Raw genomic sequence first — 53833 nt, 5'->3', positions numbered from 1 at the left:
AAAAGGGCCCACCGGGGGTGCCGGTGAGCCCTTGGTCTTGGGAATATGCGGGCCGGTGCGACTGCGCTTCGAAAGCGGCCGGCCCGGGCTGTCCTTAAGGCGCGAGGATCGCGACGGCGAGGTACAGCAGAAGAGGCAGGCCGAAGCCCAGAAGCGTCAGGGCGACAAAGCCGACGCGCGTCCACAAGACGTCGATACCGAACTGGTCCGACATTCCGGCGCACACGCCGAAGATCATCCCGTCGCGACGATTCTTGCGAAAACCCTGTTTCATTTCTTTCCTTTCCATCCCGGCGATCAGGCCGGCGTTATTGGCGGGTTACAGGGGCTGGTCAGGCGACCAGCCCACCGAAGTGTGCAGCGTTCGGGCCGACAGCGGCGAGGAACATCATCGAGCAGTAAAGCGATGCAACGGCGGCAACGGCGTAGCTCTTGAACGATTCGACATTGAAATGGGCCATGATTTTATCCTTCCTTGAACCTTCCATCCGGACTGTCCGGTGGATGCCGACACTATTGCAGGGACCGTGCCAATTGCATTCATTGGCGGTTAACCGGCGTTTTTCGATCGACGACAGATTATTTCTCCGCGAAAAATACGCTAAGATGGTGAAAAATGCCGATAGTCGGAAAATACTCAATGCAACCGAATTCGGCGTTGGGCTGGAATCACGCGAAGGGCTGGGGTAGGCGGACAGGCAGATGACGCTCACCCGCCTTTCGCTGACCGATTTTCGCAATCATGCCGGCGCGGACGTCGCAGCGGCGCCGGGGCTCGTCGCGCTGCACGGCGACAATGGGGCGGGCAAGACCAATATATTGGAGGCGATTTCGCTGCTCGCTCCCGGGCGCGGGCTGCGCCGTGCGGCGCTGTCCGACATGGTGCGCGACGGGGCGAGCGGGGGCTTTGCGGTTTTCGCCGAAGTCCAGGCGGGGGGCGACCTTGCGCCGGTGGCGCTGGGAACGGGGATCGAGGCCGCGCAGCCCGGTCGGCGGATCGTGCGCATCAACGGCGCGACGACCGCAGCGACCGCGCTTGGCGACTGGCTGGCGGTCCTCTGGCTGACGCCCGCGATGGACCGCCTGTATGTCGAAACCGCGGGTAACCGGCGGCGCTTCCTCGACCGCCTCGTGCTCGCGCTTGATCCGCGGCATGCGCAGCACAGCAATCGTTACGATGCGGCGCTGCGCGCGCGCGGCAAGCTGCTTGCCGATCTTGGCACCGCCGACCAGCAATGGCTCACCAGTCTGGAGGCGCAGCTTGCCGAGCATGGCGCAGCGATGGATGCGGCGCGGCAGTATATGCTGGCCTCGCTGGCGGCCGAGCTGGCGGAACAGCCCGACGCGCCGTTCGCCCGGCCGCTGTTGACGCTCGTCGACAGCGACGGGGCGGTGCGCGAGGCACCGCACGACGTCGAGGCGCTGAAGGCGCTGTTCGCATCGCGGCGGCGGATCGATGCCGCGGCGGGACGCGCGACGGCGGGGCCGCACCGCGACGATCTGTCGGCGATTCACGCCGCAACGGGCCGCGTGGCGGCGCGCTGCTCGACCGGCGAGCAAAAGGCGATGCTGCTCTCGCTTGTCCTCGCGCACAGCGACTGCGTCGCGCGGCTGCGCGGACAGCGTCCGGTGCTGCTGCTCGACGAAGTGGCAGCGCACCTCGATCCGCTGCGGCGTGGGGCGCTCTATGCGCGGCTGGCGGGACAGGGGGGGCAGGCGTGGCTGACCGGAACCGAGGCGGCCTTGTTCGACGACATGCCGGGGCCCGTGACGCGTTTCCGGATCGCGGGCGGGCGGATCGTCGCCGGCTGATCGCCGTTATGTTCAGGCATCGGTGGCCGCGGGTTGCCGCGATGCCGCAAGCGAGCTGCCGACCGCCGACACGATGATACAGCTGATGGCGAGCCACTGGACCGGCGTCAGCAGCTCGTCGAGGATGACATAGCCGACGAGCGCGGCAACCGCCGGGGACGCGCCAAGCAGCATGCCGAACACATGCGCGGGCAGCCGGCGCATCGATTCCATCTCCAGCGAATAGGGTATGGCGCTCGACAACAGGGCGATACCCGCGCCGATCAGCAGGAAGGTTGGCGAGAATAACGCCGCACCTGTCGTTGCGAGCCCGATCGGAAGGCTCAGCGTGGCCGCGACGAGCATGCCCCACGGCGCGGCGTTGCTGCCGAATGTGCCCGATACGCGCTTTCCAAAGACGATATAGAAGGCCCAGCAGGCCGCAGCGCCAAAGGCGAACGCGATCCCGACGGGGTCCAGCCCGTCATTGTGCTGAAGCGGCAGGAGCAGGATCAGCCCCAGAACGGCGAGCGCAAGCCACAGGAAATCCTGCGGACGGCGCGAGGCGAGAAGCACGACCGCGAGCGGCCCCATCACTTCGATTCCCGTGGCGATCCCGATCGGGATCCGCGCCAGCGCCTGATAATAGGACAGGTTCATCAGCCCCAGCATCGAACCATAGACGATCAGCGCGGGAATGGCGGCGCGCGCGATGGGCCGGCGCCAGGGGCGATACAGGAGGAGGAGCATCGTCGCGGCGAGGGTGATGCGAAGCGACGTCACGCCATAGGCGCCGATCAGCGGGAACAATTGCTTGGCGAAACCGGCCCCGACATTCATCGAGATCTGGGACAGGAGCGCCGCCGAAACGCCGATCGCGGCGGCTTGCTGGGTCGAGGGTGATCGCATATCCATCATGACGACGGGGAATAATCTCGTTTATCCGGGTTGAGCGCGCAATCTGGGGCGCAAAGATGCAACAATGGCTCGGAGGAATGGCAGTGTCCGGATCATCCACTCGCGCGGGCCGGGGACTCGATGATTTCGATCGCGCGATTCTTCGCATCGTCCAGCACGACAACAAGACACCGCAGCGCCGGATTGCCGAGGCCGTCAATCTGTCGGCCGCGGCGGTTCAGCGCCGGATCGCGGCGATGGAGGCCGCCGGGGTGATCGAGCGCAATGTTGCGGTGATTTCGCCCGAAGCGCTGTCGCTCGCGATCACCGCCATCGTCGAAGTGCATCTGTGCGACGAGCGCGCCGCGACGGTCGACAAGGCCAAGGCGCTATTCGCCGGGGAGCCCGCGGTGCAGCAGGTCTATTATGCCACCGGCGGCGTGAGCTTCGTTCTCGTCATCATCTGCCGCGACATGCGCGAATATGAAGCGCTGACGCGCCGGATATTTTCCGAAAGCGACCTCGTCGGCAACTTCCGCACATTGGTCGCGCTCGACCGCGTCAAGGCGGGCAGCACGCTCGCTATACCTCCGGGCTGAGGTCAGAGAATTTCGTGTACCCGGTCCTGCGGGCGGCACAGCCTTATGCCCTTATCGGTCTCGACGATCGGACGTTCGACATAGGCGGGGTTCGCCGCCATCGCGGCGATGATTTCATCGTCGCTCGCCTCTTTGAGGCCGCGCTCTTCGGCATCGGTACCGCGCAGGCGGAGCGCGTCGCGCGCGGTGATACCCGCGTCCTTGAACAGCTGGCGCAGCTTGTCGGCGCTGTACGGGTTTTTGAGATATTCGATGACGGTCAGTTCGACGCCCGGGGTTTCCTGAAGGATCGCCAGCGTCTTGCGCGAGGTGCCGCAAGCGGGATTATGCCAGATGGTCGCGTTCATGGCTCCGCCCTAACGGGAGCTTACAGCAGCGTAAACCCGCTATTCATGGCATATATGGCACATCTTCCCGCATGAAGGGGAACTACCAGCTTGCCTTTCGCGGCCCGAATACGACATGCAGGATCGTAGGGACCGCCAATAGGCGGCCGATGCGGGGTTGTTGTTCAAGTGAATGAATTGATCGATCGAAGGGCGTTGCTGGCCGGGATCGCTGGAGCGGGGGCCTTGGCCGCCACCTCGGCGCGCGCGCAACTCCCGAACTGGATTCAGCAGCCGGTGGCGCCTTTGCCGCCGCCGGTCGATTATATCGCCATCGCGAAAAAACAGCTTGCGATGCAGGGGCGGAATATCCCGCAATCGGATCGCGTCGGGGTCGTCGATTTCGGCCTGCCGTCGTCGCGGCCGCGCTTTGCGCTGGTCGATATGGTCGCGGGCAAGGTCGAGATGTTCCCCGTCACGCACGGGCGCGGGTCGGATCCGCAGCACGACGGCTGGCTCAAGAATTTCTCCAACCGTATGGGCAGCCTTGCGACCTCGCGCGGCGCCTATCGCACCAGCGATTATTATTGGGGCGCCAACGGGTCGTCGATGCGGCTCGCGGGGCTGGAGCCCGATAATTATACCGCCGACCAGCGCGCGATCGTCGTGCATGGCGCCTGGTATGCCGATCCGGCGCTGATCGCGACGCAGGGCAAGCTCGGGCGCAGCGAAGGCTGTTTCGTCTTCGGCGAAGAGCTGCTGCCGATGATCCTGTACAAGCTCGGGCCGGGCAGGCTGCTGTTCGCCGACCGGCTCAGCGAACCGCCGCCGATGCCGAAGCCATTCGAACTGCCGCCGGCCGATCCGCTTCCGGGCATGGAGAATTTACGCCGCGCGACGTCGATCAACGGGCCGTTGCCGAAAACGGCGGATTAAGGCGCGGCTTATATTGGGTGGGAAGCGGCCGTCTGCTTCCCGCCTCCATCATCTCGCAAACCAGATCGTGTGCCGCGGGCCCTTGCCATTGCTTCGCGCGCGTACCGTGACCTCGTCGACGCGGAATCCCGCTGTTATCAGCCGCCGCGTGAAGCGTGGATCGGGCGCCGCAGACCATATGGCGAGGACGCCGCCAGGGCGCAGCGCCGCCTTGGCCGAGGCGAGCCCTGCGGCCGAATAGATGCCATCGTTCGCCTGACGGACCAGTCCGTCGGGGCCGTTGTCGACGTCCAGCAGGATCGCGTCGTAGCGGCCACGTCCGGCGCGGATCGCCGCTGCCACATCGTCGATGACCAGTTCGACACGCGGATCGTCGAGGCATCCGGCGGCCAGCTCCGCCATCGGTCTGCGTGCCCAGTCGATGATCGCGGGAACCAGCTCGGCCACCGTGACCCGTGCCTTCGGGCCGAGTGCCAGCAGCGCCGCGCGCAGGGTGAAGCCCATGCCATAGCCGCCGATCAGCAGATGCGCCTCGTCCGGATTTCGCAGGCGATCGCAGCTCATCACCGCGAGCGCCTCCTCCGATCCGCTCATCCGGCTGTTCATCAGCTCGTTGCCGCCGATCACGATGATGAAATCGCTGCCGCGCCGGTACAGGCGCAGCTCGTCGCCTCCCGGAATCCGCGCCGTGTCGATCAGTTCGCGAACCTGCAAGCGGCTTCAGCCCAACTCGCCGAGGTCGAGCGCCTGCAGTAGCGCCGCGCGCGCCGCGCGCACCTCGTTCGCCAGCGCGGTCGAGGCAAGGTCGCCGGGTGCGATCCCCTCCGGCCAGTGCTTCGCCACCACCTCCGCAATCCGGTCGAGCTTCGCTTCGTCGGCCATGAAGCGCGGATCGACGGTTGCCGGATCGGCCACGACGCGCAGCCGCAGGCACGCCGGCCCGCCGCCGTTCGCCATCGACTGGCGCACGTTGACCGGCAACAGCCGGCGGATCGGGCCGTTGCCCGCTACATGCGCCTCCAGCCAGTTCCACACCGTCGACGTATCCTGCGCCTCGGTCGGCAGCACCAGTCCCATGCCGCCGCCATCGGGCAGGCTGACGAGCTGCGCGTTGAACAGATAGGATTTGATCGCGTCGGGCAGGCTCACCGCGCTGGCGGGAACCTCGACGATCTCGACGGCAGGGAAGGCGGCCCGGATTTCGGCGTGCGCCGCGTCGCGATCCTCGAACGCGGTTTCGTGGGTGAACAGCACATGCTCGTTCGCGACCGCGACGACATCATTGTGGAACGCGCCGCCCTGGATCGCGGTGTCCGACTGCCGGATGAAGAGCGTGCGCGCAGGATCGAGCCCGTGGTTGCGGGCGATCGCCTTCGACGCGTCGAGATGCTGGCGCGCCGGAAAACGTCCGCCACTTAACCCATAGACGAAGATTTCGACGCCTTGCCCATCATGCCCGCTGCACAGCCGCATATGGTTCGCCGCGCCCTCGTCGCCGAACGGCGCCGGGACGGGGGCGTGAACCGCAAAGGCAGGGTGCGCGAAGGCAAGGCGAAGCTGCGCGAGCGTGCCCGGCCATTCGTGGCTGCGGTGCGGCATGGTGACGAGGTTCGCGACCGTCAGATGGCATTTGCCGTCGGCGCTGTCGGGGGCTGGGGAAACCGTCGCGGCGTTGGCGGCCCACATCGACGATGCCGACCAGGCCTGCGCGCGTAAATGTCCCTCGGCATCCTCGGGCGTCGTACCGAGCGTTTTCAGCCATGGCGCATCGGGGCGATCGAGCGGCATGAAGAAGCCCTGGGGCAAGCCAAGCGCCAGATTGTGGCGCATCTTCTCGATGCCCTGCAACGCCGCGGCGCGCGGCTGCGAGACATCGCCCGCATTGTTCGCCGACGCGATATTGCCGCGGCTCAGCCCCGCATAATTGTGGCTCGGGCCGATGATCCCGTCGAAATTGATTTCGGTGAGCATGTCAGCGGCCGATCCAGCTGACCTCGGCGCCCTTGCCGACGCCCAGCAATTTCGCGGCCTCGCTGTCGATCGTCGAACCCGCGCCGACCTTGCCGAAACAGCAGCGGAAATCGGCAAGCTGCCCCGTCGCGACCAGCGCATCGTCGCCCGTCTCGGCGATCGCCGAAATTTCGATATGCTTGGCGTTGCGAACGCTCGCGACCTGATCGGTGCGTGCGGTCATCGTCGGGCCGCCGTCGAAGATGTCGACATAATTTTCGAATGCGAAGCCCTCATTCTCCAGCATGCGCATCGCGGCGCGGCCGGTCGGGTGGGGCACACCGATGACGCTGCGCGCATGATCGCCCAGCATCGCGATATAGACGGGGTGCTTGGGCATCAGGTCGGCGATGAACTGGTTGCCGTGGACCGCGTTGAACTGGTCGGCTTCCTGGAAATTCATGCCAAAGAATTTGCCCGCGACGCCGTCCCAGAAAGGCGACCCGCCCGCCTCGTCGATCACCCCGCGCAGTTCGGCGAGGATGCGGTCGCCGAAGCGTGCGCGGTGCCGCGCGATGAACAGGTAGCGCGATCGCGCGAGCAACAGCCCCAGCCCGCCGGCGCGCGCCGCGGGGTGCAGGAACAGGCCCCCGACTTCGGACGCGCCGTTGAGGTCGTTGCTCAGCATCAGCACCTGTGCGTGGAACGTGCGGTCGAGCTGCTCGCTATGCTTGCTGTCGGTGCCGATGCGATAGGAATAAAAGGGCCAGCGCTGGCCGACCTGACCGAAAATCTGGCAGGTGCCGCGCACTTCGCCGCTATCCATATCTTCGAGTACCAGCAGGTACAGCTCGTCCGACGGATAATCCTTGTCGCTCGCGAACGACGCCTCGGTGCGTTCGAGCTTCGCCGACAGCGCCTTCTTGTCGGGGGGCAGATTGGTAAAGCCGCCACCGGTCAGCTTCGCCATCTCGTAAATGCTTTGCAGGTCGCCCGGCTTGGCCGCCCGGATCACATAATTCACACAGTCCCCCGTTCCGCTATTCTTGTCATGGTTAGGGCCGACAGCTTGGCCCGTTCGGCGAGGCTGTCGACGATCAGAAATTCGTCCGACGAATGGATTGCGCCGCCGCGCGGGCCCATGGTGTCGACCACGGGAACGCCGCACGCCGCGATATTGTTGCCGTCGCACACGCCGCCGGTCGCGCTCCAGCTGATCGGCGGCAGGCCGAGCGCCGCGCCGCAGTCGCGCACCAGCTCGAACAGGCGCGTCGCGGCGGCATCGACCGGCTTGGGCGGACGGTTGAAGCCGCCATGGACGTGGCAATGCACATCATGCTCGCGTGAGATCGCGGCGATCGTATCGCGCAATGCCGCTTCGGCCGCCGCCATCGCATCGGGGGTCATGGGGCGCATGTTGACGCGCAGGATCGCCTGATCGGGGACGATATTATTCGGTCCGCCGCCGTCGATCTTCGCGGGGTTGACCTTCAGCGTATCGGATTTGAGCGCGCCGAGGCGCAGCGCAAGATCGGCGGCGGCGAGCAGCGCGTTGCGCCCGTCCTGCGGATTGCGCCCGGCATGTGCGGCGCGGCCATGAACAACGACCGAGAAATTGCCGCTGCCCGGCCGCGCCCCGGCGAGCGTGCCATCGGGCAGCGCGGGTTCATAGGTCAGCGCGGCGGTCTTGCCCTTCGCCAGCTCGGCGATCAGCCGCGCCGATGCCTGGCTTCCCGTTTCCTCGTCGCTGTTGATCATCACGTCATAACCGACGCGGCTGGCGAGCGGCGAGGTTTCGAGCGCGGTGAGCGCCGCTAGGATCACCGAAATACCCGCCTTCATATCGGCGGTGCCGGGGCCGTTGAGGACGCCGTCCTCCAGCCATCTCAGCGTCTGGAACGGATGATCGGCGGCGAACACCGTGTCCATATGTCCGGTCAGCAGCAACTGGACCGGCGCCTCGGGCCGCACGCGCACATGCAGATGGTCGCCGCGCTGGATTATGTTGACGGTGCCCGCGCTGTCGACGCTTTCGACCGGATCGGCGGCGACGAGCCGGACATCGCCCGGTAGCACCGCAAAAGCATCGGCCAATTTGCCCGCGACGGTCTTCAATCCCGCCAGATTGCCGGTGCCGCTGTTGATCGCTGCCCATGTCTCGACCTGCGCCAGCATCGGCGCGTCGGCAGCGCGTTCGAGTGCGGCATTTTCGGTTGCGGTAAGATTGGCCATGCTTGGGCTATAGCGAGCGGCGAGCGGCTTTTGCACCCCCGGCCGGCTATTTTGTCTTCGCTGTGCAGCAAGTCACTGCCGTGCGCCGCGTCTTTGGGTAAGGAGCGGGTGATTTGCACCGAATCGCAATGCATTAACCGAAAGTTCGGAACAGCGTCGCTACGCTGCCCGGACTGATGATGAGTGGGTCGATGACTGCTGCCTTTGTTCTTGGCATCAATATCTCTGTGGCCGGCATTTTTGCCGTGGCCTTTGCCGTGGTCGCCGTAACCAACCGGCTGGCGCGCGGCGCCGGGTGGCTTGCGCTCGGATGCGGCATGGGGATCGTCAACGTCAGCCTGGAATTCCTGCTTCGGCAACAGACGGACCCTGTGCCTGCGAGCGTCGGCATCTTCCTCGTCTTTCTCTCGGCACTCAGTTTCGCGCTCATCGGGGTCGCGCGCCATTATCGCGTCGAGCCGCCTTGGACCGCGATGACGGCGATCTGGATCGCAACTGTTCTTTTGGTGCCCGTCATCTTCAGCATGGCCTATGGCTCGATATTGCGTCTGACGCTCTATCAATTGCCCTATTTCGCCATGCAGGCGCTGTTCGGCGTCATGATCTGGCGCTCGGGACGTAGGCAGCCGCTCGACCTGCTGCTGGTCGTGCTTCAGGCGGTCTCGGCGCTGATCTATCTTCTGAAGCCGCTGTTCGCGATGATGGTGGGGACGGGGCGCTCGCCGCAGGATTATATGTCGACGACTTATGCGGCAATCTCGCAAAGCGGCAGCGTTGTCGTGCTGATGGCGACCGGCCTTGTGATGCTGCTGGTGACGATGCGCGACACGACGGCCGAGATGATCGCCCGATCGGAGACCGATCCGCTATCGGGCGTCCTGAACCGTCGCGGGTTCGAACGCCATGCCGAGGAGGCGCTTCAGCGCGGCGACGAAGATATGGTGATGATCGCGGCGGACCTCGACCATTTCAAGCAGATCAACGACAGCTTCGGTCACGCAGCGGGCGACGGGGTTATCGCGCATTTTGCGGCAATGCTGTCCAAAGCCGCGCCGTCCGACGCCATCGTCGGCCGCGTCGGCGGCGAAGAATTTGCGGTCCTGTTGCCGGCGGCGCTGCTGTCCGACGGGCGCCTATATGCCGAGGCGGTTCGCACGGACTTCGCGGCGGCGCAATTGCCGGTACTCGGCGTCGATCGCCGCTTCACCGCCTCTTTTGGCGTGGCCCAGGCGATGCGGCACGAAAATCTGCCCGACCTGCTGCATCGCGCCGACACCGCGCTTTACCGTGCCAAGACCAGCGGGCGGAATCAGGTGCGCGTCGCAATCGCCGAACTGGCGCCGGCGCCAGCACTCGGGGTTGCCTGATTTCAGACCGCCCTGATTTCAGACCGCGAGGAGGGGGGTGTCTTCTTCGCGCGGCGGCGCGGGTTCAAAGCCGGGAAGGGGATCGAACTCGTCTTCGCTAAGTTCGATCGATGCGAGGCCGCCGAGCTTGAAATGGCCGAGGCGTGGATCTTCGTCCGACCGCCAGCTCTTGTTGAGGTTGAGCGCGCTGACGAACAGGTCGCCGCGGCGTTCGAACAGCAGGTGGGGAGCCAGCGTCAGCACCTGGCCATTATATTGCGCCGTCACCAGCCGTTTGCGGGCGATGGCTTCCATCAGTTTCAGTCGTGTGTCGTCCATGATTTCCAGGATCGTTCTTGGGGAGAGTTTATTATGTTGTGCGTTGCAGCATAATATATACGAACGGGTTTGGAAAGCTCCATTGCCAATTGAAACCAATCGCGGCATAGCCCGGCGGCCCTTTCCTCCCCGGATTCACTGGCGCAGCCGCGCCGACCAGAGGGTGCTTACATGACTGAATATCTCGATCGTTCCGGATTGTCCGTCGATTCGCGTCTTGCCGATTTCATCGAGCAGCGTGCGCTGCCGGGAACGGGGCTCGATGTCGGTAAATTCTGGAGCGATTTCGCGGGCCTGCTCGGCAAATTTGCGCCGGAGAATGCCGCCTTGCTGGCAAAGCGCGAGGATCTGCAGGCGCAGATCGACGCCTGGCATGAAGCGCGCGCCGGACAGGCGCATGATCCTGCTGCCTATCGGGCTTTCCTCGCCGACATCGGCTATCTCGTCCCCGAACCCGCACCGTTTCAGGTCGGCACGCAGAATGTCGATCCCGAGATTGCGACGATGGCCGGTCCGCAGCTCGTCGTCCCCGCGTTGAACGCGCGTTTCGCGCTCAACGCCGCCAATGCGCGCTGGGGCAGCCTTTACGATGCGCTCTACGGAACCGACGCACTCGACGCGCCGCCGGCACGGCCCGGCGGCTATGATGCGACGCGCGGCGCTGCGGTGATCGCGCGCGCCAAGGCGTTCCTCGACGAAGCGGCCCCGCTCGCCTCGGGAAGCTGGGCCGACTGGCAGGGCGGCGATCTCATCCTCGCCGATCCCGCGCAACGCGTCGGCACGAAGCCCGGCGGCATCCTGCTCCGGCACAATGGCCTCCACATCGAACTGGTGATCGATTCGGCGAGTGCGATCGGTCAGACCGACCCTGCCGGCATCGCCGACGTCATCCTCGAAGCCGCACTGACGACGATCATCGACCTCGAAGACAGCGTCGCCGCGGTCGATGGCGAGGACAAGGCGCTCGGCTACACCAACTGGCTCGGCCTGATGCGCGGCGACCTCGTCGAAAGCTTCGCCAAGGGCGGTCAAACCGTGACGCGCGCGATGGAGGCCGACCGCGAATGGACTTCGCCGTCGGGCGAGCCCTTCCTGCTCCACGGTCGCAGCGTGATGTTCGTCCGCAACGTCGGCCACCTGATGACGACGCCGATGATCCGGCTCGCCGACGGCTCCGAAGCGCCCGAGGGGCTCTGCGATGCGGTCATCACCAGCCTCTGTTCGCTCCACGATTTGAAGGGCCTCGGCACGCTGACCAACAGCCGCGCGGGCAGCATCTATATCGTGAAGCCCAAGCAGCACGGGCCGGAGGAGTGCGGCTTCACCAATCGCCTGTTCGACGCGGTCGAGGATATGCTCGGCCTCGCGCGCCACACAATGAAGGTCGGCGTGATGGACGAGGAGCGCCGCACGAGCGCCAATCTCGCCGCCTGCATCGAAGCGGTGAAGGACCGCATCGTCTTCATCAACACCGGCTTCCTCGACCGCACCGGCGACGAGATCCACACCTCGATGCGCGCGGGCCCGATGATCCCGAAGGGTGAGATGAAGGCGAGCGACTGGATCGCATCCTACGAGGACCGCAACGTCCGCATCGGCCTTGCCTGCGGGCTTTCGGGCAAGGCGCAGATCGGCAAGGGCATGTGGGCGATGCCCGACCTGATGCGTGCGATGCTCGACGCCAAGATCGGCCACCCGAAATCGGGCGCGAACACCGCATGGGTGCCGTCGCCGACCGCGGCGACGCTCCACGCGCTGCACTATCATCAGGTCGATGTGTTCGCCCGCCAGCGCGAGATCGCCGGCGAGGCAGTGCCCTCGCTCGACCGCCTGCTCAACATCCCCGTCGCGACCGGCCGCAACTGGAGCGACGCCGAAATCACCCGCGAGCTCGACAATAATTGCCAGGGCATCCTCGGCTATGTCGTGCGCTGGATCGATCAGGGCGTCGGCTGTTCGAAGGTGCCCGACATCGACGATGTCGGCCTGATGGAAGACCGTGCAACGCTGCGCATCGCCAGTCAGGCGCTCGCCAACTGGTTGCTCCACGGTGTCTGCACCGCCGAGCAGGTCGATGCCGCCTTGGCGCGCATGGCGGCGAAGGTCGATGCGCAGAACGCTGGCGACGCGCTTTACGAAAAGCTGACGCCCGACGGCATCGCATATCAAGCGGCGCGCGCCCTGATTTTCGAAGGCGTAACGCAGCCATCGGGCTACACAGAACCGCTGCTCCACAAATATCGGCAGGCAAAAAAGGCGGCCTGAGCCAAAAGACGATTGCCGGGAGGATCGGCGACGATTAGAACATAAGCGGAACAGAGATGAGGTCCGCCATGTCCGTCACCGTCGATCCTGCCTATCGTCACTATCCCAAGCACGCTGTCTTTCGCGGCGTCGCCGAAATGGGCGGCGCGGCGCTGAAACTCTATCATCTGACCGCGGTCGATGCCCCGGTTCCGGATGACGTGGCAAAATATTGCGCGGACTGGTTCGACCGGCACGCTTCGACGACATTGGCGGCCGGCGATTGCGGTTTCGTCATCCTCCACCGCTGCGGCGCCGATTTTTATTTCCTGCTTTTGTCGGTGTGGCGTGGATCGAACGAATTGTGGGAGGCAGTGTGGTATCGCCAAGGCGACATGCAGGCCTTCGCGCCCTTTGATCCCGCCTGTCCCCCTGCTGCGGGCGTCGTTCGTCCGACCTTCTGCGTCTGGGAACTCGGCATCGTCGCGCACGAAAGCGGCGCATGGGGCCGCTATCTCGCGTCGCCCCGCGACGATGCGGCGCGCGTGCGCTGGCTTGAGGATATCTTCGAAGGCGCGATATAAGCCGGCTTTTGTACAAGGAGTTTTGACGTGCAGATTGCGGTGCTGACCTTCGACGGCTTCAACGAACTCGACTCGTTCGTCGCCGCCGCCATCCTGAACCGCCTGCGCGGGCAGGGTTGGGAAGCGCATATCACCGCGCCGACGCCGCGCGTGACCTCGATGAACGGGGTAACGATCGAGCGCCAGCAGCCGCTCGACTTCGCAGCCAAGGCCGACGCGGTGATTATCGGCAGCGGCATCAGGACCCGCGAGATCGCGGCCGACCCGCTGATGCTCGGCCGCATCCGGCTCGATCCGGCGCGTCAGTTGATCGGGGCGCAATGCTCGGGAACATTGCTGCTCGCGAAGCTCGGACTGATCGGCGATCTCCCCGCCTGCACCGACCTCACGACCAAGCCGTGGGTGATCGAGGCGGGAGTCGAGGTGCTCGACGCGCCCTTCGTCGCGCACGGCAATGTCGCAACCGCGGGCGGATGCCTTGCGTCGCAATATCTTGCGGCATGGATCATCGCTCGGCTCGCCGGGACGGCGGCCGCGGAAGAGGCGCTCCACTATGTCGCGCCCGTCGGTGAGAAAGCGGATTATGTGACGCGCGCAATGGCCGCCGTGGAGCCGTTCTTGCCCGCCGAAACGCTCGCCCGCACCGCATAACTGGCGATCCCGTACAATACAGCTTGCCCGCGCCCGGTATAACGCGGCATTTGCAGTGTGCGGTAATCTGGGGGCAGGGCGATGACGGCACCGTTTAATTTCGGGCAGCTCAAATTTTTGAAGGCATTGACCGAGGCGCTGTTCGACGGCGCCGAGATGGCGATCACGCCCGATCAGGTCGTCGCCAATGTGACAGAGCTGTTCGGCAAGATCGGCGGCACCAAGCTCAAGGAAATCCAGCTCTCGCTGACCGCGACCGAAATCGTTCTCGGGCCGATGTTTGCCGAGGTCGATGTCGCGACGCGCGTCGAGCGGATCGAGGATCGGATGCGCGACAGCAGCATCGACCTGTTTCAAGATATGGGCCGGCTGCGCGGGATCATCTACGCCTGCTATTATGGCCACTGGCAGCCTGGGCTCGAACCCGGCGATCAGGACGCGAATGCGGCCAACCCCGTCCACCGCCAGATCGGCTTCACGCTGCCCAAATTCCGTCAGCGCGGCAGCTACGACATGCCGCTCGCCCCCGTCCGCGGGCGAGAAATCGACCCCGCACATATCCTCGATGCCAACAGCCTCGAGGACGAATATGACGTGATCGTCATCGGTTCGGGCGCGGGTGGGGCGGTCGCGGCCTATAATATTGCGGGTTGGGACTATAAGGTGCTGATCGTCGAGGCGGGGCCCTTCTACCCCAGCCATGCGATCACCCATCACGAACTCGACATGATCGCGAGGCTCTACAAACATGGCGCGGTCCAGACGACGACGAACCGCGATTTCGTCGTGTTCCAAGGGCGCTGCGTCGGCGGATCGTCGACGATCAACAACGGGATATGTTTGCGCGTCAACGAACCCGGCCGGACACACCCCGATGCGAAGGATGTGCTCGCCAAATGGGCCATCATCGGTGCGCCGGTCGACGCGGCGGCCTTTCACGACAGCTATGATGCGGTGAAGGACATGCTCGGCATCGCGCGGATCGAGCCGCGCAGCGGACGCCACAACGGTCCGCACCTGATCAACGGCTGGCACGCCTATGCCGACACCTCGGACAACCCGATGGACAAGCGCGCGATCACCGACTGGTTCGACAAGAATTTCGGCCCGCCGAATACGCCGACCGCCTGCGCCTATTGCGGCTATTGCAATTCGGGCTGCGCCTATGGCCGCCGCATGGGGGTCGCGCAGACCTATCTGCCGCAGGCGTGCCGCGATCGCGGCGCACGCATCCTGCCCGATACCAAGGCGCAGCAGATATTGTGGCAGACCGCCGCCGACGGCCGGCGCGAGGCGGAGGCGGTGAAGCTGATCCTGCCCGACGGATCGAGCCGCCTCGTCCGCGCGCGCGTTGGCGTCGTCGTCGCGGCGGGCACGATCGCCTCGTCGAAGCTACTCGACCGCAGCGACATCGACGGCACCGGCTATCAGGTTTCGCTCAACGTCGCTTCGCCGGTCGTCGCGCTGATGCCGGAGGGTGCGGGCGGCGATGCGTGGGACGAGGATCAGATGTCGAGCTATGTCGACTGCGGCGATTTCCTGCTCGAAAGCCATTTTCAGCCGCCGATGTCGATGGCGTCGCTGATGCCCGGCTGGTTCGCCGACCATTCGCAGCGGATGAAGAATTTCGGCCGCGTCCATTCGGCGGGCATCCTCTTTCCCGCCGACCGGCGCGGGCAGATCGTCGACGGAAAGCTCAAATTCCGTCTCGACGTCGACGACGACCTGCCGATGCTGCGCCGCGCGATGGCGACGCTGACCAAGGTGCATTTCGCGGCCGGCGCGCTCGAATGCTATCCGGCGCTCGCAAAGGGGCAAAAGGTCACGCCCGACATGGATATCGATGCCTTCTTCAAGGCGGCGATCCGCGAACAGGACGATGTGACGTTATCGAGCAGCCACCCGCACGGCGGCAATGCGATCAACGAAAATCCGCAATATGGCGTCGTCGACCCCGAATGCCGCGTCCATGGCACGACGAATGTGTTCGTCACCGACGCCAGCGTTTTCCCCAGCTGCATCCGCGTCAACGCGCAATGGACGACTATGGCGATGGCGCAATATGCGACCGGGCGGCACGATCCCTTTCGCTAGAGCCCAATCGCGCCTACATGGCGCGCGCATGTTCCAGGTTGCCGCCCTCTATCGCTTCGCGTCCTTCGACGATCCCGCCGCCCTGCGCCAGCCGCTTTTCGAGCTGTGCGCGGCCGAAGGAGTAAAGGGCACGCTGCTTCTGGCGCGCGAGGGGATCAACGGCACGATCGCCGGAACCGAGGCGGGGATCGCGGCGGTTCTGGGTCATATCCGTGCGCTGCCCGATTGCGCCGCGCTCGATGTCAAATATTCGACCGCCGCCGACATGCCGTTCGGGCGGATGAAGGTGCGGCTCAAGAAAGAGATCGTCACGATGAAGGTGCCGGGGCTGGACCCGGCGCGCGAAGCCGCGCCCTATGTCGATCCCGCCGACTGGAACGCGCTCGTCGACGATCCCGACACGGTGCTCATCGACACGCGCAACGGTTTCGAGGTCGGTTACGGCAGCTTCGCGGGTGCGATCGATCCCGAGACGAAAAGCTTCGGAGACTTCCCCGACTGGTGGCGCGCCAATGCCGACCGCTTTGCGGGCAAGCGCGTCGCGATGTTCTGCACCGGCGGCATCCGCTGCGAAAAATCGACCGCCTTTCTCCGCCATGAGGGCGTCGAGGATGTCGTCCACCTGAAAGGCGGCATTCTCGCCTATCTGGAACAGGTGCCCGAGGCCGAAAGCCGCTGGCACGGCAGCTGCTTCGTCTTCGACGAGCGCGTGAGCGTGGGCCACGGGCTGGTCGAAACCGGCGAGAAGGATTAAATCCGCAGAAGGGCGCCCCGGGCAAGCCGGGGTGCTGTTCAATAAATTCCGCTGGTTCCCGGCGTCGTCGCGCGCGCCGTCGTCACCGTCGGCACGACTTCGGGCGGCTTCGGCGCGATGATCGTCGCGGTCGGACGGCCTGGCTTGGCGAAGCTCGCGACTACGGGCGCATCGCGGCCATAGATGTCAGAGAGCTTCTTCACGTTGCCCTTGCCGTCGGGGATGACGGTCCAATAGGCGACATAGACCGGGAAGGGGCTGTCGAAGCCGAAGCGCGTCGTCTTGCCGCTTGCGATCGCTTCGCCGAATTCCTCGGGGCTTTTTCCGGCGAACATCACCGCCATCAGGCCCGAAAAGTGCAGCGCCCGCTCGGTGCGGATGCAGCCGTGGCTGAACGCGCGCGCGGCGGCGGCGAAGGCGCCCTTCGAGGGCGTGTCGTGGAGGTAGATGGCGTGCGGGTTGAGCATCTCCATCTTCATCACGCCCAGCGCATTGTTCGCGCCGGGCTGCTGGACGACCGAGAGCGTTTTGCCGCTACCTGTCCAGGTATAGCCCTGCGCGCGCGCCGAGGCGGGATTGCGTGCGATCGTCGCGCCGATGCCCTCGTTGATGATGCTGCGCGGCAGCGTCCACGTCGGGTTGACGATGATGCCCGTCGCCATCGGGTTGAGCTGCGGCGTCGGGGTCGAATTCTTGCCGACCACGGCCTTGTGGGTCGCGATGATCGTACCGCCATGGACGACGCGCGTCACATATTCGGGAACATTGCTGACGACATAGCGTTCGCCGAGCGCGCGCGGCATCCAGCGCCAGCGTTCCATGTTGACGCGGATGGCATTGGCGTCGGCAGGGGTCTTCGCCTTTTTGAGCGACGCCTTGAGCACCGCGAAATCGGGATGCACCGGGTCGAGCGTGGCGAGCGTTTCCTTCACCGTGCCGGCACCGAGCGCCGCGGTGAGAAGCGAGATAAGGGGCTCGCTGTCGCCGTCGCTGTCGACCATGAACCATTGTTTGCGCGCCGCATTGGGCGTGCGCCCGTCGCGCAAATGCGTCGCGAGCAGCAGAAAGCTGTCGGTCGCGGTCTTGTCGAGTTTCGCCTGGTCGCCGCCAAGGATCGCGGCGGCAAGGCCGTCGGGGTTGTAATCCTTCGCAAACAGGCCTTCGTCGCCGACCTTTTCGATGAAGCTCAACAGTGCGGTCGCATTGTCTTCCGACCAGCTCGGCATGTCGATCTGCGCCGCAACCACGGGGGCGTCATCCTTGACCTTGTCGGGTTGCAGGATGACCGAATCCTCCTTGACCTGCTGCCCGAGGGCAGGGGCCGCGAGCAGGCTCAGCGGGAGGAGAAGCGCCGCAGTGTGACGCGCGGAAATGGGAGTGTTTTTGGCCATGGTTAAAGGCCATAGCCAAAAAACATCCACAGTTAAAGTGAGCTGCGGCACAGTCCGTCGCAGTTCCAAAGCTCCAATGCCGGGATGGCCGGTGCGACTAGTCTTTCGCCGCTTCGTCCTGTCTGGCCAGCCATTCCTCGAGCCACTTGATCGTATAGTCGCCGTGGATGACGTCGGGATCGGCTAGCAGCGCCTGATGAAGCGGGATGTTCGTCTTGACGCCGCCGATCACCATTTCCTCGAGCGCGCGGCGCATCCGCATCATGCAGCTTTCGCGCGTGCGGCCATAGACGATCAGCTTGCCGATCATGCTGTCGTAATAGGGCGGGATCGAATAGCCGGCATAGAGCCCGCTATCGACGCGGACGTGCATGCCGCCCGCGGCGTGATAGTTGGTCACCTTGCCCGGCGAGGGCAGGAAACTGCGCGGATCCTCGGCATTAATGCGGCATTCCATCGAATGGCCGCGGAATTCCAGGTCTTCCTGTTTGACCGAAAGCCCGGCGCCGCCCGCGATGCGGATCTGCTCGCGGACGAGGTCGAAACCGGTGATCATTTCGGTCACCGGATGTTCGACCTGGATGCGCGTGTTCATCTCGATGAAGAAGAACTCGCCATTTTCCCACAGGAACTCGATCGTGCCTGCGCCGCGATAGCCCATTTTCGCCATCGCATCGGCGCAGATGCCGCCCATGCGCGCGCGTTCCTCGGCCGAGATGATCGGCGAGGGGGCTTCTTCGAGCACCTTCTGGTGGCGGCGCTGGAGCGAACAGTCGCGTTCGCCGAGGTGGATCGCGGTGCCCTTGCCGTCGCCGAAGACCTGAAATTCGATATGACGCGGATTGCCGAGATATTTTTCCATATAGACGGTCGGGTCGCCAAAGGCGGCCGCCGCTTCGGATGAAGCCTGACCCATCAGGCTTTCGAGGCTGTCCTCGTCGGGAACGACCTTCATGCCGCGCCCACCGCCGCCCGAGGCGGCCTTGATCAGGACGGGGTAGCCGATTTCCTTCGCGAGCGTCTTCGTTTCCTCGTTGAAGGTGACGGCGCCCGGCGAACCCGGAACGACCGGCAGGCCGAGCGCGACCGCGGTGCGCTTCGCCTCGACCTTGTCGCCCATCGTGCGGATATGCTCGGGCTTGGGCCCGACGAAGATCATATTATGCGCTTCGATGATCTCGGCGAAACGCTCGTTTTCGGACAGGAAGCCATAGCCCGGGTGAATCGCGTCGGCGCCGGTAATCTCAGCGGCGGCGATGATCGCGGGGATGTTGAGGTAGCTGTCCTTCGCGGCCGGCGGGCCGATGCAAACGGCCTGATCGGCCAGCCGGACATGCATCGCGTCGGTATCGGCGGTCGAATGCACCGCGACGGTCTTGATGCCCATTTCGTGGCACGCGCGATGGATGCGCAGCGCGATCTCGCCGCGGTTGGCGATCAGAAGCTTTTCAATGCCCATATGTGGGGCCTCAGCCGATGGTGAACAGCGGCTGGTCGAACTCGACCGGCTGGCTGTTCTCGACATGCACGGCCTTCAGCGTACCCGAAGCGGGCGCGGTGATCGGGTTCATCACCTTCATCGCCTCGATGATCAGGATCGTGTCGCCGGCCTTTACCGCCGAACCGACGGCGGCAAAGTTCGGGGCGCTGGGTTCGGGCGCGAGATAGACGGTGCCGACCATCGGCGATTTCACCGCGTCGGCGAAATTATCGGTGGCAGGCGCGGCGGCCGCGGCAGGTGCCGCAGCAGCGGGCGCGGCGGCGGCGGGCGCTGCGATCGGCGCAGGCGCATAAGCGACAGGTGCGGCGGCGGCGGTCAGCGTGCGGGCGACGCGAACCTTGCGCTCGCCGTCCTCGACCTCGATTTCCGAAAGCTGCGTATCGTCGAGCAATTCGGCCAGTGCGCGGACGAATGCCGGATCGATGTTGATGCCATTGTCTTTATGGTCACCCATGAGAATTTTCCTGTTGTTGCGGCGTCCATTATCAGGACGCTCAGACCCCGTTTTTGATGCGCCCTATTGTCAGAGACGGGCGGCGGCGTCCAGCGCCAGCGTATAGCTGTTCGCGCCATGACCTGCAAAATGCGCGGCCGCGGCCATGCCGACATAGCTTAAATGCCGGAATTCTTCGCGTTTCATCGGGTCCGACAAATGGACCTCGATCACCGGCACCTTGATCGATTTGATCGCATCGTGAATCGCGATCGAGGTGTGCGTATAGCCGCCGGCGTTGAGCAGCACCGCCTTGGCGCCGGCGACATAGGCCTCGTGCAGCCAGTCGATCAGCACCCCTTCATGGTTCGTCTGGCGGCATTCGACCCGCAGTCCCAGCCCGGCGGCCTGCGCCTCCAGCCGCGCATGGATGTCGTTCAGCGTGTCATGGCCATAGATTTCGGGCTCGCGCGTACCGAGCAGGTTGAGGTTCGGGCCGCTGAGGACATAAACGGTTTGCGGATCGGGCAAGGCGCGGGCTTTCGGTTGCGGCGGAGGATGCTCCCCCTATATGGGCTGCTCGGCAAAAGGCAAAGCGAGGCGGATTTCAGGTGATCGCGGTCATTCTCAATGGCGAACCCCGGCAGGTGCGCGAAGGCAGCATCGCCGATCTCGTCGCGTCGCTCGGCCTCGACGTCAAGAAGGTCGCGGTCGAACGCAATCGCGAGATCGTGCCGCGCTCGACGCTCGCCGACGTCATGCTCGCCGAGGGTGACGCATTGGAAATCGTTCATTTCGTAGGAGGCGGTTGAGTTGTCAGCGGATCAGTGGAGTGTCGCCGGCCGGACGTTCACGTCGCGGCTGATCGTCGGCACCGGCAAATATAAGGATTTCGAACAGAACGCCGCGGCGGTCGAGGCGTCGGGGGCGGAAATTGTCACCGTCGCGGTGCGCCGCGTCAATGTGTCGGATCCGGCCGCGCCGATGCTGACCGACTATATCGATCCGAAAAAGATTACCTATCTGCCGAACACCGCGGGCTGCTTCAACGCCGACGACGCGATCCGCACGCTGCGCCTCGCGCGCGAAGCGGGAGGCTGGGATCTGGTGAAGCTCGAAGTGCTGGGCGAGGCGAAGACGCTTTATCCCAATATGCGCGAGACGCTGGAGGCAACCGAGGTGCTCGCGAAAGAGGGCTTCCTGCCGATGGTTTACTGCGTCGACGATCCGATCGCCGCAAAGCAGCTCGAGGATGCGGGCGCGGTCGCGATCATGCCGCTCGGCGCGCCGATCGGCTCGGGCCTCGGCATCCAGAATCGCGTGACGATCCGCCTGATCGTCGAGGGCGCGTCGGTGCCGGTGCTCGTCGATGCCGGCGTCGGCACGGCGAGCGACGCGGCGGTGGCGATGGAGCTTGGCTGCGACGGCGTGCTGATGAACACCGCGATTGCCGAGGCAAAAGATCCCATCCTGATGGCGCGCGCGATGAAGCGCGCTGTCGAGGCCGGGCGCGACGCCTATCTCGCGGGCCGGATGGGCCTGCGCAAATATGCCGACCCGTCGAGCCCGCTGGCGGGGCTGATTTAAGGCGGCGGGTTCGGGCCTGGGGATGGCAGCTCCCCACCCAAGCCGCCCCTTACATCCTTCCTTTGCAACGCCTTATCCCACGCGGTGCAACGTCGGACGGCGCCGCCCGTTTCTCCTGCAAGAGGCGAGCCCCTCCCGCCTCTAAAAAGCCAAGGAGAAACCCCGTGGGTGAACTGACCGAAAAGGCAAAAGGCCTCGCCAATGAAGCTGCCGGCAATGTGAAGCAGGCGGCCGGCAAGGCGACCGACAACGAGCGCCTGCGTGCCGAAGGCGAGGCGCAGGAGCGCAAGGGCGAAGCCCAGAATCTGAAGGGCAAGATCCAGGGCGCGCTCGGCGACAAGATCTGACCGCTTGCTCGTCACGCAAGCATGATAAAGGCCCCGGGGTATCCCTCTCCCCGGGGCCTTTTCATTGCGTCATGTAAGTCGGCTTATTTGCCGCCGGACGCGACCAGATCGACGTCGGTCATGCCGCCGTCGCGGCGCATCATCAGCACATAGGCAAGGTCGCCCTTGGTGCCGCCGAGCATATGCTCGTTGCCGTTGACGCGGTGGTCGCTGGAATAACCCGCACGGATCGCCATCGTGTGATAATAATCGAGCACCGCCTGCATCGATGCCGCGGTCTGGAAATTGACGACGCGGATGTTGCATTTGCCGCCGGCGATGCCCGCCGCTTCGCGCAGCGTCGCGCGCGGATAGACTTTGAACGCGGCGGGCAGTCGGTCGGCCCATGCGTTGCCATAGGTCAGCTTGGCGTCGCACGCGCCTTTGTTCTGGTCGCGGGCCAATGCGCCGATCGTAACGGGGCGCTGCTTCGCTTCGCAGCCGTCACAGCCGGCCTCGAACGGCAGGGCTTTCGGCGCGGTCAGCAATTTCCCGGCCGACAGCGCTGCCGCGGCTTCGGCGGCGGTCGCGGCCTTGCCGCCCGCGACGCCGGGAACGCCGCCATCGACGGGTCGGTTACCCGGCCCCACGGCATTCTTGTTCGCCTGACCCGCGAGCTTGGGGTCGACCATGATCTTGTCTTCGAGCGCGCCCTTGATCGCGGGATCGGAGCTGGTCAGTCCGTCGTCCAGCGGCGCGAGCTCGGCCTTGGCATCGGGATTGTCCCGGCACCCGGCGAGCGGAGCCGCCGCCATCAACAGGCCGGCAACCAGCCATTTTCCGCGCAACATCATCGCTAACACTCCCTTATCCTTGAGGGGGAATGCCCGATTTCGCTCTAAAAGGCCCAAATAAAATGAGTTAATGGGCCGGGCTTTGTTATCCGAAAACTGTCTCGGAGCGAGACGCTTTTGGCGCGCAGCGGATCAGTCGCGACGTTTCGACGGCGGCCTGACGGTGAATCACGGCCTCACGATAGACCGGGTCGGTGACCATTTCCATGAAGGCGCCGCTGTTTGGATATCGGGCGATAAAGGCCGCATCCCAAAGCTCGTCCTCCGGTCCGATCACCATCGCTTCCATCGTGCCGCTCCAAACCACGCTGCCGCCGACGCGCTGGAACACCGGGCCGCTGTCCTTGCCATAGTTGGCATAGGCTTCGGCGCCCGTCAGTCCCTTTCCCTCGAGCGGGTGCCCGTCGGGGTAGGTCGCCGCAGCCTTGAAGCGAACGAGGTTAAGCATCTGGATAACGGTGTCGCGCGGCAGCGCCTTGAAGGCGTCGAACTGCGCGCGTTCAGGGTCGATATACCGATCGCTCAAGGCAGGAATTCCTTGCGCTTGACCCGCCACGCGTCGGCGCTCTGCGTCCATGCGTCGACCGGCGCGTCCTCGAACGGTGCGGGGAGGCGGGTCGGGCCGCTGTTCGTTGCGCCGAGCCGTTTCGCGAGCGCTTGCGATCGCGTGTTGGCGGGGTCGATGCTGTGCATCAGCTCGGGCCATTTCAGGAATTCGACCGCGAAATCGCAGGCCGCGACGCTGCCCTCGAACGCATAGCCCTTGCCGGCAAATTTGGCGCGCACGCCATAGCCGACTTCGGGGGCGGGCCAGCCGTCGGGTTCCCACGGGCCAAGTCGTCCGACCCATTCGCCGGTCGCGCGCTCGATCACCGAGAACATCGAAAAACCCCGAATATGCCAGGCACCCGCCAGCGTGCACCATTGGCGCCAGGCGGCCGACCGTGGGCTGGTGCCGCCGATAAAGCGCATCGTGTCTTCCTCGGTGCACATTTCGGCAAAGCCGTCGAAATCCTCGGCCGACGGTGGGCGCAGGATCAGCCGCTCGGTGACGAGCAGGGGGCCATTCAACATTATATAATCTCCCGCAGATGGCCGACGCTTCTGCGACAAGAGGGCGTATTCGGCAAGCGGATACGCTTGAGGGCACCGGCGTTAACCGGTGCCCTCGCCATCAGCGTGTACGGGCTGGAGGGGTCTCGAACCCGTACTCGAGACGGTTGCGGTAAACCCTTAGCGGCAGCGATATTTGTCGCGGTCGACCTCGCGGCCGATCAGTGCGCCGGCACCGGCACCGATGATCGTACCCAGCAGCTTGTCACCGCCGCCGGCGATTTCGTGGCCGGCCAGGCCGCCCACCGCGCCGCCGATCAGAAGGCCGGTCGTGCCATTATCCTTCTTGCAGCGATAACGGCCGTCCTCGCCACGCCACACGCGGGTGTTGCGGCCGATCCGCTCGTCACGGGCGTAATAGCGACGATCCTTCTTGCGATAGAAGTTCGACGACTGGTCGAGCTGATGGAAACCATCGGCCTTGGCCGGGGCCGCGATACCCGCATAGGCAGGGGCGGTCAGGGCGACGCTGGCGGCGGCAAACGCGCCCATCAGACCCTTCGAGAAATTACGCATGTCAAATCCTTTCCTGGTTTCGACGCCTCATCCCGCTTGACGGGACCGGGCGCTTCGAGGGGAAAACGAGCCGGGTGCCGAACCCGTTGCATTAACCCTAGGCAACAAGACGAATTGAGTGTTCCTGTCGATGAACCGAAAGGCTCTTGCCGCATCGGCAGCGGCATGCGACAACTCCGCCATGCTCAATATCGGATCGCTCGTCATTGGCGCTATCGCCTTGGTTCTGGCCGTTTTTGCGTTCATCCCGCTGCTTGGCTGGGCGAATTGGGTGATCGTTCCTTTCGCCGTCGTCGGCCTCGCGCTCGGTGCGATGTCGGACAAGACGAGCGGGCGGAACCTCAATATCGTCGTCATCGTCATCGGCGTCATCCGCCTGATGCTCGGCGGCGGCATCATCTGATCATTTAGACAGTTCAGAGAGCCATGGCACAGACACCGGCCCCCTCGGGGAGCAATCAGGGCGGCTTGCCCTATGCGCTCGCGGCCTATGGCATCTGGGGTTTCGTCCCGCTCTTCTTCAAATTGCTCAGCAGCGTCCCGCCGGTCGAGGTGCTTGCCCAGCGGATCATCTGGTCGCTGCCGCTCTGTTTCGTGATCATGCTGTTCCGCAAACAGATCGGCGACTATCTGACCGCGCTGAAAGATTGGCGCACGCTGCGGCTGCTGATAGCCAGCGCGCTGCTGATCGCGGTCAACTGGCTCGTCTATATCTTCTCCATCTTCACCGATCATGTGCTCGCGGCGAGCCTCGGCTATTATCTCAACCCGCTCGTCAATGTGATGCTCGGCATGATCTTCCTCGGCGAGCGGCTGTCGCGGTTGCAACTCGTGGCGGTCGTGATCGCGGGGGTCGGCGTCGCGATCCTGCTCGCCGGCGCGCTCGATACGCTGTGGATCAGCCTGACGCTGGCCTTTTCCTTCGGCATCTATGGCCTCATTCGCAAGGTCGTCCCGGTGGGCTCGCTGCCGGGGCTTGCGGTCGAAACGACGGTGCTGCTCATCCCGTCGCTGGCGGTCTCGGCCTTTTACCTCTGGGCGGGCGACGGGCGCGGTTTCGGATCGGACGGGTCGATCAGTCTCTTGTTGATGGCGGGCGGGATCGTGACCGCCGTGCCGCTTTTGCTCTTTGCCACCGCGGCGCGGCGGATGAGCTATGCGGCGCTCGGCTTCGTCCAGTATCTCGCGCCGACGGTGCAGTTCCTGCTCGGGCTGTTCGTCTTCGGCGAGCCGCTCAAACCCGTGCAGCTCGCCTGTTTCCTGCTGATATGGGTCAGCATCGCGGTGTTCAGTTTCGACATGCTGCGCAAGATACGCGCCGATCGGGTGGTCGCCGCTTAGGAAACCAGCCGCCAGCCGAGCGTTTCGCCGGCGTGGAAGGGGACGACTTCGCCGATCTTGTCGGGAACGACGGTTTCGCCACGTTCCAGCGTGATCGTCGCGTCATTTAGCGGCAGGTCATAAAAATTCGGGCCATGCTCGCTGGCAAAACCCTCGAACCTGTCCAGCGCGCCTTCCTCGTCGAACACCTGGATATAGGATTCGAGCGCATAGGGCGCGTTGAAGATGCCGGCGCAGCCGCAGGCGGCTTCTTTCGTGTGGACCGCGTGCGGTGCGCTGTCGGTGCCAAGGAAGAATTTGGGCGACCCCGACACCGCGGCGGCGCGGACGGCAAGCCGGTGCTGCTCGCGCTTTGCTACCGGCAGGCAATAGGCGTGCGGCCGGATGCCGCCGACCAGCATCGCGTTGCGGTTGATGTGGAGGTGCTGCGGCGTGATCGTCGCAGCGATATTGGCGGGGGCGGCCATCACGAAATCGACCGCTTCGGACGTCGTAATATGTTCGAAGACGATCTTCAGGTCCGGCAGGTCGCGGACAAGCCCCTTCAGCGTGCGTTCTATAAACACCGCCTCGCGGTCGAAGATATCGACCTCATGGTCGGTGACCTCGCCGTGGATCAGCAGCGGCATACCGATTTCGGCCATGCGCTTGAGCACGGGCATGATCTTTGCGATGTCGGTGACGCCGTGCGCGCTGCCGGTGGTCGCGTGCGCGGGATAGAGCTTAGCGGCGGTGAACACGCCTTCCGCGTGGCCGCGTGCCATCTCGTCCGGGTCGCTTTGATCGGTGAGGTACGCGACGATCAGCGGGGTGAAATCGATCCCCGCGGGCACCGCCGCGTTGATGCGGTCGCGATACGCCGCGCCCTCTTCGGCGGTCGTGACCGGCGGCGACAGGTTCGGCATGATGATCGCGCGCGCGAATTGGCGCGCGGTATATTGCGCGACATGATCGAGCATCGCGCCGTCGCGCAAATGGACATGCCAGTCGTCGGGGCGGCGGATCGTCAGGCGGTCGGTCATCGAAAAGACTCGTCGTAAGTGGGCTTGGCTTTGGCTGCCGCGTCCCTAGATTATCGCCATGTCCAATACCACCCTCTCGACAACGCTGACCAACCGCGCCCTCATCCGTCTGTCGGGGGAGGACGTCCGCGGCTTTCTGCAGGGGCTCGTCACCAACGACACGTCGGGTAATCTGCCGGTGTGGGCGGCGCTGCTCACCGCGCAGGGCAAGGCGCTGTTCGACTTCCTGATCTGGGGCGACGGCGACGATATTCTCATCGACTGCGAGCGCGACGCGGCGGGCGATCTCGCCAAAAGGCTGACGCTCTATCGCCTGCGCCGCGCGATCACGATCACGCGCGAAGAGACGCTTTGCGTTCATTGGGCGCCGGAAGGCGACCTCGGCGTTGTCGATCCGCGACTTTCCGGACTCGGGCAACGCTGGCTGGCCCCGGCGGATGAGGGGGAGGGGGCCGACGCGCGGTGGCAGGCGCACCGGCTCGCGCTCGGCGTGACCGAGGGGCGCGCCGAACTCGGCGACGGAACGACGCTTTGGCTCGAATGCAACGCGGCGGAACTGAACGGCGTCAGCTTCACCAAGGGCTGTTACGTCGGGCAGGAAAATACCGCCCGGATGAACTGGCGGCAAAAGGTCAACCGGCGGCTCGTCGTCGTGCCGATCGCCGAGGCCGACGAAAAGCGACAGGTGATCGCCTGGCCCGAACTTGGCTGGTCGGTCGAGCACCGGCGGGCCGAGAATATCGACGCTGCTGCCGCACCCGGTTGGCTGCGCGAGGGGCTCGCCGCCGGTTCATGACAGATGCAGCCTTTGCTGCTAGACTTCCCGACATGCGCGCTTTGCTGATTTCGTCGGCGCTTGTCGCCGTCTTCGCCTTGCCGGTCCCCCTATATGCGGCGCCGGCATCGTTGCTGCCCACCGAGCCCGAGGTGGCGCAGCCCGCTTCGAAACTCGCACCACTCGACGCCGGTTCGGCTTGGACGCCGCGCTTCGCGGCTGCGGCGGACGAGTTGGCGAGGGCGCTCGCCTCGCGTGACGAGGCGCAATGGGCGCCTTTGCTTGGCGGGCAGTGGCTGTCCGCAGCCGACCGTGCGGGCGTCCGGGGTTTGCTGGTCGATCGCGACAGTCCTTTTCTGCCCGCGCTTTTCTCAAAGGGTTTTGCTCATCGCGCGATCCTCGGCTGGAGTGCGCCGGCGTCGCTCGGCGCCGCCGAACGCGCCGCAATCGAAAATGGGCAGGAGGCAGAGGCGCTCGTCTGTTGGGCGGCGGGCGGTGACGGCACCGGACCATGGCCGACGACCGCCGCCGAGGCTGACAATAGGCCGGGCCGGCACTATGCCTGCGCGCGGATCGCTTACAGCATTCGCGGCGAGACGCCGACCTGGCGCGCATTCATCGAACGGGGCGAGCCCGCTTAACCAATCTCCAACTCTCTTTTGCGAAAAAGCGCCTCATGTTGGGGCGCTTTCTCGGGTTGACTGCGGTAATCGCGGTGGTTTCGGTCGGTATGGCGAGCGTCGCCAGCCGGTCTTCGTCCGATGATGCCGTCGAAACGTCGAATGGCGTTTCGGGCAATCACGACAATTGGACGACGCACAAGGTTCGCAAAGACCTGTCGATGGCCGCGGCTGAAGCCCGGGGGGAAACGGGTCGGCCGCGCGAGGTGTTGCTTGCGCGATCGGGCGATTCGCATTTCTATGCCGATGCGGACATCGACGGCACGAATATTCGGGTCATGGTCGACAGCGGCGCATCGATCGTCGCTCTGACGCGGAGCGACGCCCGGTCGCTTGGCATCGACGTCGACCGCCTTCCCATCACGGGCACCGCGCGTACGGCGGGCGGTGACGTCCCGATGCGTACCGTCATGCTCGACAGCGTCGAAATCGAGGGGATCGAAGTCCGGCAGGTCGAAGCCGCGGTGATCGACGCCGATATGGGCGTATCGTTGCTCGGCCAGAGCTTTCTGGCAAAGCTCGCCGCGGTCAACGTCGAAGGTGACACGATGACGCTGCGCTGACGGCCTCGGCTGTTTCGGGGTGGAGAGCCGACGTTTCCTCAGCCTCTTTCGTCATGCCGGACTTGATCCGGCATCCATAGCTGCGCCGTCGTCGTGGACCCCGGATCAAGTCCGGGGTGACGAGAGCGCCGTATCCTCCCTGCGGCGGAGCCGTGGGGAGGGGGACCGTCGCCGCAGGCGATGGTGGAGGGGCTGCGACGTCGCGTCAAACGCCCCTCCGTCAGCCCTTCGGGCTGCCACCTCCCCATGGCTGCGCCACAGGGAGGAGATTAGCGGCAACTAACGGTCGTTTGCGGCTATACGCCCCGCATCGGCATCGAATGTCGGCCATGGAACGGGGAGCGGTCGTTATTGCCAGCCGCCACCCCAGCGTTCGGCGATGGCGCGAGCTGCAAATGCAACCGCGAGAGCAATGCCGAATATTGTATATCCAATTGCCGCTTTTCTGCGATATCCTTTATGTTTCTCCAGCTTGCGGAATCCGGCTCGCCACATTGGAAACCAGTACAAAGATCCATAAATGTGCGCCAACACACCTGTGCCTACAGCGAGGATGAACACGACTTCCATTGTTTTGGCCAAAAGCGTCATTGCCAACATCTACAAATAGAGATGAATGCCCGCAATTGGTCGAAGCCAGCCATCAGCAGTACCTAATGAGCCGCGCTCTTGCCTTCAGCGGCACATTTCCCCACATCGGGCGCCATGAACGCACCAAATCCTCCGATGCGCGCGGCGATCGTGCCCGTGACCGCCTTCCAGCAGAATTGCACCTTGCTGTGGTGCACCGAAACCAACAAGGCGGCTTTCGTCGATCCCGGCGGCGACCTGCCCAAGCTCAAGGAAGCGGTGAAGCAGACCGGCGTCGAGGTCGAGAAGATCCTCGTGACCCATGGCCATATGGACCATTGCGGGCAGGCGGGAATGCTCGCGAAGGAACTCGGCGTGCCGATCGAGGGGCCGCACGAGGACGACCGTTTCTGGATCGAGGCCTTTGCCGAGGATGGCGCGCGGTTCGGCATGGTGGGCGAAGCGTTCGAGCCCGATCGCTGGCTCGTCGACGGCGACACGGTGACCGTCGGCAACCTCACCATCGACGTCATCCACTGCCCGGGGCACACGCCGGGGCATGTCGTCTTCCATCATGCACCGTCGAAACTGGCGATCGTCGGCGACGTGATCTTTCAGGGATCGATCGGGCGCACCGACTTTCCGCGCGGCAATCACCAGCAATTGCTCGATTCCATCACACAGAAATTGTGGCCGCTCGGCGGTGATACGACCTTTCTGCCGGGGCACGGTGCGCACAGCAATTTCGCTCACGAACGGCGTACCAATCCGTTCGTGAGCGATATGGCCCTCGGCAATTAGGCTGGTTATTTCGGCGCTGCGGCTTCGGTTTCGACGATGTCGGTGGTGATGCTCGTCGGCGTCAGATAGACGATCGCAAGCGCGCCGATCGCGAGGCCGAGCTGCGTTAGCATGGTGATGATCGTGCCGACCATCCGGCCCCACATCATCCCGTCCATTCCCATCGCGTGCAGGATGCGCCCGATCAGATAGAGTGCGCCGACGCCCCACAGCCACATCGACGAGCCGAGGCCGAGTTCGGCCAAGGCGAGCAGGATCAGCACGAACGCGGTATTTTCGACGAAGTTGCTGTGCGCGCGCATGCGCCGCGTCAGCAGGTCGTTGCCACCGTCGCCGATAAAGACCTTTTCCTTTGTGCGGACGCGGCCGACCCGGATCGAGAGCCACAGGTTCAGCAGCGCCGCCCCCGCGGCGATCGTCAGGCTGATCGGCAATATTATCATGTTGCTTCCCCCACATTGTCAGCTGCCACATTGTCGTGATCGAGCAACACAGCTGTGACATCCCCGAACCAAGGCGGCAAGCCTTCGAGATGATGGACGCAATGGGCTTGCCTTTGCGGGCAAAAACGCTATAGCCGCGCCCGATCCGGCACCCGACACCATCTGGCGTTGAGGCACCCTCCGGCGGAAGATTTTCCTGACCTTTTTGGCCGGGAACAGCCTTCGGCTTGGCGGGCGGGCCAGTTATTTCCGGCAACGGAAGTGACAAATCCGGGTAGCCGATTCGTGACACTTTATTTAGAATGCAGGAAATATCATGGCCGTTCCCAAGCGAAAAACCTCGCCCTCGAAGCGCGGCATGCGTCGCAGCCACGACAGCCTGAAGGTTGAAGCCTTTCAGGAATGCCCGAACTGCGGCGAGCTGAAGCGCCCGCACAATCTCTGCAACGCCTGCGGCCATTATAATGGCCGTGAAGTGGTGTCGGTCGGCGCATAATAATCAAGCCGGAGGGCATTAAATGGTACTGACACCGCGAATCGCAATCGATGCGATGGGCGGTGACGTCGGCGTGCGCATGATGCTCGCCGGCGCCGCAATGGCGCGCCATAAGCATGATGGCCTCCGCTTCATCCTCGTCGGCGACGAGGTGCAGATCAAGGCTGCGCTCGAAAATCACCCGAACCTGCGCGCGGCGTCGGATATCCTCCACACCGACGGCGTTGTCTCGGGCGAGGACAAGCCGAGCCAGGCGCTGCGCAAGGCGAAAAGCACCTCGATGGGGCTGGCGATCGATGCGGTAAAACGCGGCGATGCCGGCGGCGCCGTGTCCGCAGGCAACACCGGCGCACTGATGGCGATGGCCAAGCTCGCGCTGCGCACGATGCCGGGCATCGATCGCCCGGCGCTTGCGGCACTGTTGCCGTCGCTCGGCGACAATGACGTCGTGATGCTCGACCTTGGCGCCAATACCGATTGCGACGCCAACAATCTCGTCCAGTTCGCGGTGATGGGCGCGGCTTATGCGCGCACCGCGATGGGGCTGGAAAAACCCCGAGTCGCGCTGCTCAACATTGGTACCGAGGAACTGAAGGGCACCGACGAGATCCGCGACGCTGCGGCGCTGCTCCGCGGCGCGCAGGGGCTGCCGATGGAATTCACCGGTTTCATCGAGGGCGACAAACTGTCGCGCGGCGATGTCGACGTGATCGTCCACGACGGTTTTTCGGGCAATATCGCGCTGAAGACGATCGAGGGGACGGCGCGTTTCGTCACCGATCTCTTGCGCCGCGCCTTTACGTCGTCGGTCCGCTCGAAGATCGGCTTCCTGATTTCGCGCCCCGCGACCGAATTGCTCAAACATCACCTCGACCCCAACAACCACAATGGCGCAGTGTTCCTGGGCCTCAACGGCGTGGTGCTCAAAAGCCATGGTAGCGCCGATGCGAAGGGGGTCGCAAACTGCGTCCATCTTTGCGCCGAGCTGATCGAGAAGGATATCACGCGTCAGGTGACCGAAGATCTCGCGAACTTCCGTAGCGGCGCCGCGGCATGACGTTGCGCGCCATATTGGCCGGTACCGGCTCGGCCCTGCCGCGCACGCGCGTTTCGAACGCCGAACTGGCGGAACGTGTCGATACCAGCGATGAGTGGATCGTCGAACGCACCGGCATCCGTTTTCGCCATATCGCCGAGGCCGACGAGACGACCGCGACGCTGGGCGCCGATGCCGCGAAGCAGGCGCTCGCGGCCGCGGGGCTCGAACCGTCTGACATCGGTCTGATCATCGTCGCCACCGCAACCCCCGACAATACATTCCCGGCCAGCGCCACCAAGGTGCAGGCATTGCTCGGCACGCCCGATTGCATCGCCTTCGACGTCGCCGCGGTCTGTTCGGGCTTTCTCTACGCCGTATCGGTCGCCGACTCGATGCTCCGCACCGGCGCTGCCAAGCATGCGCTGGTGATCGGTTCGGAAACCTTCAGCCGCATCCTCGACTGGGAGGACCGCACGACCTGTGTTCTGTTCGGCGATGGCGCCGGCGCGATCGTCCTGTCGGCCGAAGAGGTCGCCGACGACCGCGGCATCCTCGCGACGCGCCTCCATGCCGAGGGAAAATACACAGATATGCTCTATGTCGACGGCGGACCGTCGACGACGGGCACCGTCGGCCACGTTCGCATGCAGGGCCGCGAAGTCTTCCGCCACGCCGTCACCAACCTCGCGTCGGTACTGGGCGAAGTGATGGCCGAGGTCGGCTTGTCGGCAGATCAGATCGACTGGGTCGTGCCGCATCAGGCGAACAAGCGGATCATCGACGCGACCGCCAAAAAGCTGGGCTTACCGGCTGAACGCGTCGTGCTGACGGTCGATCGGCACGCCAACACGTCGGCGGCTTCGGTGCCGCTCGCACTCGACCTTGCGGTGCGCGATGGGCGGATCAAGCGCGGCGACCTTGTCGTGCTCGAGGCGATGGGCGGCGGCTTTACCTGGGGCGCTGCTGTCCTCCGCGTCTGACGTTTCGTTCCGGCGCATCAACTTCTCGCTCCATCCGTTTCAGTTTGGCGGATTAATTCGCATTTGTTACATATGCGGACGGGACTCGTGACGGTGGGGGCTGTCGCGGACTCAATCGCTATATTCGCTTCAGTGAGGGGGAAGGGATCATCATGGCAGCAGGGACGCTCACCCGGGCAGACATTGCGACACGGATCAATCAGCAGATCGGCCTGTCGCGCAATGAATCCGCCGCGATCGTCGAATCGATTCTCGATCATATGTCCGACGCGCTGGCGGTCGGGCAGAATGTGAAAATCTCGGGCTTCGGCACCTTTGTGCTGCGCGACAAGGCGCAGCGGATCGGCCGCAATCCCAAAACCGGCATCGAAGTGCCGATCCTGCCGCGGCGCGTGATGACCTTTCGCGCCAGCCAGACGATGCGAGCCCGCGTTGCCGGCAAATAAACCGGGCCGGATCTGACCCATGCCGGGTTCTGACATGACCGACGATGGCGGCAAGGCGTCCGGCGCCATGCTCGCCATCGGCGAACTCGCGGTGCGCATCGGCGTTCCGACGCATGTCCTGCGTTATTGGGAAACCCGTTTCCCGCAGCTGAAGCCGCTCCAGCGTTCAGGGCGCCGCCGCTATTACCGCGCGGAGGATGTGGCGCTCGCCGAGCGTATCCATCATTTGCTGCATGTGCAGGGCTTCACCGTCGAGGGCGCGCGCAAGGCGTTGTCAGAGCCGGGCGCGGCCGTGGCGACGACGCGAGCACCGCTAGCGCGCGAGGTGCTCGACAGCGGTACTCCGGTGCGAAAGACCGGCATTCCGGTCGAGCGGCTTGTTGCGCTTCGAGAGCGGCTCGCCGCCGCGCTCGGTTAAAACAGAGCTAAGGTCTCAATCATTATCCATCGCCGGCGCGAGCGCCGGATCGAGGTCGCGCGGGCGGATGAAGCCCGTGAAGCGCGCGCTGTTCGTATCGAGATCGTGCCAGTCGGCAATGTCGAGCTCGAGCCGTGCGAGCGCCGACGTTGGCAGTTTTTCCTCGACTTTCGCGCGCAATTCATCGTCCGCCACATCGGGAACGAGCATCAGGATCAAATCCTCGAGCCCCGGATTATGCCCCGAAATCAGCAGATGTTCGGCATCCTTCCCGGTGTCGCGGATCACGTCGATCAGCGTCGCCGCAGAGGCGAGGTAGATGCGCCGGTCCCAGTGTGGCTCGATCGTGTCGAGGTCGGCGGCGGGCTGGAAGATGTCGAGCGTCTCGGTCACGCGCACCGCAGGCGAGGCGATGATGCGGTCGACGGGCAGCTTCTGCCGCTTCAGCCACTGGCCGATCAGTTCGGCGCCCCGCGCGCCGCGCTTGTTGATCGGGCGGTCGAAGTCGCGTTCGACCTGGACGTCCCAACCCGATTTGGCGTGGCGCAGGATGGTCAAAGTCTTCAAAAATCGCTCCCCGCGCCGCTGCGCTATCCCTCAACTCGCAGGCCTTGTGCCGGAAACTTATGACGGTGAAAAGGCTGGAAAGGCGGTTTTTCTACGTTCGACATTCGCCGCGGCGACATGATTGACCGCCTCGTCGAGCGGCAGGCGGCGGATCGGGGTGCCTTCGGGGAAGGCGCTGAGCAGGCGCGAAGGAAAACTCGGCGAGAGCATCACGAACTGGCCGAAATCGTCGGCGCGGCGGATCAGGCGGCCAAATGCCTGCGCGATGCGGCCGCGGATGACCATGTCGTCATAGGCGCTGCCGCCCTGCGCGGCGCGCCGCGCGGCGTGCAGGATCGTCGGGCGCGGCCAGGGCACACCCTCCATCACCACCAGTCGCAGCGAATCGCCGGGAACGTCGACCCCGTCGCGCAGCGCATCGGTGCCGAGCAGCGACGCGTGCGGATCGGCGCGGAAAATGTCGACGAGCGTCCCGGTATCGAGCGGATCGACATGCTGGGCGAACAGCGGCAGCCCCGCGCGCGCCAGCCGGTCGGCGATCCGCGAATGGACGATGCGAAGCCGCCGGATCGCGCTGAACAACCCCAGCGCCCCGCCGCCCGACGCCTCGATCAGCCGGCTATAGGCGCCGGCAAGGGCAGGGAGATCGCCGCGCGCGATGTCGGTGACGATCAGCACTTCCGACTGGCGCGCATAATTGAAGGGACTCGGCACCGCGAAATGCTGGACGCCGCCCTCCATATGCCGCGCGCCGGTGCGGATGTCGGCGTCGGCCCATCCGCTGCCGCTCCGCCCGCTGCCGCGCAGCGTCGCAGAGGTGACGAGCACGCCCTGTGCCGGGCGATAAACGACGTCGGCGATCGGCCGGGCGGGGTCGAGCCAGTGGCGATGCAAGCCGGTATCGAACTCGCGGCCGTCGTAACGGTCGACCGCAAGCCAGTCGACGAAATCGGGGTCGGCCGGGCCGCCGACGCGCCCGAGCAGCGAAAGCCAGCCGCCGAGCGTGTCGATCCTCGTGCCAAGGCTGTGCCGAGCGCCATCGACGCGCGCGCGGGCCTGTCCGTCCAGCCAGTCGGGCGGATCCTCGATCAGCGCCTCGAGCCGTTTCCCAAGTGCCATCAGCGGACGCAGCAGTGCTTCGATTGCGTCGCTCGCGCCCGCTGCCGCCGTGACCAGTTCGGGCTCGGGGTCGGCGAGTTCGGTTTCGAGCCCATAGCCCGCGTCGGCGGTGCGCGTGTCGATGCTGCGCGCATAGACCATGGCGCGCACGGCGACGAGCAACCGTTCGATCGCGCCCCACGGGTCGTTTTCCGACAAGCGGCCGAGCCAGCCATCGCCGGGCAATTCGGCGGCGGCCGCGATCGCCGCCTGGATCGCACGGTCGCCCGCCTCGTCATAGCTGGCAACATCGGCAAGCCGCGCGGCGAGCCCGCGCCGCCGTCCGCGCGATTTGCCCTCGGGCCCCAGCACCCAGCGGCGAATCTCGACCGCTTCCTGACCCGTCAGCGCCGCCGCGAACATGCTGTCGGCGGCATCCCACAGATGATGGCCCTCGTCGAAGATCAGCCGCGTCGCGGGCGCGCCGCTATCGCGCGGACGCGCCGCCTGCACCATCGTCAGCGCATGGTTGGCGATGACGATATCGGCCTGCGTTGCCGCGCGCGCGGAATGCTCGATGAAGCATTTCCGGAAATGCGGGCAACCGGCATAGATGCACTCGCCGCGCCGGTCGGTCAGCGCCGTCGTGCCGTTGCGGCGAAACAGCGCCGGAAGCCAGCCGGGCAGGTCGCCACCGATCATGTCACCATCGCGCGTATAGGCGGCCCAGCGCGCGACCAGTTGCGCGAGGATTGCGGCACGACCCGAAAAACCGCCCTGCAGCGCATCTTCCAGGTTGAGCAGGCAGAGGTAATTTTCGCGGCCCTTGCGCACGACGACCTTTTCGCGGTGCGTCGCGGCGTCGGGATAAAGCTTTTCGGTCTCGCGCGACAATTGGCGTTGCAGCGCCTTGGTGTAGGTCGAGATGCAGATCGCGCCCGCGGACTGGTCGATCCACTGCTTGGCCGGGGCAAGATAGCCCAATGTCTTGCCGATGCCCGTACCGGCTTCGGCAACAAGCATTTGCGGGCTATCCTTGCGATCGCGCGGCGCGAAGATCGCGGCGGTCGCGCGCGCATAATCCTGCTGCCCCGGTCGCCGTTCGGCTCCGTCGCCGGTCAGCCGGTCGAGCCGCGCCGCCACGTCCTCTTCGTTGATATTGACCTGTCGCGGCGCGCCGCGCGGCGGCTGTTCTTCCCACTCGGGCAGCCGTGCGAACAGCCAGCGTTCATCGGCATCGGGTTGCGACAGCCGCGGCTGGACGAGCGGCGACCATGACCAGCGCTGGCGCGACAAGGCCTGGACCCCGTGCCAGGCGCCTTCGCGTTCGGGCCACTTCGGGTCGGCAAGGCTGGCGAGCATCGCCGCCGCGGCCTTGGGCAGAAAGGCGGCAATATCCTCTTCGCTTTTCGGTGGATTAAGGCCAACCGCGCCTGCGATTCCCGCCGGGGTCGGCACCGCGAACCGTGCGGGATAAAGGAAAGCGAACAGTTCGAGCAGATCGAGCCCCGACAGTTCGGGATAGCCGAGCCGGTCGCCAGTCAGCGTCGCGTTGAGCAGCAAGTGCGGCGTCGCCGCGACCGCCGCAATGGCTTCGCCGCGCCCGACGCGCTGCACGCGGCCGTGCGTGTCGGCAATCCAGATGCCGATATGACTCGCATGGATTGCGGGCAGGGAAAGCGGGTCGGGGGCCATCGCACGACGCTAGGGACAAAAGGCGAACGCGGCAAGGTGGACGACTGCCTCCTGATTACAATTCATCCGTCCGTCCTGAGCTTGTCGAAGGACCGTTCTTGCCTTTTGCCAAAGCAGAAATCCTGGCCCAGTCGCCCCGGATGAGAGCCATCTTTTTGGCACGGCTCCAGCCCTTGATTTGGCGTTCTGCTTCTAATGCTTCAATGCGCGTGGAGAATTCCTGGCTCCAAACAAGAACGACGGGCAATTTGTCGGCGGTGAAGCCGGCCATAGTGCCAGATTCATGCTGCCCTATGCGGTGAGGAAGATTATCCGTGTGGCCCGTGTAGAAAGCACCGCCGCGGCAGTGCAGAATATAGGCCCAGAACCCCATGGCGGCTTGGTTACAAGAAAGAACAGCCCTTCGACAAGCTCAGGGCGAACGGAGGAGGGAATTCCTCTCCTCCGCAACGAGAAAGGACGATCAATATGAGCGAAGCGGCGGCGATCGGTGCGGTGGTCGATGAAATGTATGCGATGATCTCCGGCCCCAAGGGGCCGCGCGACTGGTCGCGGCAGGCCAATTGTTTTCATCCCGACGCGCGGCAGATACGCACATGGATAGGCGAAGACGGACGCGCGACGTTTCGCAGCATGGGTCTCGCCGATTATGCGCGCGACACGACGCCCTTCTTTGCCGGGAACGACTTTTTCGAGATCGAGACCGGGCGGCGGATCGATATATTGGGAAATATCGCGCATGTCTGGAGCGCCTATGAAGCGCGCGCGTCGCCCGACGACACCGTGCCGGAGCGGCGCGGCGTGAACTCGATCCAGTTGTTCAATGACCCCGACCGTGGCTGGCGGATCATGGCGATGATCTGGGATAATGAGCGCGACGGTGTGGCTATCGCGCCCTTTTGATCCCGCTCAGTTAAGCCCGCGCCGGCCGAAACTGATCGGACGCGCGGCTTGGAAAATCTGCGCAGGCTCGACCATCGACGCGTTTCGCGCGAGCTTCAGCGCGTTGTAGAGCGGGCCGTGCGTCAGTTCATAGGGAAAGCGGACGCCCATGCGGTCGAACTCCGACCACATGACGACGGCATAGGTTACCTCTCCGCAATAATGGATTTCGCAGCGCGAGCGCGCGGGCATGCTCGCTCCGTCGATCCGCGCGCCGCCTTCCGACAGGTCGGTGATCCGGCCCTCGATGAAGTTGAGGACGCCGTTGACGGTGACGTCGATCGAAACCGGCGTGCGCTTGTGGCCGCGAGCAGTGGGGGTGCGAAAGTTATCCATGAACGGGACGCTACGCCCGCATGGTAAATTTTCCGGTAACGATAGTGGTGCGGGGCGGCGCGATGTTGCAAGCGATGGCCGATAATGATCTATCGGGACCATGGCCCGCTCGATCTTCCTTTACGGCATCGCGCTTGCGGCTGCGGCCCTTCTGCTCGAGTGGCTGAATTATAAACATACGGTGCATCGCTGGTCGGGCGAATTCTACGTCGTCTGTATCGCATTGGTCTGCGTTGCGCTGGGCATATGGGCCGGCAACCGGCTGACCTCGCGGCCGCGCCAGGCCTTTGTGCGCAACGATCCCGCAATCGCCGCGCTGGGGCTTAGCGCACGCGAATGCGAGGTGCTGGAAATGCTGGCGGCGGGGCACGCCAATAAGGTGATCGCGCGGCAGCTCGATATCTCCCCGAACACGGTGAAGACGCATGTCGCGCGCGTTTATGAAAAGCTGGCAGTCGCCAGCCGGACACAGGCCGTGCAGAAGGCGCGGACGCTGAACATCCTGCCGTAAAATCGGACTAATCGCGTCAAATCACCCGTTTGGGCGATAGATTCCATCCGTTGTTCCGATCCATCCTCCGTGGCATTCACCATTCGGGGAGACAGAATATGGGCAGGATCATTGCAGTCTACGGCGCCATCGCGGGCGTCATTGTCATCATCGGTATGTTCATCAGCATCACCTTCGTCGCCGACCATGGCGCAATGGGCATGGTCGCCGGCTATCTGTCGATGCTGGTTGCGCTGATCTTCATATTCATCGGCGTGAAGCGGTATCGCGATATCAATCTGGGTGGCGTCATCACCTTCTGGAAAGCGGTGGGCGTCGGCCTTGGTATCGGGCTCGTCGCGTCGCTCTTCTACATTCTCGGCTGGGAAGTTTACATGTGGCAGACCGGCGGTACCTTCATGGCCGACTATATCGCGCAGAGCGTTGAGGATATGCGCGCCGCCGGCAAACCGGCCGCCGAGATCGCAAAATTCTCTGCCGAGATGAACGTGATGGCCGAGCAATATAAAAACCCGCTCTTCCGCATGGCGCTGACGCTGACCGAGATATTCCCTGTCGCGCTGCTGGTCTCGCTCGTGTCGGCCGCATTGCTGCGCCGGAGCAGCTTCATGCCAGCGATGCCGCCGCGCGGGTGAGATCGACGGGAAAAAGGCCCGTCTCCTTCCCATTCCCGCTTCTTGCCGCTATGGGCGCGGCATGACTGACTTGCATCTTCATCCTTCGCTGCGCGAACCCGCGCAAACGTCCAAGGCCTGGCCGTTCGAGGAAGCGCGCAAGCTGGTCAAACGCTATCCCGACGGCAAGCCCGGCGGCGAGGCGGTGATTTTCGAGACGGGCTATGGTCCCTCTGGACTGCCGCATATCGGCACCTTCAACGAAGTGCTCCGCACCACGATGGTCCGCCGCGCCTATGAGGCGCTGACCGGCGGCGCGCCGACGCGCCTCGTCGCGTTCAGCGACGATATGGACGGTCTCCGCAAGGTGCCCGACAATGTGCCGAACGGCGACATGCTTCGCGAATATCTGGGCAAGCCGCTGACCGACATTCCCGATCCGTTCGGCAAGTATGAGAGTTTTGCGCATCATAACAATGCGATGTTGCGCGAGTTTCTAGATCGGTTCGGCTTCGAATATGAGTTCGTCAGCTCGACCGAGCGTTACAAGGCGGGCGCGTTCGACGACGCGCTCAAGAATGTCCTGCGCCACAATCAGGACATCCTCGACATCATGCTGCCGACGCTGCGCGCCGAGCGCGCCGCGACCTATTCGCCGATCCTGCCGGTCAGCCCGAAGTCGGGCATCGTGCTGCAGGTGCCGGTAACGGTGGTCGATGCCGACGCGGGGCTGGTGTCGTTCGAGGACGAGGGCGAGACGATCACGCACAGCATCCTCGGCGGCGGTGCGAAGCTGCAATGGAAGGTCGACTGGGCGATGCGCTGGGTCGCGCTTGGCGTCGACTATGAAATGTACGGCAAGGATCTGACCGACAGCGGCGTCCAGTCGGGCAAGATCGCCAAGGCGCTCGGCGGGCGCAAGCCCGAGGGGCTGATCTACGAAATGTTCCTCGACGAAAAGGGCGAGAAGATTTCCAAGTCGAAGGGCAATGGCCTCTCGATCGAGGAATGGCTGCGCTATGGCAGCGAGGAAAGCCTGGCCTTTTTCGCTTTCCGCGAACCGAAGGCCGCGAAGCAGTTGCACATCGGCGTGGTGCCCAAGGCGGTTGACGAATATCTGCAGATGCGTGGCAATTATCCCGCGCAGGAAGGCGACAAGAAGCTCGGCAATCCCGTGCATCATGTCCATGTCGCGCGCGGGCAGGATGTGCCCGCGACGCAGCTGCCGGTGACCTTCGGGTTGCTGCTCAACCTCGTCGGGGTGATGGGCGCGGACGCGTCGAAGGAGCAGATCTGGCGTTACCTCGGCCAATATGTCGACGGCGCGGACGCGGCGACCTATCCCGAACTCGACGGGCTGATCGACAATGCGATGGCGTATAACCGCGACTATGTCGCGCCGACGCTGAACCGCCGCAAGCCGCAGGGCGGCGAGGGGGCGGCGCTGAAGGAACTCGACGACAAGCTCGCGGACTTGCCAGCCGACGCCTCGGCCGACGATATCCAGAATATCGTGTATGAGATCGGCAAGAACGAGGCCTATGGGTTCGAAAATCTGCGCGACTGGTTCAAGGCGCTCTACGAAACTTTGCTCGGATCGAGCGCGGGGCCGCGCATGGGCAGCTTCATCGCGCTGTTCGGGATCGACAACAGCCGGCGCCTGATCGCCGAGGCGCTGGCATGAGCGACGTCATCGACATCTTCACCACCGGCGGGACGATCGACAAAGTCTATTTCGACGCGCTTTCGGAATTCCAGATCGGCCCCGCAGCCATCCCCGACATGCTGCGCGAGAATAATGTCCACGTCCCGCACCGCGTCACCCAGTTGATGCGCAAGGACAGCCTCGAACTGGACGATGCCGACCGCGAGGCGATCCGTGCCGCGGTCGCCGCGAGCGATGCGTCACGCATCCTCGTCACCCACGGCACCGACACGATGGTCGTCACCGGCCGCGTATTGGCCGGGATTGCCGGCAAGACGATCGTGATGACGGGGGCGATGCAGCCCGCGTCGGTGCGTGCGAGCGATGCCGAATTCAACGTCGGCTTCGCGCTGGCGGCGGCGCAGACCTTGCCGCCGGGCGTCTATGTCGCGATGAACGGGATGATCTTCGACCCCGAAAAGACGGTCAAGGACCGCGCCGGCGCGCGTTTCGTTCAGGAGGGCTGATCAGCCTTTCGCGGTCACCTGCCGCAGCACAGCGGCATAGCCCGGCGCGATCGTCATCGCATCATGCTTGCCCGCGCGGCCAAGCGCGGCATGAACCTGCGGCAGCCGATAGCAGGGCACCCCCATGAACAGATGATGTTCGGCGTGATAATTCACCCAATATGGAGCAACCGTCGCGCGCGCCAGCCAGCCAGCATGGGTGGTCCGCGCATGGGTAAAGGGATCGTCGCTACCCGTCGTCGTACACGCATGCTCGGCAATGTTGCGGATACGCAGGTAAAGCTGGAAAGTCGTCGCGAGCCCCGCGAGCCAGAGCAGGTAAGGCGTCCAGCCATAGAATGCCAGCGACAGGCCGAGCAGCACCGCCTGCACCACCAGAAAACGTCCGACCGCGCGCGCCACCGCCGTCGCCCCTGCAATGTCGATCGTCGGTGACGTCATGCCGTCGTCGGACTGCTTGTTGAACGGCGTTCCGGCCTTCGTACTCGCGCCGCTTTTCTGGCCCTGCTCGCCGCGCAGCATTGCCTTCAATCCAACGAAAGCGAAGCCGAATTGCGCCATGCGCTGCTTGAAGAAGGTCTGCCCGGTCATGTCGCGCAGCACTTTGCGCCAAAGGCTGGCGCGCGTCGTAGGGAAGGGCTTGGACAGCGACAGATCGGGGTCTTCGGGCTGCTGGGTGAACTTGTGATGCTGCAGATGATAGGTGCGATAGGCGATCAGGTCCGATCCGACCGCGGCGCCGGTCAACCATTGGCCCAGGAAATTGTTGATTTTCCTGTTGGGATGGAGCGCGCCGTGGGCGGCATCGTGCATCAGGATCGCGAGGCCGAGCTGGCGTCCACCGACAACGATGATCGCGAGCAGCCAAGCGACAGGGTTCTGCGACCAGGCCGCGAGGCCGACGAGCGCGATGCTGACGATCCAGGCATGCGCGACCAGCCAGATCCCTTGCCAGGACGAAGCGCGCGTAATCGCCGACCATTCGGCACGGTCGAAGAAGCGGTCGGGCGGAAACAGGCGGACGGCGGGCATGACCCGGCTATAACAAGTTGCGAACCGAAACCAAACCCCTTCCGTTTTGGCACAGTAACGGGGACATTGAAGGCGATTTGGTAAGGATTTGGAAACCCCTCCCGGCCAGAGATTTGCCGCGATCAGACAAGCGGGGAATATCAGGAAATTGGGGGTTCGGCGTAACATCATCCGGGCGGGAGGAAGCGATTTGCCATCGGGCGACTCGCTGTTCGATTCGCCGGAATTTGTGACGCACCTGATGCGCGTGGCAAAGCTGTGGCATTATGTGCTGATCGGCCGGGTCCTTGCTTTTCTGACCTTCGCTTTCCTCCCGGGCATCGCCGGTTTCCTCGACCATCCATCGCACTGGCTCGTCATGGCGGCGGGGTTGCCATGCGACGTTGCGCTGACGGTGATCGGCCAGGCGATGCGGACATCGCGTCCGATCGCGCACAGTCGGGTGCGTCTGATGGCGATGCTGTGCATGGCGCTGATCGCGATCGGCACCTTGCTCAACGCGGCGGCGATGTTCGATGCGATCTCGATCCCCGACGGCAGCCTCCATTTCGATGCCTTCACGGCGATCCACATCGGCTCCCTCCTCGTCGCGGCGTCGGCGTGCGCGGTCGTCCGTCCCGCCTTTTTCGCTTTCGCCGGCGCAACGGCGCTGGGCGGCGCGATCGGCGTGGCATCCTGGCCGTTCGCGGTTGCCGGCCTAGTCTTCCTCGGCCTGCTGATCGTGATGATGCGCGAGGATGTACGGCATCAGCGCCGCGCCACGCGCGCGGCGCGCCTGAGCGTGAGTGAGCAGCAGCGCGCGCTGAACCTGATGCGCGATTTCGAACGCGCGGGGCGCGGCTGGTTCTGGGAAACCGATCGCGACGGTCATCTCGTCTATATCTCGCCGACGGTCGCGGCGCGGCTCGAACGCCCTCTCTCGGGCCTGATCGGCCATCCGTTCACCGACATCATCCGCAAACGGATCGGCAACGATGAAAGCGAAGAGCGGACGTTGGGCTTCAGCCTGTCGTCGCGCACGCCGTTCAAGGAGTTGACGGTACAGGCCGCGGTTGTCGGCGAGGAACGCTGGTGGTCGATATCGGGTCACCCGATCAGCAATGAACTCGGCAATTTTCAGGGGTTCCGCGGCAGCGGCACCGACCTCACCGACAAGAAAAGGTCGGAGCGCGAAATCAACCAGCTTGCCCGCTACGACACGCTCACCGGGCTGGCGAACCGGCGTCACATCACCGATCTGCTCGAACGCGCGCTCAAAAGCCATAGCGGCCAGCCGCAGCCGTGCGCGCTGCTGTTGATGGACCTCGACCGGTTTAAGGCGGTCAACGATACGCTCGGCCATCCGGTTGGCGATCAGTTGTTGCAGCAGGTTGCCGGCCGGCTGACGCAGATCGTCGGCGACAAGGGACAGGTCGGCCGGCTCGGCGGCGACGAGTTCCAGATCGTCGTCCCGCAGATGAGCCAGCCCGAAAAGCTGGCGGGCATCGCCAATGCGATCATCCTGAGCCTCGCCAAGCCGTTCGCGATCGAGGGCGAACAGGTCCGCATCGGCTCGTCGATCGGCATTGCGGTATCGGACGGGCAGGGCGCGACCGGATCGGCTCTGGTGCGCAACGCCGACCTCGCGCTTTATGCGGCGAAGGACGCGGGGCGCGGCGTCTATCGTTTCTATGCCGACGCGATGCACAATCAGGCGAGCGAACGGAAAGCGATCGAGGATGCCTTGCGCGATGCGCTCGCCAAAGACGAGCTGAGGCTGCTTTACCAGCCGATCGTCGATGTCGGGAGCGAACGGATCACCGGATTCGAAGCGTTGATCCGCTGGCACCACGCGACCGATGGCCTGATCAGCCCGTCGAAATTCATTCCGATTGCCGAGGAATCGAACCTCATCGTGCCGATCGGCGAATGGATCATCCGGTCGGCCTGCGCCGCGATCGCGCATCTTGGCCCCGGCTACCGCGTCGCGGTCAACGTTTCGCCGCGCCAGTTCGCCAATGAAAAACTGCCCACGACGATCATGAGCGCCGTGTCGGCGGCAGGTATCCGCCCCGAACAGCTAGAGCTCGAAATTACAGAGGGTGTTTTCCTCGACGAGAGCCCCGAAAATCTCGCCATGTTCCAGAAGCTGAAGCGGACCGGCGTCCGGCTTGCGCTCGACGATTTCGGCACCGGCTATTCGGCGCTCGGCTATCTCAAAAAGGCGCCGTTCGACAAGATCAAGATCGACCAGAGCTTCGTCCTTGGCGCTGCCGATCCCAGCAGCATGAATGCGGCAATCATCTCGTCGATCGTCGGGCTCGCCACGGCGCTCAACATGGAAACGACCGCCGAGGGTGTCGAAACGCACGACGACCTCGCGCTGATCCGCGGGCTCGGGTGCAGTCATGTACAGGGCTATATCTATGGCAAACCGATGGATCTGGTCGAGGTGCTGGCGCTGCTTCGCGACGGCGGCGGGCGCGTCGAGGCGAAGGGGTATAAGAGCGCGCGCGAGTCGCGGCTTACCATCTTTCGCACGATCCAGGTCGGCAGCGGCGGGCATCGATATGAGGGGATCGTCCGCAACATATCGTCGCGCGGAGCGCTGATCGAGGGGCTATGGAACGTCCCGCCGGGGACGCCGCTGACGCTCGAATTCGGTCCCGACCAGACCGTCGATGCGGAAGCTCGCTGGTCGGCGGGCAACCGCGTCGGGGTCAAATTCTCCGAAGCGATCGAGTTCGACGCGCTGATCGGCTCGAAGGCCACCACGCCGGCGCGGGGACGGATCCGCCGCGCCGCGTGACGATACATCAGTTGGCGATGCGGCCGCGCGCCATCACCCAGTCGACCTTTTCCAGCACCGTCACGTCGCTCAGCGGATCGCCGCTGACCGCGATCATGTCGGCCGACATGCCGGGCGCGATCCGGCCGATTTCGCTTTCGAGCGACAAGAGCGTTGCTGCAACCGTCGTTGCGCTCGCCAGTGCCTCGCGCGGTGTCAGCCCATATTTGACCAGCAGCGCAAATTCGCCGCCGTTGCGGCCATGTTCGAAGACACCGGCGTCGGTGCCGAACGCAATCGGCACGCCCAGCGCTTTGGCGCGGGTCACGGCCTTGCCGACGTCGTTCAGGGTCATGCGCACCTTGTTCTCGACCGTCGGCGTATAGATGCCCTTGCCGAGCCTTTCGCGGATGCCCTCGAATGCCATCAGCGTCGGAACGAGATATGTACCCTTGGCCTTCATAACCTGAAGCGTCGCATCGTCGGCGAAGGTGCCGTGCTCGATGCTGTCGATGCCGGCGGCGGCGGACGAGGTGATCCCGCCTGCGCCATGCGCATGCGCCATGACCTTCAGGCCCAGTGAGTGGGCGGTGTCGGCGATGCTCTGCAGTTCGGGGCTGGTGAAATGGCCTTCGAGCCCGCGGGCCTGCTGCGACAGAACGCCGCCGGTTGCGGTGATCTTGATGACGTCGGCGCCGGCGCGCGATGCCTTGCGTACCTTTTCAGCGCACTCGACCGCGCCGGTGCAGGTATAGCCTTCATCGAGAACGGCATGGATATCCTCGCGAAAGCCCGTCACGTCGCCATGCCCGCCGATGATCGACAGCGCGGGCCCCGCAGCGACGATACGCGGACCTTCGATAAAGCCGTTCGCCGTGCCGCGGCGGAGCGAGAAGGCCGTATATTGCGCCGACCCTGCCTCGCGCACCGTCGTGAAGCCGGCGCGCAGCGTGATCGAGGCATTTTTGGCGCCGACGACGACCCCCCATTCATCGGGGTCGACCGTCGCTGCGCGATAATCGTCGCCGGGGTCGCCGGTCAGGTGGACGTGAAGGTCGATGAGGCCGGGGAGAAGGGTCTTGTCGCCGAGGTCGACGACTTCGGCGCCTGCGGGCGCTTCGGTCCGGCCGGGAGCGATCGAGGTGATACGGTCGTCGGTAATCGTGACGGTCGAGGGGCCCTGCGCGGGCTTGCTGGCGTCGGTGATGACGCGGCCCGCATAGATGACGGTCGTTTTCGCATAGGCCGTAGTGCCGAGCAACGCGAGCGTCGCGGCTGCGACCATTCCCAGTTTACGCATGAAGTCTCCCCTGTTTGATTGCGCCACCGTGGCGCGGCGAACGGGGCAGGGCAAGCGCATAAAAGAGGGATCGGCGAACCGGCCGCGTTCAAAAAAAGGGGCCGGTCGAGCCGGCCCCTCAGTTTGTCATCTGATAACCGAAAGGAATATTACCAGAAGAAATCATAGACTACGTCGATCACTTCGCCCGAATAGGTGTCGACCAGAAGCGCGTCGTTATAATAGCGGATCCAGCGCGTGCCACCATAGGCGGGCGGCAGGCGGTAATAGCTGGGATCGTTGATCCAGTAGCGCGAGCTATAGAAAAGCGAATTCAGGCTGAAACCGATGCTGAAGCGCGTGTAGCCATAGCCGCGATACGGGTTGTAATAGCGGGGAAGGCGATAATAGTTGCGGTTCCGGTCGCGATAGCTCCGCCAGTCGTAGCGACGATCGCTGCGCCAGTCGCGATTCCAGCGGCTATTGTTGCGATCCCAGCGGTCGTTGCGCCCGTCGCGATAGCGGCGGTCGACATAACCGTTGCGGTTGCGGTCGTACCGCCGGTCGACGCGATTATTGTCGTTGCGGTCCCAGCGGCGATCGAGGTCGCCATTCCGGTTGCGATCGTAACGCCGGTCAACCTGACCATTGCGGTTGCGATCCCACTGACGATCGACCTGGCCGTCGCGATTGCGGTCCCACTGCCGGTCGGTGCGACCGTCGCGGTTGCGGTCATAAGCGCCGCCGCGCTGGCGCTGTTCGGCCTGCCGCTGCTGCCATTGCTGGCGCTGGGCTTCGTTCCCGCGCTGCTGCTGCCATTGCTGGCGTTGGGCCTGTCGCTGCGCGTCGTCTCCACGCTGCTGTTGCCACTGCTGACGCTGGGCTTGCCGCTGCTGGTCATTGCCGCGTTGCTGCCATTGCTGCTGGCGCATTTCGCCGCGCTGCTGCTGGCGCGGGGCTTGCTGCGGCTGGCTTTGCTGGCGCTCGGGCCGGGCCTGACCGCTCCAGTTTCCGCCACCGCGGCGTGCTTCGGGGCCGCGTGGTCCGCGATCCCCACGGTCGCCGCGCTGTGCGATCTGCACCCGTTCGCCCGACGCCTGTGCGGCGGCGGGCGCGATCGGGGTCAGGATCGTTGCAGCGATCAGCAACCCTCCGAACATCTTCTTCATCTCGCCATTCTCCAACTCATGTCCCGTTTGCTGGAGACGCCAGCCGGGATGATGAATCGATTCTTACGCTCCGCAAGATGATCGGCTGCTGACCGCGTTGTTGCCTGCGGTTCAGCTAGATGAACAGTGCCGTTCAGCGGCCGGGCGGCAGGCGGAGCGCCGGGACCGCCTGCGCCGCATCTTCGGGACGGATGCCGGGCGGCGGCGCGGCGGCAATGCGCTCCTCGCCACGGATTACGCGGCCCGCAAGGCGGATGGCGGTGCGGATGCGCGGATAGGTGCCGCAACGGCAGATATTGGTCATCGCCGCGTCGATTTCGGCGTCGCTCGGATTGCTGTTCGACCGGAGCAGCGACGCGGCCGCCATGATCATTCCCGACTGGCAAAAGCCGCATTGCGGGACCTGCTCGGCGACCCACGCCTGCTGCACCGGGTGGCTGCGGTCGCGCGCGAGCCCTTCGATCGTCGTGACGAAACGGCCCTCGCACTCGGCAATGGTGACCATGCAGCTGCGAATCGCCTCGCCATCGATGTCGACGGTGCACGCGCCGCATTCGCCGGTGCCGCAGCCATATTTGGTCCCCGTCAGGTTCGACGCGTCGCGCAGCGCCCACAGCAGGGGCGTTTCGGGTTCCATGCGATATTCGACCGGGCGGTCGTTGACCGAGAATCGTGTCATGCCGCCCCTGTTAGCGCAGCAGCGGGATTAGTCACGCCAGCTCGTGTCGATCTTGTCGACCTTGCGCACCATCGCGTCGAACTCGGCCTTGCCCGCCTGTCCGGGGATGGAGGCCATGAACAGGTCGCGCTGGTGGACCGCGATCACCTCTTGCGGGACGGTGATCGGCTTGCCCATGCTCATCGTCGCCATCTGGATCTCGCACGCGCGCTGGAGCGCCCAATATTTGATGAAGGCTTCGGTCAGCGTCTTGCCCATCACGACGGGGCCGTGGTTCTTGAGCATCAGGATGCGCTTGTCGCCGAGATTCTGGACCAGCCGCTCGCCTTCTTCCTCGCGCACAGTGACGCCTTCGAAATCATGATAGGCGAGCTGGCCGGCGAAGTTGCAGGCGTAGAAATTGACCGGCTGCAGTCCGCCTTCGAGCGCGCAGACCGCGACCGTCGCGGTCGTGTGCGTGTGGATGATCGCATGCGCGTCGGGCAGGACGCGGTGGAACAGGCTGTGCTGGACGAAGCCCGCCTTGTTGACATGCCAGGGATTGTCCTCGTCGACCTTGTTGCCGTCGATGTCGATCTTGATCAGCGTCGAGGCGGTCACTTCGCTGAAATGCATGCCATAGGGGTTGATGAGGTAGCTGCCCTCCTCGTCGGGCACCTTCACCGTGATATGGTTGAAGATCATCTCGTCCCAGCCCATCATCGCGAAGATGCGGTAGCAGGCGGCAAGCTCCTGCCGCGCCGTCCATTCGGCTTCGCTATATTTGCTGTTGCGCTTGAGCTGGGTCGCCATCTGCCTGTCCCTCATTATGATGTTAGTTTCGTCCTGCTACCTATGCCATAAGGATGGGGCGCGGCACAATCCCGCGAGCGGGCAGGGCGGTCTCGCGGCACGGCGGGTGCGGTTTGCCGCGTTGGGGCTTGCATTTCGACGCGAATCTCTCTAGTTGGCGCAGCATCGGAACGTCGCGTGATCGCGGCGCTCTTTTTATTGCCCGAATATCGGCGATTTACGGCAAACCGGTTTCCCGGTGCCTCGATCGTTTTGACGAACAGGAGACGACACGGCGTATGCAGATCATCGTTCGCGACAATAATGTCGACCAGGCCCTTCGCGCGCTCAAGAAGAAGCTGCAGCGTGAGGGCGTGTATCGCGAAATGAAGCTGCGCCGTCATTACGAGAAGCCCAGCGAAAAGCGTGCGCGTGAGCATGCTGCCGCCGTCCGCCGCGCCCGCAAGATGGAGCGCAAGCGGATGGAGCGCGACGGGATCAAGTAAGACCCGTTTCCCGTTCGGGATCCAGTTCGTGAAAAAGGCGCTGCGAGCAATCGCGGCGCCTTTTTTCGTTACAGCGGGTCGGAAACTGCGGGGAACCGCCTTCCTTCTCCCCTCCCGCGGATGAGAGGGGGGATTGAAAGCTCATTCTGTCGGGCCGGGATCGCCGACCGTTGGGTCGGCGACATGGGCGTGCGGTTTACAGCCGAACCTTGGCTTCGAGTTCGCGGCGCGCGGCGAGATATTGCGCCTCCAGTTCGCCGACGAACTCGGCGACCGGGCGAACGGCGGTGACGGGGCCGATGCCCTGGCCCGAACCCCAGATGTCCTTCCACGCCTTGGCCTTGGTATTGCCGCCCGATCCGAAGTTCATCGTCTTGAGGTCGCCTTCGGGCAGATTGTCGGGGTCCATCCCGGCCGAGACGATCGACTGGCGCAGATAGTTTCCATGCACGCCGGTGAAAAGGTTCGAATAGACGATGTCCGCGGCGCGCCCTTCGACGATGCCGCTCTTGTAACCTTCGTCGGCATTGGCTTCTGCGGTCGCGATGAAGGCGCTGCCGATATAGGCGAGGTCGGCGCCGCACGCCTGCGCGGCGAGGATCGAGCGGCCGTGGCCGATCGCGCCCGACAGCGCGACGGGGCCGTCGAACCATTCGCGAATTTCCTGCACCAGCGCAAAGGGCGACTGGCGGCCGGCATGGCCCCCGGCACCCGCGGCGACGGGGATCAGGCCGTCCGCGCCCTTTTCTACTGCCTTGCGTGCGAAACGGTCGTCGATGACATCGTGCAGCGTAATGCCGCCCCAGCCATGCACGGCCTGGTTGAGTTCCTCGCGCGCGCCGAGCGACGTGATCGTGATCGGCACCTTCCACTTGGCGCAGGTCGCAATGTCCTGCTCCAGCCGGTCGTTCGATTTATGGACGATCTGGTTGACCGCATAGGGGGCGGAGAGCCGGTCGGGATTGTCGCGGTCCCAGGCCGCAAGCTCTTCGGTAATCTGGTGCAGCCATTCGTCGAGCAGCGATTGCGGGCGCGCGTTGAGCGCGGGGAAGCTGCCGACGACACCGGCCTTGCACTGCGCAATGACGAGTTCGGGCCCTGATACGATGAACAGCGGCGAACCGATGACGGGCAAGCGCAGGCGGTCGAAAATCGGGGGAAGGGCCATGAATCAGTCTCTCCGGTTGCTGTTTGAAACTGACCTTAACGTAAACGGAAGGTAGCGCAAGATGCTCAGTCGTGGGCGGGCGTCATTCGCGCAGCCCGCGGAGCGCCGCGCCCGCCGCGAATGGCCCGATCACGGTGAGGAGCAGGCTGGTCGCCGCCAGCAGCTTGATCGCCCCGCGTCCCGATGGATCGAGCATTCCGGCACCGAAGATCAGCATCGGTACTGCGAGCGGGAGGATCAGCAGGCCGCCGATCGCGCTGCCGCCCTTGTGATTTGCGGTCAGCGCCGCGCTCAGAACGGCGAGCGACGCAAGCGCCGGAACGGCAACGGCGATGCCCGTCGCGAGCAGTCCGGTCCGTGCCGCATCCTGTGCCAGCAACGCCGATGCCGGGAAAAGGGCGATCATCAGCGGCAGCCCGAAACCGATGGCATGCGCGGCGATCTTGACCGCCGCGATAACTTCGTCGGCGAAGCCCCGCACGGCGAGTTGGTCGAGCACTCCGGCATCCTTGTCGGGCTTTACCAGCCGGTCGATCGGGAGCAGCGCCGCGAGCAGGGCGGCGACCCACAGCATCCCGCCACCCGCGCGGCGCAGCAGCGGCGCGTCGGGGCCAACGGCAAAGGGAAAGGCGGTCGCGACGAGCAGGAAGAAAAGCACGGGTAGCCACAGTGCGCCGCTGCCCCATGCCCGCCGCAGGTCGCGCCAGAAAAGAGCGATGAGCGCAGTCAAGCGCGTGCGCCCATATCGAGTTCGCCAAGATCGGCTATTCCGAGCGCGAAGTGCGAGGCCAGCAGCACCGCGCCGCCATTCGCGCGATGCTTTGCAATCGCCGCGACCAGCCGCGCCTGCGCCGCATCGTCCATGCCGTTCGCGGGCTCGTCGAGCAGCCAGATCGGCGCACCGCTGGCGATCACGCGCACCATCGCCGCACGCTTGCGCTGACCGGTCGAAAGCATCGCCACCGGAACCTCGGCAAGCGGCGCCAACGCCATCTCGTCCATCGCGCGGTCGACCATGTGTCCATCGACAGTATCGACCCGCGCCCAGAAATCGAGCGCGCGGCGCAGCGGCAGTTCGGTGTCGAGCGCCGCCGCCTCGTCGATCAGGGCGACACGTTCGTGGCGCTGGACGGTCCCCGCCTCGGGGCGCAGCAGTCCGGCGGCAAGACGGATCAGGCTCGATTTGCCGGCACCATTGGGGCCGCGCAGCCACAGAGCGTCGCCGCGCTTCAACACCAGCGACAGATTCTCGAAGAGCAGCCGGTCGCCGCGAATGCACGCCACGCTGTCGAGCCGCAGCAGTTCGGTCACGCCCCCCGCGCGCGGAGGCGCGCTCACGTCCCCCGCGCGCGAAGGCGCGCTCACGTCATCGCCTCGAGCGCGTGCATATCGTCGTCGGAAAAGCCGAAATGGTGCCCGATTTCGTGGATCAGCACATGGCGGACCAGTGTGTCGAGCCGTTCGCCCGTCTCGATCCATTCGACGAGGATCGGAATGCGATAGAGGGTGACGCGATCGGGCATCCCTCCGCTCTCGCCGATGCTCCGCTCGGTCAGCGGGCGGCCTTCGTAGAGGCCGGTGAGGTCATAGGGGTGTTCGATATCCAGCGACGCGAGAATCTCGTCGTCGGCAAATTCCTCGATCGAGACGACGACCCCCTCGATATGCGGCAGAAAGACCGCGGGCATCGTCGCCAACGCCGCCTCGGCCATCGCGAACAGCGCATCGGTGTCGGGCGCGCCGCCGGTCCATCCGCCGGGAAGTTCGGGGGTCAAATCGGGCAGGGCACTCTTGTCGCTCATCGCGCCCTTCCTTATGGCGGCCGCACGATATTGACCAGCGGGAGAAAGAAGATGGTCCAGAAACTAGACGATGCGGCGCGCACCGCCCTTCTCGCCCGCTTTCCCGAATGGGGCCACGAGCCGAAACGCGACGCGATCACGCGGCAATTCCGGTTCGAAGATTTCGCTCAGGCATTCGGGTTCATGGCGAGCGTCGCCATCATCGCCGAAAAGATGGACCATCATCCCGAATGGTCGAACGTCTATAATAGCGTCGATATCCTGCTCACGACGCACGACGCCGACGGATTGTCGGAGCGTGACGCGAAACTTGCCGAAGCGATCGAAGCGCTGCTCTGACAGCTTACGACCGATTGCGGACATTGTGGAGCGGCCGATCAAGCGCTATCGCTGTGCTGTGGCGAAAAGATTTACCATCAACGAGTTGGAGCCCGTCGCGCGCGAGGCAACTCGCAAGGCTCTTGAAGGCGTGCAGAAGAGCTTCGACCTATTTCAGAACGACCCAAACCTCACTCTAGGCACGATCGTCGAGGACGACGTCGCGACTTTCCAGCTTTATTTGGCAGGTGCCACTCCTGCTGATGCTGTTGTGCTCACGGCCGCCAGAGTTTCGCGCGAGACCGGAAAGCTGCTGGGCGTCGAAATCTGCTTCGAAGATCCCGCTGCATAACACCTCAGTCCGCTCCC

General features: G+C 64.5%; 65 protein-coding genes. 32 read left to right on the top strand and 33 right to left on the bottom strand.

Translation table 11 applies throughout. The annotated features are described in order from the left end of the window. Window positions 1-94 precede the first annotated feature (94 nt). Entirely contained in the window at window positions 95-274 is a 180-nt protein-coding gene (locus BLW56_RS20035; RefSeq protein ID WP_039580111.1) for a PspC domain-containing protein, read from the bottom strand. Window positions 275-332: 58 nt separating this feature from the next. After that, on the bottom strand, window positions 333-461 hold the full coding sequence (locus BLW56_RS20985; protein ID WP_256203728.1) for a hypothetical protein: 129 nt from the start codon (window positions 459-461) through the stop codon (window positions 333-335). A gap of 241 nt (window positions 462-702) precedes the next feature. On the opposite strand from BLW56_RS20985, the gene recF reads away from it, so the two are divergent. Further along, entirely contained in the window at window positions 703-1812 is a 1110-nt protein-coding gene (gene recF / locus BLW56_RS20030) for a DNA replication/repair protein RecF (protein WP_093513018.1), read from the top strand. 12 nt (window positions 1813-1824) lie between these two features. Here recF and BLW56_RS20025 read toward each other — a convergent pair whose 3' ends face one another. After that, window positions 1825-2700 carry an EamA family transporter gene (locus BLW56_RS20025; protein ID WP_218140567.1) on the bottom strand — a complete coding sequence of 292 codons (876 nt, stop codon included), beginning with the start codon at window positions 2698-2700 and terminating at the stop codon, window positions 1825-1827. Window positions 2701-2792: 92 nt separating this feature from the next. Between BLW56_RS20025 and BLW56_RS20020 the strand changes: the two genes are divergently transcribed. Then, a complete protein-coding gene (locus BLW56_RS20020; RefSeq protein WP_256203727.1) occupies window positions 2793-3287 on the top strand; it encodes an Lrp/AsnC family transcriptional regulator in 495 nt (164 codons plus the stop codon). Between the two features lie 2 nt (window positions 3288-3289). Here the strand turns inward: BLW56_RS20020 and arsC are convergent, their stop codons facing one another. Further along, window positions 3290-3634 carry an arsenate reductase (glutaredoxin) gene (arsC, locus tag BLW56_RS20015; RefSeq protein ID WP_093513014.1) on the bottom strand — a complete coding sequence of 115 codons (345 nt, stop codon included), beginning with the start codon at window positions 3632-3634 and terminating at the stop codon, window positions 3290-3292. A 225-nt stretch (window positions 3635-3859) separates the two neighbouring features. Between arsC and BLW56_RS20010 the strand changes: the two genes are divergently transcribed. Beyond that, window positions 3860-4549 carry a murein L,D-transpeptidase catalytic domain family protein gene (locus BLW56_RS20010; protein ID WP_256203726.1) on the top strand — a complete coding sequence of 230 codons (690 nt, stop codon included), beginning with the start codon at window positions 3860-3862 and terminating at the stop codon, window positions 4547-4549. 48 nt (window positions 4550-4597) lie between these two features. On the opposite strand, the gene BLW56_RS20005 is transcribed toward BLW56_RS20010, so the two are convergent. The 4 genes from BLW56_RS20005 to BLW56_RS19990 are packed head-to-tail and all read right to left on the bottom strand — an operon-like array spanning window position 4598 to window position 8731. Further along, a complete protein-coding gene (locus BLW56_RS20005) occupies window positions 4598-5263 on the bottom strand; it encodes a spermidine synthase (RefSeq protein WP_093513010.1) in 666 nt (221 codons plus the stop codon). Between the two features lie 6 nt (window positions 5264-5269). After that, window positions 5270-6520, bottom strand: a complete 1251-nt coding sequence (locus BLW56_RS20000) for an N-succinylarginine dihydrolase (protein ID WP_093513008.1) — start codon at window positions 6518-6520, stop codon at window positions 5270-5272. Between the two features lies 1 nt (window position 6521). Next, entirely contained in the window at window positions 6522-7523 is a 1002-nt protein-coding gene (locus BLW56_RS19995; RefSeq protein WP_093513006.1) for an arginine N-succinyltransferase, read from the bottom strand. Then, window positions 7520-8731, bottom strand: a complete 1212-nt coding sequence (locus tag BLW56_RS19990; RefSeq protein ID WP_093513004.1) for a hydrolase — start codon at window positions 8729-8731, stop codon at window positions 7520-7522. The genes BLW56_RS19995 and BLW56_RS19990 overlap by 4 nt, the downstream gene beginning before the upstream one ends. A gap of 191 nt (window positions 8732-8922) precedes the next feature. On the opposite strand from BLW56_RS19990, the gene BLW56_RS19985 reads away from it, so the two are divergent. Further along, complete coding sequence (locus tag BLW56_RS19985; RefSeq protein WP_093513128.1) at window positions 8923-10098, top strand: GGDEF domain-containing protein; 1176 nt, start codon at window positions 8923-8925, stop codon at window positions 10096-10098. A gap of 18 nt (window positions 10099-10116) precedes the next feature. Here the strand turns inward: BLW56_RS19985 and BLW56_RS19980 are convergent, their stop codons facing one another. Next, complete coding sequence (locus tag BLW56_RS19980) at window positions 10117-10416, bottom strand: hypothetical protein (protein ID WP_093513002.1); 300 nt, start codon at window positions 10414-10416, stop codon at window positions 10117-10119. A 171-nt stretch (window positions 10417-10587) separates the two neighbouring features. Here BLW56_RS19980 and BLW56_RS19975 point away from each other — a divergent pair, with 171 nt between their 5' ends. The 5 genes from BLW56_RS19975 to BLW56_RS19955 all read left to right on the top strand — a co-directional run bounded on the left by BLW56_RS19975 (window position 10588) and on the right by BLW56_RS19955 (window position 16743). Further along, a complete protein-coding gene (locus BLW56_RS19975) occupies window positions 10588-12681 on the top strand; it encodes a malate synthase G (RefSeq protein WP_093513001.1) in 2094 nt (697 codons plus the stop codon). 68 nt (window positions 12682-12749) lie between these two features. Next, window positions 12750-13244, top strand: a complete 495-nt coding sequence (locus tag BLW56_RS19970) for a hypothetical protein (RefSeq protein WP_093512999.1) — start codon at window positions 12750-12752, stop codon at window positions 13242-13244. Window positions 13245-13271: 27 nt separating this feature from the next. Next, window positions 13272-13895 (top strand): DJ-1/PfpI family protein, encoded by a 624-nt coding sequence (locus BLW56_RS19965; protein WP_093512997.1) that lies wholly within the window; start codon window positions 13272-13274, stop codon window positions 13893-13895. An 81-nt stretch (window positions 13896-13976) separates the two neighbouring features. Beyond that, window positions 13977-15989: a GMC family oxidoreductase N-terminal domain-containing protein gene (locus BLW56_RS19960; RefSeq protein ID WP_093512995.1), complete on the top strand. Its 2013-nt coding sequence runs from the start codon at window positions 13977-13979 to the stop codon at window positions 15987-15989. Between the two features lie 28 nt (window positions 15990-16017). Then, window positions 16018-16743: an oxygen-dependent tRNA uridine(34) hydroxylase TrhO gene (locus BLW56_RS19955; protein WP_093512993.1), complete on the top strand. Its 726-nt coding sequence runs from the start codon at window positions 16018-16020 to the stop codon at window positions 16741-16743. A 38-nt stretch (window positions 16744-16781) separates the two neighbouring features. Here the strand turns inward: BLW56_RS19955 and BLW56_RS19950 are convergent, their stop codons facing one another. The 4 genes from BLW56_RS19950 to BLW56_RS19935 all read right to left on the bottom strand — a co-directional run bounded on the left by BLW56_RS19950 (window position 16782) and on the right by BLW56_RS19935 (window position 20599). Further along, window positions 16782-18134 (bottom strand): L,D-transpeptidase family protein, encoded by a 1353-nt coding sequence (locus BLW56_RS19950; protein ID WP_093512992.1) that lies wholly within the window; start codon window positions 18132-18134, stop codon window positions 16782-16784. Window positions 18135-18231: 97 nt separating this feature from the next. Then, window positions 18232-19593, bottom strand: coding sequence for an acetyl-CoA carboxylase biotin carboxylase subunit (gene accC / locus BLW56_RS19945; protein ID WP_093512990.1), 1362 nt, complete (start codon window positions 19591-19593; stop codon window positions 18232-18234). 10 nt (window positions 19594-19603) lie between these two features. Then, window positions 19604-20089 carry an acetyl-CoA carboxylase biotin carboxyl carrier protein gene (gene accB, locus BLW56_RS19940; protein ID WP_093512989.1) on the bottom strand — a complete coding sequence of 162 codons (486 nt, stop codon included), beginning with the start codon at window positions 20087-20089 and terminating at the stop codon, window positions 19604-19606. 69 nt (window positions 20090-20158) lie between these two features. Beyond that, a complete protein-coding gene (locus BLW56_RS19935) occupies window positions 20159-20599 on the bottom strand; it encodes a type II 3-dehydroquinate dehydratase (RefSeq protein WP_093512987.1) in 441 nt (146 codons plus the stop codon). An 80-nt stretch (window positions 20600-20679) separates the two neighbouring features. Between BLW56_RS19935 and thiS the strand changes: the two genes are divergently transcribed. The 3 genes from thiS (at window position 20680) to BLW56_RS19920 (ending at window position 22002) form a co-directional block, all read left to right on the top strand. Next, complete coding sequence (gene thiS, locus BLW56_RS19930) at window positions 20680-20880, top strand: sulfur carrier protein ThiS (protein WP_093512985.1); 201 nt, start codon at window positions 20680-20682, stop codon at window positions 20878-20880. Between the two features lies 1 nt (window position 20881). Next, on the top strand, window positions 20882-21655 hold the full coding sequence (locus BLW56_RS19925; protein WP_093512983.1) for a bifunctional sulfur carrier protein/thiazole synthase protein: 774 nt from the start codon (window positions 20882-20884) through the stop codon (window positions 21653-21655). Between the two features lie 164 nt (window positions 21656-21819). After that, window positions 21820-22002: a CsbD family protein gene (locus BLW56_RS19920; RefSeq protein ID WP_093512981.1), complete on the top strand. Its 183-nt coding sequence runs from the start codon at window positions 21820-21822 to the stop codon at window positions 22000-22002. An 83-nt stretch (window positions 22003-22085) separates the two neighbouring features. Here BLW56_RS19920 and BLW56_RS19915 read toward each other — a convergent pair whose 3' ends face one another. The 4 genes from BLW56_RS19915 to BLW56_RS19900 form a co-directional block, all read right to left on the bottom strand. Continuing rightward, window positions 22086-22835 carry a hypothetical protein gene (locus BLW56_RS19915; RefSeq protein ID WP_093512980.1) on the bottom strand — a complete coding sequence of 250 codons (750 nt, stop codon included), beginning with the start codon at window positions 22833-22835 and terminating at the stop codon, window positions 22086-22088. A gap of 85 nt (window positions 22836-22920) precedes the next feature. After that, complete coding sequence (locus BLW56_RS19910; RefSeq protein WP_093512978.1) at window positions 22921-23361, bottom strand: DUF1330 domain-containing protein; 441 nt, start codon at window positions 23359-23361, stop codon at window positions 22921-22923. Beyond that, window positions 23358-23909: a GNAT family N-acetyltransferase gene (locus BLW56_RS19905; protein WP_093512976.1), complete on the bottom strand. Its 552-nt coding sequence runs from the start codon at window positions 23907-23909 to the stop codon at window positions 23358-23360. Before BLW56_RS19905 ends, BLW56_RS19910 begins: the two co-directional genes overlap by 4 nt. 159 nt (window positions 23910-24068) lie before the next feature. After that, window positions 24069-24464, bottom strand: coding sequence for a glycine zipper 2TM domain-containing protein (locus BLW56_RS19900; protein ID WP_093512975.1), 396 nt, complete (start codon window positions 24462-24464; stop codon window positions 24069-24071). Between the two features lie 181 nt (window positions 24465-24645). Between BLW56_RS19900 and BLW56_RS19895 the strand changes: the two genes are divergently transcribed. Both BLW56_RS19895 and rarD read left to right on the top strand, forming a co-directional pair. Continuing rightward, the gene (locus BLW56_RS19895; protein WP_039572978.1) at window positions 24646-24867 is read left to right on the top strand and encodes a membrane protein; all 222 of its coding nucleotides are present in this window, start codon (window positions 24646-24648) and stop codon (window positions 24865-24867) included. A gap of 23 nt (window positions 24868-24890) precedes the next feature. Continuing rightward, complete coding sequence (rarD, locus tag BLW56_RS19890; protein WP_093512973.1) at window positions 24891-25805, top strand: EamA family transporter RarD; 915 nt, start codon at window positions 24891-24893, stop codon at window positions 25803-25805. On the opposite strand, the gene pyrC is transcribed toward rarD, so the two are convergent. Beyond that, window positions 25802-26827 (bottom strand): dihydroorotase, encoded by a 1026-nt coding sequence (gene pyrC / locus BLW56_RS19885; protein ID WP_093512971.1) that lies wholly within the window; start codon window positions 26825-26827, stop codon window positions 25802-25804. The genes rarD and pyrC overlap by 4 nt on opposite strands. Before the next feature lie 58 nt (window positions 26828-26885). Here pyrC and BLW56_RS19880 point away from each other — a divergent pair, with 58 nt between their 5' ends. The 3 genes from BLW56_RS19880 to BLW56_RS19870 are packed head-to-tail and all read left to right on the top strand — an operon-like array spanning window position 26886 to window position 28845. Beyond that, complete coding sequence (locus BLW56_RS19880) at window positions 26886-27623, top strand: CAF17-like 4Fe-4S cluster assembly/insertion protein YgfZ (RefSeq protein WP_093512969.1); 738 nt, start codon at window positions 26886-26888, stop codon at window positions 27621-27623. A gap of 32 nt (window positions 27624-27655) precedes the next feature. Further along, window positions 27656-28243 carry a hypothetical protein gene (locus BLW56_RS19875; protein WP_093512968.1) on the top strand — a complete coding sequence of 196 codons (588 nt, stop codon included), beginning with the start codon at window positions 27656-27658 and terminating at the stop codon, window positions 28241-28243. 35 nt (window positions 28244-28278) lie between these two features. Beyond that, complete coding sequence (locus BLW56_RS19870) at window positions 28279-28845, top strand: retropepsin-like aspartic protease family protein (RefSeq protein ID WP_093512966.1); 567 nt, start codon at window positions 28279-28281, stop codon at window positions 28843-28845. A 348-nt stretch (window positions 28846-29193) separates the two neighbouring features. Here BLW56_RS19870 and BLW56_RS20475 read toward each other — a convergent pair whose 3' ends face one another. Then, entirely contained in the window at window positions 29194-29436 is a 243-nt protein-coding gene (locus tag BLW56_RS20475; RefSeq protein WP_143043526.1) for a hypothetical protein, read from the bottom strand. Window positions 29437-29550: 114 nt separating this feature from the next. Here BLW56_RS20475 and BLW56_RS19860 point away from each other — a divergent pair, with 114 nt between their 5' ends. Beyond that, complete coding sequence (locus BLW56_RS19860; protein ID WP_093512963.1) at window positions 29551-30216, top strand: MBL fold metallo-hydrolase; 666 nt, start codon at window positions 29551-29553, stop codon at window positions 30214-30216. A gap of 5 nt (window positions 30217-30221) precedes the next feature. Here BLW56_RS19860 and BLW56_RS19855 read toward each other — a convergent pair whose 3' ends face one another. Next, window positions 30222-30659 carry an MAPEG family protein gene (locus tag BLW56_RS19855; RefSeq protein WP_093512961.1) on the bottom strand — a complete coding sequence of 146 codons (438 nt, stop codon included), beginning with the start codon at window positions 30657-30659 and terminating at the stop codon, window positions 30222-30224. A 316-nt stretch (window positions 30660-30975) separates the two neighbouring features. Here BLW56_RS19855 and rpmF point away from each other — a divergent pair, with 316 nt between their 5' ends. The 5 genes from rpmF to BLW56_RS19830 all read left to right on the top strand — a co-directional run bounded on the left by rpmF (window position 30976) and on the right by BLW56_RS19830 (window position 34038). After that, entirely contained in the window at window positions 30976-31155 is a 180-nt protein-coding gene (gene rpmF, locus BLW56_RS19850) for a 50S ribosomal protein L32 (RefSeq protein ID WP_011541714.1), read from the top strand. A gap of 22 nt (window positions 31156-31177) precedes the next feature. Continuing rightward, on the top strand, window positions 31178-32212 hold the full coding sequence (gene plsX, locus BLW56_RS19845; RefSeq protein WP_093512959.1) for a phosphate acyltransferase PlsX: 1035 nt from the start codon (window positions 31178-31180) through the stop codon (window positions 32210-32212). After that, window positions 32209-33174: a beta-ketoacyl-ACP synthase III gene (locus tag BLW56_RS19840; RefSeq protein WP_093512957.1), complete on the top strand. Its 966-nt coding sequence runs from the start codon at window positions 32209-32211 to the stop codon at window positions 33172-33174. The genes plsX and BLW56_RS19840 overlap by 4 nt, the downstream gene beginning before the upstream one ends. Window positions 33175-33326: 152 nt before the next feature. After that, window positions 33327-33620 carry an integration host factor subunit alpha gene (locus BLW56_RS19835; protein WP_056373946.1) on the top strand — a complete coding sequence of 98 codons (294 nt, stop codon included), beginning with the start codon at window positions 33327-33329 and terminating at the stop codon, window positions 33618-33620. 19 nt (window positions 33621-33639) lie between these two features. Continuing rightward, window positions 33640-34038 (top strand): MerR family transcriptional regulator, encoded by a 399-nt coding sequence (locus BLW56_RS19830; protein WP_256203721.1) that lies wholly within the window; start codon window positions 33640-33642, stop codon window positions 34036-34038. Between the two features lie 15 nt (window positions 34039-34053). On the opposite strand, the gene BLW56_RS19825 is transcribed toward BLW56_RS19830, so the two are convergent. Genes BLW56_RS19825 through BLW56_RS19815 form a run of 3 tightly spaced genes read right to left on the bottom strand, consistent with a single transcriptional unit; the run spans window position 34054 to window position 37771 of the window. Further along, window positions 34054-34605: a SixA phosphatase family protein gene (locus tag BLW56_RS19825; RefSeq protein WP_093512952.1), complete on the bottom strand. Its 552-nt coding sequence runs from the start codon at window positions 34603-34605 to the stop codon at window positions 34054-34056. Window positions 34606-34662: 57 nt separating this feature from the next. Then, window positions 34663-37398, bottom strand: a complete 2736-nt coding sequence (locus BLW56_RS19820; RefSeq protein WP_093512950.1) for an ATP-dependent DNA helicase — start codon at window positions 37396-37398, stop codon at window positions 34663-34665. Between the two features lie 55 nt (window positions 37399-37453). Continuing rightward, the gene (locus BLW56_RS19815; protein WP_093512948.1) at window positions 37454-37771 is read right to left on the bottom strand and encodes a GIY-YIG nuclease family protein; all 318 of its coding nucleotides are present in this window, start codon (window positions 37769-37771) and stop codon (window positions 37454-37456) included. A gap of 95 nt (window positions 37772-37866) precedes the next feature. On the opposite strand from BLW56_RS19815, the gene BLW56_RS19810 reads away from it, so the two are divergent. After that, the gene (locus BLW56_RS19810; protein ID WP_093512947.1) at window positions 37867-38301 is read left to right on the top strand and encodes a hypothetical protein; all 435 of its coding nucleotides are present in this window, start codon (window positions 37867-37869) and stop codon (window positions 38299-38301) included. A 6-nt stretch (window positions 38302-38307) separates the two neighbouring features. Here the strand turns inward: BLW56_RS19810 and BLW56_RS19805 are convergent, their stop codons facing one another. Beyond that, on the bottom strand, window positions 38308-38676 hold the full coding sequence (locus BLW56_RS19805; protein ID WP_093512945.1) for a PilZ domain-containing protein: 369 nt from the start codon (window positions 38674-38676) through the stop codon (window positions 38308-38310). Between the two features lie 100 nt (window positions 38677-38776). Here BLW56_RS19805 and BLW56_RS19800 point away from each other — a divergent pair, with 100 nt between their 5' ends. From BLW56_RS19800 to BLW56_RS19785, 4 genes are all read left to right on the top strand, one after another. Then, entirely contained in the window at window positions 38777-39187 is a 411-nt protein-coding gene (locus BLW56_RS19800) for a response regulator transcription factor (protein ID WP_093512943.1), read from the top strand. Window positions 39188-39285: 98 nt separating this feature from the next. After that, entirely contained in the window at window positions 39286-39822 is a 537-nt protein-coding gene (locus tag BLW56_RS19795) for a DUF4199 domain-containing protein (RefSeq protein WP_093512941.1), read from the top strand. Between the two features lie 61 nt (window positions 39823-39883). Then, window positions 39884-41485 (top strand): lysine--tRNA ligase, encoded by a 1602-nt coding sequence (locus tag BLW56_RS19790; RefSeq protein WP_093512939.1) that lies wholly within the window; start codon window positions 39884-39886, stop codon window positions 41483-41485. Next, window positions 41482-41973, top strand: a complete 492-nt coding sequence (locus BLW56_RS19785; RefSeq protein ID WP_093512937.1) for an asparaginase domain-containing protein — start codon at window positions 41482-41484, stop codon at window positions 41971-41973. The genes BLW56_RS19790 and BLW56_RS19785 overlap by 4 nt, the downstream gene beginning before the upstream one ends. Here the strand turns inward: BLW56_RS19785 and BLW56_RS19780 are convergent, their stop codons facing one another. Next, window positions 41974-43005, bottom strand: a complete 1032-nt coding sequence (locus BLW56_RS19780) for a fatty acid desaturase family protein (protein ID WP_093512935.1) — start codon at window positions 43003-43005, stop codon at window positions 41974-41976. 229 nt (window positions 43006-43234) lie between these two features. On the opposite strand from BLW56_RS19780, the gene BLW56_RS19775 reads away from it, so the two are divergent. Then, window positions 43235-45793, top strand: coding sequence for an EAL domain-containing protein (locus tag BLW56_RS19775; protein WP_256203720.1), 2559 nt, complete (start codon window positions 43235-43237; stop codon window positions 45791-45793). 7 nt (window positions 45794-45800) lie between these two features. Here BLW56_RS19775 and BLW56_RS19770 read toward each other — a convergent pair whose 3' ends face one another. The 4 genes from BLW56_RS19770 to BLW56_RS19755 form a co-directional block, all read right to left on the bottom strand. Further along, window positions 45801-47072 (bottom strand): metal-dependent hydrolase family protein, encoded by a 1272-nt coding sequence (locus BLW56_RS19770; RefSeq protein ID WP_093512932.1) that lies wholly within the window; start codon window positions 47070-47072, stop codon window positions 45801-45803. A gap of 149 nt (window positions 47073-47221) precedes the next feature. Further along, a complete protein-coding gene (locus tag BLW56_RS19765; protein ID WP_256203719.1) occupies window positions 47222-48220 on the bottom strand; it encodes an RcnB family protein in 999 nt (332 codons plus the stop codon). A gap of 133 nt (window positions 48221-48353) precedes the next feature. Beyond that, entirely contained in the window at window positions 48354-48899 is a 546-nt protein-coding gene (locus BLW56_RS19760) for a (2Fe-2S)-binding protein (protein ID WP_093512930.1), read from the bottom strand. 27 nt (window positions 48900-48926) lie between these two features. After that, entirely contained in the window at window positions 48927-49691 is a 765-nt protein-coding gene (locus BLW56_RS19755; protein WP_062181995.1) for a class II aldolase/adducin family protein, read from the bottom strand. Window positions 49692-49969: 278 nt separating this feature from the next. Here BLW56_RS19755 and rpsU point away from each other — a divergent pair, with 278 nt between their 5' ends. Next, window positions 49970-50176 carry a 30S ribosomal protein S21 gene (rpsU, locus tag BLW56_RS19750; RefSeq protein ID WP_037510267.1) on the top strand — a complete coding sequence of 69 codons (207 nt, stop codon included), beginning with the start codon at window positions 49970-49972 and terminating at the stop codon, window positions 50174-50176. Between the two features lie 196 nt (window positions 50177-50372). Here rpsU and BLW56_RS19745 read toward each other — a convergent pair whose 3' ends face one another. The 4 genes from BLW56_RS19745 to BLW56_RS19730 all read right to left on the bottom strand — a co-directional run bounded on the left by BLW56_RS19745 (window position 50373) and on the right by BLW56_RS19730 (window position 53146). Continuing rightward, the gene (locus BLW56_RS19745; protein ID WP_093512929.1) at window positions 50373-51344 is read right to left on the bottom strand and encodes an NAD(P)H-dependent flavin oxidoreductase; all 972 of its coding nucleotides are present in this window, start codon (window positions 51342-51344) and stop codon (window positions 50373-50375) included. An 82-nt stretch (window positions 51345-51426) separates the two neighbouring features. After that, on the bottom strand, window positions 51427-52074 hold the full coding sequence (locus BLW56_RS19740; protein WP_093512927.1) for a heme exporter protein CcmB: 648 nt from the start codon (window positions 52072-52074) through the stop codon (window positions 51427-51429). Next, window positions 52071-52655 carry a heme ABC exporter ATP-binding protein CcmA gene (gene ccmA, locus BLW56_RS19735; RefSeq protein WP_093513124.1) on the bottom strand — a complete coding sequence of 195 codons (585 nt, stop codon included), beginning with the start codon at window positions 52653-52655 and terminating at the stop codon, window positions 52071-52073. Before ccmA ends, BLW56_RS19740 begins: the two co-directional genes overlap by 4 nt. 50 nt (window positions 52656-52705) lie before the next feature. Beyond that, window positions 52706-53146 carry a metallopeptidase family protein gene (locus BLW56_RS19730; protein WP_093512926.1) on the bottom strand — a complete coding sequence of 147 codons (441 nt, stop codon included), beginning with the start codon at window positions 53144-53146 and terminating at the stop codon, window positions 52706-52708. Window positions 53147-53197: 51 nt separating this feature from the next. On the opposite strand from BLW56_RS19730, the gene BLW56_RS19725 reads away from it, so the two are divergent. Next, on the top strand, window positions 53198-53485 hold the full coding sequence (locus BLW56_RS19725; RefSeq protein ID WP_093512924.1) for a 4a-hydroxytetrahydrobiopterin dehydratase: 288 nt from the start codon (window positions 53198-53200) through the stop codon (window positions 53483-53485). Between the two features lie 25 nt (window positions 53486-53510). After that, window positions 53511-53816, top strand: a complete 306-nt coding sequence (locus BLW56_RS19720; protein WP_143043525.1) for a hypothetical protein — start codon at window positions 53511-53513, stop codon at window positions 53814-53816. The last annotated feature ends 17 nt before the right edge of the window (window positions 53817-53833 follow it).

The sequence above is a fragment of the Sphingopyxis sp. YR583 genome (assembly GCF_900108295.1).
Taxonomy (GTDB): Bacteria; Pseudomonadota; Alphaproteobacteria; order Sphingomonadales; family Sphingomonadaceae; genus Sphingopyxis.
Note: the sequence above shows the minus strand (reverse complement) of the source record. Positions and strands in the feature narration are given on the sequence as shown.

Excerpts from the sequence above, each read along its gene's own strand:
- BLW56_RS20035 (WP_039580111.1), bottom strand. The coding sequence starts at position 274 with ATGAAACAGGGTTTTCGCAAGAATCGTCGCGACGGGATGATCTTCGGC.
- BLW56_RS20985 (WP_256203728.1), bottom strand. The coding sequence starts at position 461 with ATGGCCCATTTCAATGTCGAATCGTTCAAGAGCTACGCCGTTGCCGCC.
- recF (WP_093513018.1), top strand. The coding sequence starts at position 703 with ATGACGCTCACCCGCCTTTCGCTGACCGATTTTCGCAATCATGCCGGC.
- BLW56_RS20025 (WP_218140567.1), bottom strand. The coding sequence starts at position 2,700 with ATGCGATCACCCTCGACCCAGCAAGCCGCCGCGATCGGCGTTTCGGCG.
- arsC (WP_093513014.1), bottom strand. The coding sequence starts at position 3,634 with ATGAACGCGACCATCTGGCATAATCCCGCTTGCGGCACCTCGCGCAAG.
- BLW56_RS20000 (WP_093513008.1), bottom strand. The coding sequence starts at position 6,520 with ATGCTCACCGAAATCAATTTCGACGGGATCATCGGCCCGAGCCACAAT.
- BLW56_RS19990 (WP_093513004.1), bottom strand. The coding sequence starts at position 8,731 with ATGGCCAATCTTACCGCAACCGAAAATGCCGCACTCGAACGCGCTGCC.
- BLW56_RS19985 (WP_093513128.1), top strand. The coding sequence starts at position 8,923 with ATGACTGCTGCCTTTGTTCTTGGCATCAATATCTCTGTGGCCGGCATT.
- BLW56_RS19980 (WP_093513002.1), bottom strand. The coding sequence starts at position 10,416 with ATGGACGACACACGACTGAAACTGATGGAAGCCATCGCCCGCAAACGG.
- BLW56_RS19975 (WP_093513001.1), top strand. The coding sequence starts at position 10,588 with ATGACTGAATATCTCGATCGTTCCGGATTGTCCGTCGATTCGCGTCTT.
- BLW56_RS19970 (WP_093512999.1), top strand. The coding sequence starts at position 12,750 with ATGTCCGTCACCGTCGATCCTGCCTATCGTCACTATCCCAAGCACGCT.
- BLW56_RS19960 (WP_093512995.1), top strand. The coding sequence starts at position 13,977 with ATGACGGCACCGTTTAATTTCGGGCAGCTCAAATTTTTGAAGGCATTG.
- BLW56_RS19955 (WP_093512993.1), top strand. The coding sequence starts at position 16,018 with ATGTTCCAGGTTGCCGCCCTCTATCGCTTCGCGTCCTTCGACGATCCC.
- BLW56_RS19950 (WP_093512992.1), bottom strand. The coding sequence starts at position 18,134 with ATGGCCAAAAACACTCCCATTTCCGCGCGTCACACTGCGGCGCTTCTC.
- accC (WP_093512990.1), bottom strand. The coding sequence starts at position 19,593 with ATGGGCATTGAAAAGCTTCTGATCGCCAACCGCGGCGAGATCGCGCTG.
- accB (WP_093512989.1), bottom strand. The coding sequence starts at position 20,089 with ATGGGTGACCATAAAGACAATGGCATCAACATCGATCCGGCATTCGTC.
- BLW56_RS19915 (WP_093512980.1), bottom strand. The coding sequence starts at position 22,835 with ATGATGTTGCGCGGAAAATGGCTGGTTGCCGGCCTGTTGATGGCGGCG.
- BLW56_RS19905 (WP_093512976.1), bottom strand. The coding sequence starts at position 23,909 with ATGTTGAATGGCCCCCTGCTCGTCACCGAGCGGCTGATCCTGCGCCCA.
- BLW56_RS19900 (WP_093512975.1), bottom strand. The coding sequence starts at position 24,464 with ATGCGTAATTTCTCGAAGGGTCTGATGGGCGCGTTTGCCGCCGCCAGC.
- BLW56_RS19895 (WP_039572978.1), top strand. The coding sequence starts at position 24,646 with ATGCTCAATATCGGATCGCTCGTCATTGGCGCTATCGCCTTGGTTCTG.
- rarD (WP_093512973.1), top strand. The coding sequence starts at position 24,891 with ATGGCACAGACACCGGCCCCCTCGGGGAGCAATCAGGGCGGCTTGCCC.
- pyrC (WP_093512971.1), bottom strand. The coding sequence starts at position 26,827 with ATGACCGACCGCCTGACGATCCGCCGCCCCGACGACTGGCATGTCCAT.
- BLW56_RS19880 (WP_093512969.1), top strand. The coding sequence starts at position 26,886 with ATGTCCAATACCACCCTCTCGACAACGCTGACCAACCGCGCCCTCATC.
- BLW56_RS19875 (WP_093512968.1), top strand. The coding sequence starts at position 27,656 with ATGCGCGCTTTGCTGATTTCGTCGGCGCTTGTCGCCGTCTTCGCCTTG.
- BLW56_RS19870 (WP_093512966.1), top strand. The coding sequence starts at position 28,279 with ATGTTGGGGCGCTTTCTCGGGTTGACTGCGGTAATCGCGGTGGTTTCG.
- BLW56_RS20475 (WP_143043526.1), bottom strand. The coding sequence starts at position 29,436 with ATGACGCTTTTGGCCAAAACAATGGAAGTCGTGTTCATCCTCGCTGTA.
- BLW56_RS19860 (WP_093512963.1), top strand. The coding sequence starts at position 29,551 with ATGAACGCACCAAATCCTCCGATGCGCGCGGCGATCGTGCCCGTGACC.
- BLW56_RS19855 (WP_093512961.1), bottom strand. The coding sequence starts at position 30,659 with ATGATAATATTGCCGATCAGCCTGACGATCGCCGCGGGGGCGGCGCTG.
- rpmF (WP_011541714.1), top strand. The coding sequence starts at position 30,976 with ATGGCCGTTCCCAAGCGAAAAACCTCGCCCTCGAAGCGCGGCATGCGT.
- plsX (WP_093512959.1), top strand. The coding sequence starts at position 31,178 with ATGGTACTGACACCGCGAATCGCAATCGATGCGATGGGCGGTGACGTC.
- BLW56_RS19840 (WP_093512957.1), top strand. The coding sequence starts at position 32,209 with ATGACGTTGCGCGCCATATTGGCCGGTACCGGCTCGGCCCTGCCGCGC.
- BLW56_RS19835 (WP_056373946.1), top strand. The coding sequence starts at position 33,327 with ATGGCAGCAGGGACGCTCACCCGGGCAGACATTGCGACACGGATCAAT.
- BLW56_RS19830 (WP_256203721.1), top strand. The coding sequence starts at position 33,640 with ATGCCGGGTTCTGACATGACCGACGATGGCGGCAAGGCGTCCGGCGCC.
- BLW56_RS19820 (WP_093512950.1), bottom strand. The coding sequence starts at position 37,398 with ATGGCCCCCGACCCGCTTTCCCTGCCCGCAATCCATGCGAGTCATATC.
- BLW56_RS19815 (WP_093512948.1), bottom strand. The coding sequence starts at position 37,771 with ATGGGGTTCTGGGCCTATATTCTGCACTGCCGCGGCGGTGCTTTCTAC.
- BLW56_RS19810 (WP_093512947.1), top strand. The coding sequence starts at position 37,867 with ATGAGCGAAGCGGCGGCGATCGGTGCGGTGGTCGATGAAATGTATGCG.
- BLW56_RS19805 (WP_093512945.1), bottom strand. The coding sequence starts at position 38,676 with ATGGATAACTTTCGCACCCCCACTGCTCGCGGCCACAAGCGCACGCCG.
- BLW56_RS19800 (WP_093512943.1), top strand. The coding sequence starts at position 38,777 with ATGGCCCGCTCGATCTTCCTTTACGGCATCGCGCTTGCGGCTGCGGCC.
- BLW56_RS19795 (WP_093512941.1), top strand. The coding sequence starts at position 39,286 with ATGGGCAGGATCATTGCAGTCTACGGCGCCATCGCGGGCGTCATTGTC.
- BLW56_RS19790 (WP_093512939.1), top strand. The coding sequence starts at position 39,884 with ATGACTGACTTGCATCTTCATCCTTCGCTGCGCGAACCCGCGCAAACG.
- BLW56_RS19785 (WP_093512937.1), top strand. The coding sequence starts at position 41,482 with ATGAGCGACGTCATCGACATCTTCACCACCGGCGGGACGATCGACAAA.
- BLW56_RS19780 (WP_093512935.1), bottom strand. The coding sequence starts at position 43,005 with ATGCCCGCCGTCCGCCTGTTTCCGCCCGACCGCTTCTTCGACCGTGCC.
- BLW56_RS19770 (WP_093512932.1), bottom strand. The coding sequence starts at position 47,072 with ATGCGTAAACTGGGAATGGTCGCAGCCGCGACGCTCGCGTTGCTCGGC.
- BLW56_RS19765 (WP_256203719.1), bottom strand. The coding sequence starts at position 48,220 with ATGAAGAAGATGTTCGGAGGGTTGCTGATCGCTGCAACGATCCTGACC.
- BLW56_RS19760 (WP_093512930.1), bottom strand. The coding sequence starts at position 48,899 with ATGACACGATTCTCGGTCAACGACCGCCCGGTCGAATATCGCATGGAA.
- BLW56_RS19755 (WP_062181995.1), bottom strand. The coding sequence starts at position 49,691 with ATGGCGACCCAGCTCAAGCGCAACAGCAAATATAGCGAAGCCGAATGG.
- rpsU (WP_037510267.1), top strand. The coding sequence starts at position 49,970 with ATGCAGATCATCGTTCGCGACAATAATGTCGACCAGGCCCTTCGCGCG.
- BLW56_RS19745 (WP_093512929.1), bottom strand. The coding sequence starts at position 51,344 with ATGGCCCTTCCCCCGATTTTCGACCGCCTGCGCTTGCCCGTCATCGGT.
- BLW56_RS19730 (WP_093512926.1), bottom strand. The coding sequence starts at position 53,146 with ATGAGCGACAAGAGTGCCCTGCCCGATTTGACCCCCGAACTTCCCGGC.
- BLW56_RS19725 (WP_093512924.1), top strand. The coding sequence starts at position 53,198 with ATGGTCCAGAAACTAGACGATGCGGCGCGCACCGCCCTTCTCGCCCGC.